Here is a 57,671-nt window from a genome sequence, read left to right as displayed (position 1 = left end):
CGCAATTCGCGCCGCAGGATTTTACCCACCGGGGTTTTGGGCAACTCGGTGCGGAACTCCACCACCTTGGGGTGTTTGTAGCCGGTCATGTTTTCCTTGCAGTAGGCGCGCACATCCACCTCGGTCAGGTTGGTATCCTTCTTGACAATGACCAGCTTGACCGCCTCGCCCGATCTGTCGTCGGGCACGCCCACACAGGCACACTCCAGCACGCCAGCCATCTGTGACACCACATCCTCGACCTCGTTGGGGTAGACGTTGAAGCCACTCACCAGAATCATGTCCTTTTTGCGGTCCACAATCTTGAAGTAACCACGCGCGTCCATGACACCGATGTCACCCGACTTGAAGTAGCCGTCTGGTGTCATGACCTGTGCGGTTTCTTCCGGGCGCTGCCAGTACCCCGCCATCACCTGCGGGCCCTTGATGGCGATCTCGCCGGGTTGACCCGGGGCCGATTCATTGCCATCATCGTCGAGCAATTTGAGCCAGGTGCTGGGCACCGGCACCCCAATCGCACCGGAATACTCGGTCACATTGACCGGGTTGCAGGTGGCAATCGGCGAGGTTTCACTCAAGCCATAACCTTCGCAGATGGCGCAGCCGGTCTTCTCAAACCAGAGCTTGGCCACCGCACTCTGCACCGCGGTGCCGCCACCGGCCGACACCACCAAGTGTGACCAGTCGACCTTGTTGAAGTCCGGGTGGTTGGCCAGTCCGTTGAACAAGGTGTTGACCGCCGGCAGCACATGCACCTTGTGTTTGGCCAGCTCGGCCAACACTGCCGGGAAGTCACGCGGGTTCGGGATCAGGATCAGTTTGCCACCCGCACGCAAGGACAGCATCATGCCCACGGTGAAAGCGAAGATGTGATAGAGCGGCAATGCGCAGATCGAGTTGATCTGTTCACCCGGTGCGATCCGGCCCAGCGCGGGCTGGAAGCAGGCGTCGGCCTGCAGCACGTTGGCGATCAGGTTGCGATGCAACAGCACCGCCCCTTTGGACACGCCCGTGGTGCCGCCGGTGTACTGCAACACGGCCACATCATTGGCCTGGATGCTGACCTTTTTCAAGCTGCTGCCGCTGGCCTGGGCCATGGCCGCGTTGAAGCGCACCGCGTTCGGCAAGGTGTAGGCGGGCACCATTTTTTTGACGTTGCGCACCACGTAGTTCACCAAGGTGCCCTTGAGCAGGCCCAGTTGGTCACCCATGGCACACAACACCACATGTTTGACGGGGGTGTGGGCCACACATTTTTCCAGCGTGGCGGCGAAATTTTCCAGGATGACAATGACCTTGGCGCCCGAGTCCTTGAGCTGGTGCTCCAGTTCGCGCGGGGTGTAGAGCGGGTTGACATTCACCAGTGTGAAGCCAGCACGCAGGATGGCCACCACCACCGCCGGGTACTGCAGCACATTGGGCATCATGACGGCGACCCGGTCACCCCGCACCAGCCCCAGGCTTTGCAGGTAGGCGCCAAAGGTTTGGCTGATCTCGTCCACCTCGGCGTAGCTCAGCTCCTTGCCCAGAAAGCTGTAGGCGCTGAGTTTGGCGTATTTGCTGAAACTCTCCTCCATCAGCTCAACCAGAGAGCTGTAACGGCCCTCGTCAATGTCTGCGGGAACACCTGGGGGATAGCTTTGCAGCCAGATGCGGTCGGTCATGGGGAAGTCTCCGGATTCTGAAGTGATGCAGGATTCTCACTCGCTGGGCGGCTGCCACCGTCTGTGTTTTCCCTAATTAGGGAAAAGCCCCCAAATCCGCAGGGCGGATGTGGGGGCTGGGGCAGCGTGTTCGGCCCTGTTGGCAGGGCTTGGCGGGTGGACGCTCAGGCCTTGAGTGCGGTCAGCACCTCGTCGAGCATTTTTTTGGCGTCGCCAAACAACATGCGGTTGTTGTCCTTGTAGAACAAGGGGTTGTCCACACCCGCGTAGCCCGAGGCCATGCTGCGTTTCATGACGATCGAGGTCTTGGCCTTCCAGACTTCGAGCACCGGCATGCCGGCAATCGGGCTGCTCGGGTCGTCCTGGGCGCTGGGGTTGACGATGTCGTTGGCGCCAATCACCATGGTGACATCGGTGTCGGGGAAGTCCTCGTTGAGTTCATCCATTTCGAACACGATGTCATAGGGCACCTTGGCTTCGGCCAACAGCACATTCATGTGGCCCGGCATACGTCCGGCCACCGGGTGGATGCCAAAACGCACATTGACGCCTTTTTCACGCAAGAACTTGGTGATCTCAAACACCGTGTGCTGTGCCTGTGCCACCGCCATGCCGTAGCCCGGCACAATGATCACGGATTTGGCATCACGCAGCAGGTCAGCGGTTTCCAGCGCCGTCACCGGAGTCACCTCACCGGCTGGCTGCGCTGCACCGCCAGCTGCCGGTTTGGGTGTGCTGGTGGTGCCAAAACCACCGGCAATCACGCTGATGAAGCTGCGGTTCATGGCGTTACACATGATGTAAGACAGAATCGCACCGCTGGAGCCCACCAGGGCGCCCACCACAATCAGCAAGTCGTTGGACAGCATGAAGCCGGTGGCCGCTGCCGCCCAACCGGAGTAGCTGTTGAGCATGGAGACCACCACCGGCATGTCGGCACCACCAATGGCCATCACCATGTGCACCCCAAACAGCAGCGCCACAATGGTCATCACAATCACCGGCAGCATGCCGGCCTGCACGTCGTGGGCCTGCATGAAGACGCCACCAAAGTAGATCACCACCAAGAGGCCCGCCAGATTGAGCCAGTGGCGCCCCGGCAGCAACACCGGGCTGCCACTGACGCGACCCGACAGCTTGCCAAAGGCGATCACCGAACCGGCAAAGGTCACGGCACCAATGAAGATGCCAATGTAGATTTCCAGTTCGTGGATGGTCTTAGCCGCACCTTCAAAACCGGCGCTGGCCGTCGGGTCGATGAAGGTGGCAAAACCCACCAGCATCGCGGCCAGGCCCACCATGCTGTGCATCAAGGCCACCAACTCGGGCATCTGGGTCATCTGCACCGTGCGTGCGGCGTACAGACCAATGCCGCCGCCAATCACCATGGCGCCAATGATCCACGGCAAACCGGCTGCGGTGACTTGGGGGCCAAACACCGTGGCCAGCACCGCCAGCGTCATGCCGACCATGCCGTAGAGGTTGCCGCGCAGTGCGGTGGTCTGGTTGGACAGGCCGCCCAGGCTCAGAACAAAAAGAATGGTTGCGCCAATGTAGGCAACCGTGGCCAAACTTGAAGACATCTCTGGCCCCTTCTTATTTGCGGAACATCGCCAGCATGCGCTGGGTCACGGCAAAGCCGCCGAACATATTGATCGCGGTGAGCACAATGCCCGCCGCCGCCACCCAGGTGATCAGGCTGTCAGGCCGATCTGTTGCACCTGTGATCGGTGAAATCTGCACCAGCGCACCAATCGCAATGATGCTGGAAATCGCGTTGGTCACGCTCATCAGCGGGGTGTGCAAGGCGGGTTTCACGTTCCACACCACCATGTAGCCCACAAAACACGCCAGCACAAACACCGTGAAGTGCGACATGAACTCCTTCGGCGCGTTGGCACCAATCAGCCAGAACAAGGCCGCCGCCACACCAAACAGGATGGCCAGTTTGTTACCTGCCATGGGCGCACTGGCTTCACCGTGGCCATGGGCCTTTTTGGCCGCAGGCGCTGCAGCGGGTTTGGCTGCTGCTGGGGCAGGTGCCTGCTTGGGCGCAGGTGCTGGCCAGGTGATGGCGCCGTCCTTGGTGACCGTCAGGCCGCGGATGGCATCGTCTTCCATGTTGACGTTGATCACGCCATCCTTGGTTTTGCACAGTTCTTCTGACAAGCGAAACAGGTTGGTGGCGTAGAGTGTGGACGATTGCATGGCCAGGCGCGACACCAGATCGGTGAAGCCAACAATGGTCACACCGTGTTTCACCACGGACTGGCCGGGCTCGGTCAGTTCGCAGTTGCCACCTTGTTCAGCTGCCATGTCAACAATGACACTGCCGGGCTTCATGCTGCGCACCATCTCGGCGGTGATCAGCTTGGGCGCGGGTTTGCCGGGGATCAAAGCGGTGGTGATGATGATGTCCACCTCCTTGGCCTGTTTGGCGTACATCTCGCGCTGGGCTTGCTGGAAGCCTTCACTCATGACCTTGGCGTAACCGCCGCCGCCAGAGCCTTCTTCCTCGTAATCCACCTTGACAAATTCACCACCGAGTGAGACCACCTGGTCGGCCACTTCGGCGCGGGTGTCATTGGCGCGCACGATGGCGCCCAGGCCTGCGGCGGTGCCGATGGCAGCCAAGCCTGCCACACCCGCCCCGGCGATGAAGACCTTGGCGGGAGGTACCTTGCCCGCAGCCGTGATCTGGCCGTTGAAGAAACGGCCAAAGGCATTTGCCGCTTCGATGACCGCACGGTAACCGGCCACACCAGCCTGTGAGGTCAGGGCGTCCATCTTCTGAGCACGGCTGAGCGTACGGGGCAAGGCGTCGATGGCCAGCACCGTCGCCTTCTTGGCGGTGAGCAACTGCATAAGTTCAGGATTCTGGGCAGGCCAAATGAAGCTAATCAAGGTGCCGCCTTCACGCATCAGGGCCACTTCATCCGCCGTTGGTGGGCGAACCTTGAACACAATGTCAGAACTGGCCCACAGTTGTGTCGCATCCGCAACAATCGTGGCACCGGCCTTTTGATACTCCGCGTCGCTGACATTGGCAGCCGCGCCCGCGCCAGACTGAACGACTACGGTAAAGCCCAGCTTGATCAGCTTGGCCACCACGTCGGGCACAGTCGCCACCCGTTTTTCACCCGGGAAAACCTCGCAGGGCACACCGATACACTGCGCCAACCTCGCAGATTCGGGTGAGCCTGACTCCACGGTCTGCCCCGACCGGGCAGCAGTGGCAATATCAGCTTGCATGGAATAACTCCTTAAATCCTTGCCAAAAAGACAACGCCAAGGTATGACGTCTGGGCAATCTGGCGAGCTTACAACAGTTTAAGCAGCCAAACGAGCAAGAGCGATGCCAACGAGGTGATTGACGCCCCATGGACAAGGGAGTCCTCACCAGCAATGGACAGCGGTGCATCCGGGATAATTCAGTCATGACTGACAGATGGAAACCGAGCGCCACCGTGGCGGCAATCATTGAACAAGACGGCAAGTTTTTGCTGGTAGAAGAACACACGCCCGAGGGCCTGCGCCTGAACAACCCGGCCGGGCATCTGGACGAAGGTGAAACCCTGGCGCAAGGCTGCCAGCGTGAGACGCTGGAAGAAACCAGGCACCTGTTCACCCCGACCCATTTGGTGGGCGTTTACATGTCGCGTTCTCAGCGTGCCGCCAATGGCACTGAAGATGCGCAGGATGTGACCTATCTGCGCTTCGCTTTTGCGGGTTCCTTGGGCGCGTTGGTGCCAGAGCGGCAACTGGACACCGGCATTGTGCGCACGTTGTGGCTCACCCCCGACGAGATCCGCGCCAGCGCCGCGCGCCACCGCAGCCCGCTGGTGGTGCAATGTATGGAAGACTATTTGAGTGGCCAGCGTTTTCCGCTGGACCTGATCCACACCGATGCCAGCGTCCACACGCTGGCCCAACTGGATACAACACCATGAGCGCCAAATCTCAGCGCGTGGTGGTGGGACTCAGTGGCGGGGTCGACTCGGCGGTGACAGCCTGGTTGCTCAAGCAGCAAGGCCATGAGGTGCTCGGCATCTTCATGAAAAACTGGGAAGACGACGACGACACCGGTTACTGTTCGTCCAACGAGGACTTTGTCGACGCCGCCGCCGTGGCCGATGTGATTGGCATCGAGATCGAACACGTCAACTTTGCCGCCGACTACCGCGACCGGGTGTTTGCCGACTTTTTACGTGAATACAGCGCGGGCCGCACACCCAACCCCGACATCCTGTGCAACGCCGAGATCAAGTTCAAGGCCTTCCTGGACCACGCCATGCGGTTGGGTGCCGACAAGATCGCCACTGGCCACTACGCTCGGGTGCGGCAGAACCCGGCCAGCGGCTTGCACGAGTTGCTCAAAGGGCTGGACCCCTCCAAAGACCAGAGCTATTTTTTGCACCGCCTGACCCAGGCCCAGCTGTCCAAAACGCTGTTCCCGGTGGGTGAGCTGCTCAAGACCGAGGTGCGGCGCATCGCGCTGGAGATTGGTCTGCCCAATGCCAAGAAGAAAGATTCCACCGGCATCTGTTTTATTGGTGAGCGGCCGTTCCGCGACTTTTTGAACCGCTACATTGCCAAAGAACCCGGAGCTATCAAAAACGACAAGGGCCAGACCATTGGTCAGCATGTGGGCCTGAGCTTTTACACGCTGGGCCAGCGCCAGGGTCTGGGTATTGGTGGCCTCAAGGCCAAAGGCGCACAGCGCGGCGGCGGTGACCACGCGCCTTGGTTTGTCGCACGCAAGGATGTGCAGAACAACACCTTGTGGGTGGTCCAGGGGCACGACCACCCCTGGCTGCAGTCGATGACCTTACAGGCCGGGCAAGCCAGCTGGGTCGCGGGGCACGCGCCACAGCAGCAGGCGCTTGCCGCCAAGACGCGTTACCGCCAAGCGGATGCGCCGTGTGAGTTAAGTGATGTGTCGGGTGAGCAGTTTGCGCTGACCTTCAGCCAGGCCCAGTGGGCGGTGACGCCAGGCCAGTCAGCCGTGTTGTACGACGGCGAGGTGTGCCTGGGCGGCGGCATCATCGACCACGCCAAGGTGCCTTAAAATACTCTGTTATTCATAGCTATCTGCCCTTGTTATATAAGGGCTAGACGGCTATTTGTTATATAAGCTTAGCCAATCCTGGCGAGCAGGCCTTCCATGTCCTTGAGCAGGCTTTCCATGGCCGGTGTCTGCATCTGCTCTGCCGGGATCTGCTGTTGCAACTCCTGTTCCATGTAACACAGGGTCATGCGCAGGTAGGTGCTGTCGAGCGCCTTGCGCACGGCGGAGAGCTGCTGGCTGATCTTCAGGCAGCTCTCACCCTCTTCGACCATGCGCTGCACACCGCGAAGTTGCCCTTCGGCACGGCGCAGCCGATTGATCACATCAGTGCGTGCCGTCTCGTTTGTTAATACCGTCATGAATGTGTTTCCTCGTTGACCAATGCTGAGCGTCGCCACGGGCGGGCGGACACCTGGCCCCGCTGCCGGGCGCTGCTATCCAGTCTAGCGTGCATAGCCGATTCAAGCCTCCGGCACACCCAGCTTCTTCAAGATGATGCCCAGCGGGCAAAAGTTGGTGAAGCCCGACTGGAACAGGTTGACACCCACAAACGCGGTGAACGCCAGCGCCCATTTGCTGACAAACAGCGGGCTACCCTCGACCCCAAAGGCCAGCGACAGCATCACAAACAGGCCCGCAAACACCATGATGTAGCGTTGTACCGTCATCTCACTCTCCTTGTAAAAAAATCAGTTGTCCAGCCTGTTGATACCGAGCAGACCCATGATGTATTTCTCGTAAATGGGCTCGGAGCTGCCTTTTTTGAGCTTGCGCATGAAGTACTTTTCATACGCAATCTTGGCCAGGTGCACCCACTTGCCTTTTTTGAACCAGTTCACATTGCGCGGCGGGATTTGCGGCAGGGCCACAAACGCGGCACCGGTGTCGCCCATGTCGGCCAGGCACACCGCGTTCCAGGTGCCTTTGCCGGTCACCGGCTTGCCTGCCAGCTCGTTGCTGATGTTGTGGCAGATGGCGCTCATCATGCTTTCGATCATGTAGCCGGTCTTGGGGCAGCCGGTGGGTACCGGTGTCACCTCCACCGGCGGAATCGCCACACACACACCGGCCGAGAAGATGTTTCGGTAAGCCTTGCTGCGCTGATATTCGTCGATCAGCACCATGCCGCGCGGATTGCACAGTTGGGGCACCGCAGCCACCGCATCCACCCCCTTGAAGGTGGGCAACATCATCGCCAGCTTGAAGCCAATGGCATGCTCTTTGACCGCGTTGCCCAGGTCATCGAGCTGGGTCACTTGCATTTTGTCGACCTCCACGCTGGTGGTCCGGGCGTTGGTGACCCACTTGATGTCGCGGTTGCGGAACTCGGACTCCAGCATCGACTTGCTGTCACCGACACCCTCCAGCCCCAGGTGGCCGATGTAGGGTTCACTGGTGACATAGGTCATGGGCACCTTGTGGCGCAGCTTGCGTCGGCGCAGGTCGGTGTCGAGCACCATGGCGAATTCGTAGGCCGGGCCAAAACAGCTGGCACCCGGCATGGCGCCCACCACAATCGGCCCGGGGTTGGCCAGGAATTTTTCGTACTCGGAAAAAAAAGCCTGGGCGTGGTCCACATGGCAGATCGAATGGGTGAAACCACCGCCGCCAGACGACAGAGGGCCCGCCCCAGGTACTTCGTCAAACGCCAGCTTGGGGCCGGTGGCAATCACCAGGTAGTCGTAGTCCAGCGTGTCACCGTCAACCAAGGTCAGCCGGTTGGCGACCGGGTCGATCAATGTCACCGCTTTGGCAATAAAGCCAATTTTCTTGCGTGTCAGGTACGGGGCAATCGGCAAAGTCACTTCTTCGCGTTGCCGCCAACCAACCGCCACCCAGGGGTTACTCGGCACAAATTGGAAGTAGGGGGTGATGTTGAGCACCGTGATGCGGTGCTCCGGGGGCAGCATTTCGCGCAGTTCGTAGGCGGCGGGCATACCGCCAATGCCTGCCCCCATGATGACGATATGGGCCATGTTTGTCTCCTGTTTTATGGGGAATAGTGAACATCAGTCGAGAGAAACCAGCGCATCTGTGTGCGCTTGGATACGACGCCGAAACAGCGCGTAATACAGGACAGGTATCACCACCAGGGTCAGCACGGTGGAAACCAGAATGCCAAAAATCAGGGAGATTGCCAGACCGTTGAAGATCGGGTCGTCCAGGATGAAAAAGGCGCCGATCATGGCGGCCAGGCCGGTGAGCAAAATCGGCTGGGCGCGCACAGCGGCCGAGGCCACCACGGCGTCCTTGAACGCGATGCCCTGCGTGAGCTGCAGCTCGATGAAATCCACGAGCAAGATTGAGTTGCGCACAATGATCCCGGCCAGCGCAATCATGCCAATCATCGAGGTGGCCGTGAACTGCGCACCCAGCAACGCATGCCCGGGCATGACACCAATGATGGTCAGCGGAATCGGTGCCATGATCACCAGCGGCGCCAGGTAACTCTTGAACTGCACCACCACCAGCAGGTAGATCAGGATCAGGCCCACCCCGTACGCGGTGCCCATGTCGCGGAAGGTCTCGTAGGTGATCTGGGATTCACCGTCCCACTTGATGGCGTATTGCCGGTAAGGGTCACTCGGCTGGCTGATCCAGTACTCACCCACCTCACCCGTACCGGGTAGGGCCGCTGCCTGCAGCTTGTCACGGATGGCGAACAGCCCGTAGAGCGGCGAGTCCAGCTGGCCAGCCATGTCGCCATACACATAGCTGAGTGGCTGCAGGTCTTTGGTGTAGAGCGGCTGGTCGATCAGACCTTGTTCCACCTGCACCAGTTCTGACAAGGGCACCAACTGGGCATTGCTGGCACGCAGGGGCAAAGCCAGTACCGCTGCCAGGTCCACCTGGTCTTGCAGTGGCAACTGCAGGCGCACCGGCACCGGGTACTTGCTCTGGCCGTCGTGCAGGTAGGCCGCATCTGCCCCACTGAGTGCCACTGCGGCGGTTTGCGCCACGGTCGCCACCGAAATACCCAGCGACTCGGCGCGCTGGCGGCGTACCCGCAGATAAGCGCGCGGCGCGTTGGCCTGCAACGAGGTGTCCACCCCCACAATGTCGGGCGTCGCCGCGAAGGCTTTGGCCACCCGGGCTGCCAAAGCCTGGCGACCCGCTTCGTCCGGGCCATACACCTCGGCCACTAGGGGGGACATCACCGGCGGGCCGGGTGGCACTTCCACCACCTGGATCAAAGCGTTGTGACGCTGTCCGATCTTCTCCAGCGCCGGGCGCAGGCGTTGGGCAATCGCGTGGCTTTGTTCATCACGGTGGTGTTTGTCGACCAGGTTGACCTGCAAATCACCGAGTTCGGCATCCGCCCGCAGGTAGTACTGGCGCACCAGCCCGTTGAAGGTGATCGGCGAGGCGGTGCCCGCGTAGGCCTGCAGGTTCAACACCTCGGGCTGCTGCGCCAGATAGGCGCCCAGCTCCTGCAAAGTGGCCGCGGTGTTTTCCAGCGGGGTACCGGCGGGCATCTCCACCAGCACCTGAAACTCGCTCTTGTTGTCAAAGGGCAGCATCTTGAGCACCACCCACTGCACCATCGCCATACCGACCGACAAAGCCAGAGCCACCAGGATACCGGCCAACAGCAGCCAGCGGTGGCGTGTACTGTCGAGAAACGGCGTCAACACCCGGGCAAAAAAGCGCTGCAGCTTGGCGCTTGTGCTGGTGCTTGGGTTGTGGCCTGCCTCCGGCCCGTGTCCTGACGGGCGCATCAGTGTTAATGCCAGCCAGGGGGTCACTGTGAAGGCAATACCCAGCGAAATGGCCATGCCCAGGCTGGCGTTGATCGGGATCGGGCTCATGTAGGGGCCCATCAGTCCGCTGACAAAAGCCATTGGCAACAAGGCTGCGATCACGGTCAGCGTGGCCAGAATGGTCGGGCCACCCACCTCGTCCACCGCCTGCGGAATGATCTGACGCAGCGTCGCCGTGGGCTCCAACTGCTGGTGGCGGTGGATGTTCTCGACCACCACAATGGCATCGTCAACCAGAATGCCGATGGAGAAGATCAGGGCAAACAGCGACACCCGGTTCAAGGTGAAGCCCCAGGCCCAGGAGGCAAACAGGGTGGCCGCCAGGGTCAGGATCACCGCCGTGCCCACAATCACCGCCTCGCGTCGGCCCAGGGCAAAACCCACCAGCAGGATCACTGAGCCGGTGGCAAACACCAGCTTCTGGATCAATTTGTTGGCTTTTTCGGCTGCGGTTTCACCGTAGTCACGCGTGATGCTGGTGCTGATGTTGGCGGGGATCACTGTGTTTTGCAGCTCTGCCACCCGGGCCCGCACCGCCTGGGTCACATCCACCGCGTTGGTCCCCGGTTTTTTGGTGACGGTGAGGGTGACCGCCGGGTGCACCGAGCCCGCTGTGGCAGGTTCTGCGGCGCTACCTGGTGCGCTGGCGCTCTGGTGCGCAGCACCGGGTGTGAACCAGACGTAACGCTGCGGCAGCTGGGCACCCACCTCAAGACGCGCCACCTCGCGCAAAAACACGGGCGCACCTTTGCTCACGCCCACCACCAGATCACCCACATCGTCGACGGAGCGCAAGAACTCGCCGGTTTCCACCTGGAGCATCTGGCCATCGGTGGCGTCGCTCTGAATCACCGAGCCGGACGGTTGGCTGACATTGGCGCCAGCCAGCAGTGCCTTGAGCGACAACACGTCCACACCGCGATCGCGCAGCCGCGCCGGGTCCAGCCAGACAAACACCGCCCGACCCGGCCCACCAATGGTTTGAACTTCACGGGTGCCGGGCACGCGTTTGAGTTCAGCCTCCACCGCATGGGCGGTGCGCTCCAGGTCCACCGCTGGCAGTGATTCTGGGCTCCACAAGGTCAGCGCCAGCACCGGCACGTCGTCAATGCCCTTGGGTTTAACGATTGGGCTCAGGGTGCCCAGGTTGCTTGGCAACCAATCCTGATGCGCGTTGAGCACGTCGTACAGGCGCACCAAGGCTTCGGTTCTGGGCACCCCCACCTTGAACTGCACCGTCAGCACCGCCATGCCCGGGCGTGCGACTGATATGGTGTGTTCTATGTCGGCGATCTGGCTGAGCACCTGCTCGGCTGGTAGCGCCACCATGTTTTGCACTTCGACGCTGCTGGCCCCGGGGAACGGGATCAGCACATTGGCCATGGTCACATTGATCTGTGGCTCTTCTTCACGCGGTGTCACCAGCACCGCAAACAAGCCCAGCAACACGGCCAACAAGGCCAGCAACGGGGTGATGGCGTTGTGCTGAAAGGCCCGCGCCAGGCGCCCGGAAATACCCAAGGGTTCAGGGTTTGACATGGTCATCTCACTGCGCCCGGGCGCCTGCGGCTAGGGCACGTGCACCTGTTAGCCCGGCTTTGACCGGGTCCAGCGCCACCTGGTCTTTGTCCTGCAAACCCGCCAGCACTTCAAACCCCTGTGGCCCGTGGTCGGTCCCCAGTCGTACCGCTTTCAGCTCAAAAGTGGTGCCACTGAGCGTGTAAACCGCCGTCAGCTCACCCCGGCGCAACACCGCTGCACTGGGCACCATCAGCCGCTGCTTTTGGCCAGCGGCAAAACGCACCCTGACCTGTTGCCCAGGCGTCAGCCCCGAGACCGCTTGTGCTGGCAGCTCCAGTCGCCATTCGATGGTCTGCGACACCGGGTCGGCGCCCGGTAGACGGTCAATACGTGTCGGGCGAATCCAGCGCATGGCGCCATCTGCTGCGGGCAACTCCACCTCGATCTGGCTGCTGGGTGTGAGTGACCCTGATCGCGACACCGGTACCTGCACCTCCACCCGCAGTGGCAGCGGGGCATACAGCGTCAGCAAGGTTTTGCCCGGCTGCGCCAAGTCGCCCACCTCGGCCTCGGTCTGCAACACACGGCCCTCAAAAGGCGCGGTCACACGGGTGAACCCCTGCGACACGTGGGCTTGGCGGACACCCGCTGCCGCCTGGTCAAGTGTCGCTCGCGCTGACCTGAGCTGGGCCTCGGCCGTGTCCATGGCGGCCGCGCTGATAAAACCCTGGCGCAACAGATCGCGGGTGCGGTCAAAGTTGGCCTGGGCGTTGTGCAACTGGGCCTGAGCCTGCGCCACCTGGGCCTGGCTGCCCTGCACACCGGCCTGGGTTTCGCTGTCATTGATGGTTGCCAGCAGCTGGCCGGTTTTCACCTGATCACCCGCCTTGACCAGCAGGGACAAGAGCCGACCGGAGACCTGGGCCGACAACGTGGCCTGCTTGACCGGCTGCACCACCGCGTCCATCTCGAACCCCTGGCCCACCGCTTGCAACTGCACCACCGCCACCGGAACCTGAATCGGGTTTTGAGCCCCAACCTGGGCACCCAACAACAGACCCGCTACAACCAGGCAGCACCTGCAGGATCTGATCGGTTTGACGCAGAACCATGGAAAAGAGATGGACATGGAGTTTCCTTCAAAATACGGTGGGGAGTATATGAGGAAGTTCAAAAAAGTGCCACAAACACCCAAGTGCACGCAGCACCCGACCCGACCAGCATCTGCCCATCAGGCAAAAAAAAGCCCCGATCACTCGGGGCTTGTTGAGCGGCTTCGGGCTTGCAGCGGCGCAAGCCCGAGGTTTGCGCGTGGGTCAGGCGCCGCGTGAACTGCGGTTCAGCAAGGCGTGCAACACAATCGCGCCAAACGTGGCGGTACCGATGCCTCCCAGCGCAAAGTCGCCAAACTTCAGGGTGAAGTCACCGGTACCCAGCACCAGCGTGATGGCGGCAACGATCAGGTTTTTGTTGTCGGCAAAGTCAACCTTGTTTTCAACCCAGATGCGCGCACCGGCCACTGCAATCAGGCCAAACACCACAATACTCACCCCACCCATCACCGGCAGCGGAATGGTTTGGATGATGGCGCCAAATTTGGGGCTGAAGCCCAGCACCACCGCCAGCAAAGCGGCGACCAGGAACATGGCGGTGGAATAGATTTTGGTGGCGGCCATGACACCTATGTTTTCGGCATAGGTGGTGACACCGGTGCCACCGGCGGCGCCGCTGACCATGGTGGCCACACCGTCACCGATGAAAGCACGGCCCATGTACACATCCAGGTTTTTGCCGGTCATGGCGGTCACCGCCTTCAGGTGACCCAAGTTTTCAGCCACCAGAATAATGGCCACTGGCGCAATCATCAACATGGCCTTGGCGTCAAACACCGGGGCGGTGAACGAGGGCATACCCACCCAGGCTGCGTTAAACAGGCTCGACAAATCCATCGGTTTGCCCAGGCCCAGGCCGTTGGTCAAGACCGCGTAGACGATGCTGGCCACAATCAGGCCCACCAGAATCAACAAGCGCTGCACCATGCCGCGTGTGAACACCGCCACCAGCGCCACACACAGGAAGGTGATCGCCTGCATCCAGCTCTCGAAGTTGTTGGCGGCCATGTTCTTGATCGGCACAGCAGCCAGGTTCAAACCAATCACCGCCACCACCGCACCGGTCACCACCGGGGGCATCAGTTTCTCGATCCAGCGGGTGCCCACCAGTTGCACCAGCAGACCAATGGCGGTGTACAACGCACCGCAGGCAATGATGCCGCCCAACGCCACACCCATGTTGGTGTTGAGACCCTTGCCAGCATAACCAGTGGCCGCAATCACCACCCCGATGAAGGCAAAGCTGGAGCCCAGGTAGCTGGGCACCTTGCCGCCGGTCATTACAAAAAAGATCAGGGTGCCGATGCCACTCATCAGAATGGCCAGATTGGGGTCAAAACCCATCAAGATCGGCGCCAGCACGGTCGCGCCAAACATGGCGATCACATGCTGCATGCCCATCACGGTGGTTTGGGGCCAGGGCAGACGTTCATCGGGGGAGATGACGCCGCCTTGGCGTAGCACCTCGGTTGATTTTTCAGTCCAATTCATGAAGCTCATGGGTTTCCTTGTTGTTGTCGTGCGCTCGCCCCTTTTGGAGGACACAGCGTGCGCTGTCCCCCAATGAAGGCGGCATGGTTTTGAAATATGCAGTGTGGGTGATGAAGTGGCTGGCAGAACCCCGGTTTCAGGGTTTTGTCGATGGCTCTCGCGTCAACCGAGGTCGTATTTTCGCAGCTTGGTTGCAGCCCTCTTCGGGCAAAAAAAAGCCTCACCAAGTTTGGGTGAGGCGGACACTGTTGAAGTCCTAAAAAATCCGGGTTTAGAACGGAATATCGTCATCCATGTCATCAAACCCGCTGGCCGGGCGGCTGGGTGCCGGTGCGGGTGCGGGACGTGGTGCTGGGGCGCTGGGACGTGGGGCTGGTGCCGGGCGGCTGTTGTAGTTGCCGCCAGCGTCGCCACCGCCGTAACCATCGTCTTCACCGGCGGGGCCACCCATGCCTTCGCGGCCACCGAGCAGTTGCATTTCATTGGCGATGATGTCGGTGGCGTATTTCTCCTGACCGTCCTTGTCGGTGTATTTGCGGGTCTTGATGCGACCTTCCACATACACAGGGCGGCCTTTTTTGAGGTACTGGCTGGCGATTTCGGCCAGGCGGCCAAAAAAGGTCACGCGGTGCCATTCGGTTTCTTCAACCATTTCGCCAGATTTGCTCTTGTAACGGCTGCTGGTGGCGATGGTGACGTTGGCCACCGGATCACCGCTGGGCAGATAACGCACTTCCGGGTCACGGCCCAAATTACCCACCAGAATCACTTTGTTTACCGAGGCCATAGTTTGCTTTCCATATTGAGAGTCAGGCCACGCTGCCTGAAAACGCGCACTTTATCAGGGATTGGCCGGGGCCTCCAGCGTCTTGGTTTGCGCCATCGTCATTGGCCAGGCCAGCCACAACCACAACATCATCAAGACACCACAGCCAGTAAACAGGGCGTGCGGCCCGCCCCATTGCATGGCCCAGCCCCCCAGCAGCCCACCGGCAAAAAAACCAATTGATTGCATGGTGTTGTAGACCCCGATGGCCGCACCGCGTGCGCTCAGTGGTGCCAGCCTGGACACCATGCTGGGTAGGCAGGCTTCCAGCACATTGAACCCATAGAAGAACAAAAACAGTAGCAATCCGAGTAAGTAGATAGAGGGCTGGAGGCCAATTTGCCACCATAAACCCAGCTGCACCAGCGCCATCAGCGCCACCGCGGTCAAAAACGCGGCACGCACATAACCATGCTTCTCCAACTGGAAAAAGCTGCCACCCATCACCACAAACGAGCCAACCAGCACCGGCAGGTAAAGCTGCCAATGCCGCGCCTGGGGCAAACCGGCCTCCACCAGCATCGACGGCACCGCCAGCCACATGGCGAGCTGCACCCCGTGCATCACAAAGCCGCCGTAGTTCAGGCGCAGCAGCTCGGGCAGGCGCAGCACATCCAGCCCCCGACCTTCTTGCTGGAGGCGGTGCTGCAACGGTTCGGGCGGCACCCACCACAGCACCGCCGCGATGCCCAGCAGCGACAGCAGCGCGGTCAGTGCAAAAATCGCGACCAGCCCGCCCCAGGCCGCCAGCACCGGCGCCACCACCAGCGACAGCGCAAAGGTGAGCCCCATGCTGGCGCCGAGCAAAGCCATTGACTTGGTGCGCACCTCGTCCCGTGTTTGATCGGCCAGCAAGGCGGTGACCGCCGCCGACACCGCACCGGCACCCTGCAGCGCGCGCCCCACCGACAGCCACAACAGCGACGGTGCCAGCGCCGCCACCGTGCTGCCCGCCGCAAACACCAGCAGCCCGGCGATGATCACCGGCTTGCGGCCAAAACGGTCTGAGGCCAGGCCATAAACAAACTGCAGCGCCGCCTGGGTCAGGCCATAAATCCCCAGCGTCAGCCCGATCAGGCCGGTGTTGTCACCACCGGGGTACTGCGCGGCTTCATGGGCAAACACCGGCACCACCATGAACAGGCCCAGCATGCGCAGGCCAAAAATCGACGCCAGAGACAAGTTGGCACGCCATTCAGCACGTGTCAAAGCGCTGGAGGCGGTGGGTGACAAGGTGGTGGGCATGTTGGTATGGCAGGGTCAACTCGGTTTGAAACATCATGCGCCTGCCAGGGCAAGCCATGGCGCGGCATTGTCACGGATCTTTGGCCGCGCCACCAGACGAACTTGGCCTGTCAGTGCGTCAGCTGGTGGGCGGCGTCGCAACCGTTCGCCACGGCTAGGTAACCGCACAAGCGTGGCGGCTTGCCGCTGGCAGAAAGATGGCCACCCAAGGTCAAGGCTTGTCTAAGATGACACCTTCACAGCCCGGCACCCGCCTCGTACTGCGGGTCTGCCATCGGTGGCAGCGTGTTGCCACACCGCCACGCTGCCCGGACAATCACCCTATTTGACATGAAGACCATGCTGACCCTTTCAAAAGACGCTCTTGAACTCATTGCCGAACGCAGGCAGTCTGTTGTCATTGATGTGCCGCAAACTGTGCACGGTTGCTGCATCGAAATCACGCCCTGCCCGTCCGTGCGTTTGGGCAAACCACGCGTCCCTGATCAGCACAGCTTGCAGCAGATCCAGGGTGCCGATGTCTTTGTGCCACACGATTTTCCCAGCATGCTGCCGCTGTCGATTCGTGCGAGGAAAGTGCTGGGCAGAAAGTTCCTGGCCATTGACGGCTGGAAACTGGTGTGAGCGTGGGCCGGGGTCAGCGCGACTGAAGCGCCAACCCGATGTCACTATCATCGCGGATTTACATAAGTTTCTGGCGCCACTATTCTTGGCGCGCCGCGGTGGACACAGCATGCTGATCGACATCCCCACGATGTTCCTGGTGAACATCGCCTTGTGCCTGACACTGGCGATCTCGATCGGCTGGGTCGCTGCCAACGAGGACCACGATGGCCTGCGGCCCCTCATTTTTGCGCTGACACTCGAAGCGCTGGCCTACTTCTTGTACGCCTTGCGGGGGCGCATTCCCGACTTCTGGTCGATCTTTATCGCCAACATGGCGGTCACTGGCAGTTATGCCCTGGTGGCCCTGGCGGTGGCCCAGTTTCAGCAGCGTCGACTCTCGCCGCTTCTGCTGTGGCTGCCCATGGGGGTGTTTGCGCTGGGGCTGTGGGCTGTTTTCCCCCATATCGTGTTCCGGATTGCCATCTCCAGCGTGGTTTATCTGGTACAGGACCTGATCCTGTTGTGGCTGCTGCTTGATGGCGCCAAGCGGACGGTCGGGCGGGGTCAGCACCTGCTCATGGTGGGGGTCACCCTCAACCTCTTGACCATGGTCTACCGTGCCTGGATGGCCCTCACGGACGAGCACCTGGTGGCGCACATCACCGATCCGGGCACATCACAAACGCTGGTGTACCTCTCGGCCTTTGTGTCCCTCACGTTGGTGGCCATCGGTTTTGTGCTGATGGCCAAGGAAGCCGCCGATGAAAAAACGCGGCTGATGGCGATGACCGACAAGCTGACGGGCTGCTGGAACCGTTTTCGCATCGAAGAGACCGCGCAGTACGAGATGCGGCGCCTGCAGCGTTACGCCACGCCGGTGTCGCTGATCCTGATCGATGTCGACCATTTCAAGGATGTCAATGACACCTATGGCCATGCGGTGGGTGACCTGATCCTGCGGGAGGTGGCGGCTACCGCGCAGGCCTGTGTTCGCAACACCGACGTGTTGGGCCGCTGGGGCGGTGAGGAGTTCATCGTGCTGCTCCCCGCCAGCGGTTTTTCGGCCGCAGCGGACAGCGCCGAACGCATACGCCGTGCCATCGAAACCAGCGTCTACGGTGACGGCCACAGGGTCACCGCCAGTTTTGGCTTTGCCTCCTACCGCTCGACCGACAGCTGGGACGAATGGTTACAACGTGCCGACCAGGCGCTGTATCAGGCCAAGGCGCAGGGGCGCAACCGGGTTGTCGCTGAACTGCCCTTGCTGCCAGCCAGCGCGTCTTCACCCCAGGGCACCGAATTGCTGCGGGTGGTCTGGCGCGACGTGTATGCCCTGGGCCACACCACCATCGACGCCCAGCACCGCCAACTGTTCGATGCCGCCAATACCCTGATCGACGCCATGGTGAGTGGTGCCGCCAAAGACAGCATCGCTGCGAAGATCGACGCCTTTGTGGCCCTCTCGGCACAACACATGCAGGACGAAGAGGCCATCCTGGCCCGCTCGGACTTCCCTGGCTGCGCCGCGCATGCGGCGCGGCATCAGCAACTGCTGGCGCGCGCCGAACTGCTGCGTGCGCGTTATGCCCGCGACCAACTCGACACCACCGAGTTGCTGCACTTTGTGGTGTTTGAGTTCACCGCGCAGCATCTGCTGATCGAAGACCGCAAGTTCGCCGCTTACCTCGGCGGCCACTGAGCCGGGCTCAGGGCCCAGGGCAGCTCGCTGTGATCCAGCACACGGCAAGAGACGGGCGAGCCAGACTTCACTATCATGGCGGGTTTCCTGGTGCATCTTCACCAGCCACTTTTGAGCAGCCACCGCTTTGAATACACCTGAAGATGGCAAGTACCTTGCCAAGGCCCTGCAGCACCAGCACATCAGCATCCGTGGTGCGCGCACGCACAACCTCAAGAACATCGACCTCGACATCCCGCGCAACCAGCTGGTGGTGATCACCGGTCTCTCCGGCTCGGGCAAGTCGAGCCTGGCGTTTGACACGCTGTATGCCGAGGGCCAGCGCCGTTATGTGGAAAGCCTGTCCACCTATGCACGCCAGTTTTTGCAGCTGATGGACAAGCCCGACGTCGACATGATCGAGGGCCTGTCGCCCGCCATCAGCATCGAGCAAAAAGCCACCAGCCACAACCCACGCTCCACCGTCGGCACGGTGACCGAAATCCACGACTACCTGCGTCTGCTGTTTGCACGCGCTGGCACCCCGTATTGCCCGGACCACCAGCTGCGGCTGCAGTCCCAGACCGTGAGCCAGATGGTGGATGCCACACTGGCGCTGCCCGAGGGCACCCGGCTGATGGTGCTGGCGCCGCTGGCGCGCGAAAAGAAGGGTGAGTTCCTGGAGGTGTTTGCCGACATGCAGGCGCAGGGTTATGTGCGTTTCAGGATCAATGGTGTTGCCTATGAGTTTGACCAACTGCCGGCGCTGAAAAAGACCGAGAAACACGACATCGACGTGGTGATCGACCGCATCAAGGTGCGCCACGCCCCAGCACCCAGCGCCTTGGTCAGTGATGCCGAGGTGGGAGACGAGCCAGAGATTGACGCGGCGGTGCAGGCTGCCCACGCCGACTATGCCGCGCTTAAACAGCGCTTGGCTGAGAGTTTCGAGGCCGCACTGCGGCTCGCCAACGGTCGCGCCATTGTTCTCGAAATGGATAGCGCTCAGCCCTTATCCGATAAGGGCTACAAGCCAAAAGAGCATGTATTCAACGCCAAGTTCGCCTGCCCGGTTTGTAACTACTCGATTGCCGAACTGGAGCCGCGGCTGTTCTCGTTCAACTCGCCGGTGGGCGCCTGCCCGAGTTGTGACGGTCTGGGCCAGCAGGAGTTTTTTGACCCGACCCGGGTGGTGGCCTTCCCGACCTTGAGCCTGGCCAGCGGCGCCATCAAGGGCTGGGACCGGCGCAACGCCTACTACTTTGCGATGCTCGAGAGCCTGGCCGCGCACTACAAGTTTGACATCGATCAGGCGTTTGAAGACCTGCCCCCCCATGTGCAGCAGGCGGTGCTGCAGGGCTCGGGTGAGGAAGAGATCAAGTTTGCCTACACCCTGGACTCCGGCGCCAACGCGGGCAAAAAGGTCGTTAAGAAGCACCCGTTCGAGGGCATCATCCCGAACATGCAGCGGCGTTACCACGAGACCGACTCGTCGGTGGTGCGCGAAGACCTGGCGCGTTACAAGAGCACCCAGCCCTGCCCGGTGTGTGGCGGCAGCCGCCTGCGCACCGAGGCGCGCCACGTCAAGATTGGTGAGGGTGCACAGGCCCGTGCCATTTTTGAACTGAGCCACCAGACCCTGGCCGAGTGTTTTGCCTACTTCAGCAGCCTGAGCATGACCGGTGCCAAGGGCGACATTGCCGCCAAGGTGGTGCGCGAGATCAGCCTGCGCCTGAAGTTCCTCAACGACGTGGGCCTGACCTACCTGAGCCTGGACCGCAGCGCCGAAACGCTCAGCGGTGGCGAGAGCCAGCGCATCCGCCTGGCCAGCCAGATCGGCAGCGGCCTGACCGGCGTCATGTATGTACTGGACGAGCCCAGCATCGGCCTGCACCAGCGCGACAACGACCGCCTGATCGACACCCTGAAGCACCTGCGCGACATCGGCAACAGCGTGCTGGTGGTGGAGCATGACGAAGACATGATGCGCGCCGCCGACCACATCATTGACCTCGGCCCTGGCGCCGGGGTGCACGGCGGGCGGGTCATGGCGCAAGGCACGTTTGATGAGGTCAAGGCCAACACCCAATCCCTCACCGGCCAGTACCTGGCGCACACCCTGAACATTGACGTCCCGACCCATCGCACCGCCTGGCTGCCGTCTGAGCCGGTGCGCGTGGTTGAGAAACCCAAAGCCTCACGCTTTGCCCCGAGTCCGGCGGCCATCCGGCGTGCGGCCCGCGAGGCGGTGCACCTGTCCACCCAGGGCGAGATGCAGGCGCTCAAAGTCATCGGTGCCAGCGGCCACAACCTCAAAAACGTCGACGTGGCGTTCCCGGTCGGCCTGTTCACCTGCGTCACCGGTGTCTCGGGTTCGGGCAAGTCCACCCTGGTCAACGACACACTCTACAAAGCGGTGGCGCGCACCATCTACCGCGCACATGACGAGCCGTCTGAACACAGCAGCATCGAAGGCATCGAGTACTTCGACAAGGTGATCAACGTCGACCAGTCTCCGATTGGCCGCACCCCCCGCTCCAACCCGGCCACCTACACCGGCCTGTTCACCCCGATTCGTGAACTGATGGCCGAGGTGCCCACCGCACGCGAACGCGGTTACGGCCCGGGGCGTTTCAGCTTCAACGTCAGCCAGGCCAGTGGCGGCGGGCGTTGCGAGGCCTGCGAGGGTGACGGCATGGTCAAGGTCGAGATGCACTTTCTGCCCGACGTGTATGTGCCCTGCGACGTCTGCCAGGGCAAACGCTACAACCGCGAAACCCTGGAGGTGCTCTACAAGGGCAAAAACATCGCGCAGATCCTGGACCTCACCGTCGAAGCCGCGCACGAATTTTTCAAGGCCGTGCCGACCATTGAGCGCAAATTGCACACCTTGCTGGACGTGGGGCTGAGTTACATCCGCCTCGGCCAGGCCGCCACCACCTTGTCGGGTGGTGAGGCGCAGCGCGTCAAGTTGGCGCTGGAACTCAGCAAACGCGACACCGGACGCACGCTCTACATCCTGGACGAACCCACCACCGGCCTGCACTTTGCCGACATCAAGCTGCTGCTCCAAGTCTTGCACCAGCTGCGCGACGCGGGTAACACCATCGTGGTGATCGAGCACAACCTGGACGTGATCAAAACCGCCGACTGGCTGATCGACATGGGCCCCGAGGGCGGCAGTGGCGGCGGCACCGTGGTGGGTGTGGGTACACCGGAAACGCTGGCGGCCAACCCGGCCAGCCACACCGGGCGGTATCTGGCGCGACTGCTGTAAGCACGGCTTGATGCTGGCCACAAGCTGTGCCAGCATCCACATCGATCATGGTCGTGGCGTGACGGACTGACCCGGCGCCACGAACCCGCCGTTTGACTTTTGCAGGAGCCCGCCATGCACACGCGAATCGATGAGCTGCACAGCCACCAGGCGCGGCGCAACAAGGTGGTCAGCGCGATGGAGGCGGTACGGCTGATCCACGATGGCGACACGGTGGCCACCGGTGGTTTTGTGGGCATCGGCTTTGCCGAAGAAATTGCGGTGGCGCTCGAGCAACGTTTTTTGTTGGCGCAGGACAACACCGGTCTGGGTGCGCCGCAGAACCTGACCCTGATCTACGCCGCAGGCCAGGGCGACGGCCAACACCGTGGGCTTAACCACCTGGCCCACCCGGGGCTGGTGGCGCGGGTGATTGGCGGGCACTGGGGTCTGGTGCCCAAGCTGCAGCAGATGGCGATCAACAACCAGATCGAGGCCTACAACCTGCCCCAAGGCGTGATCACCCACCTGTTTCGCGACATCGCGGCGGGCAAACCCGGCACCCTGACCCATGTCGGTCTCGACACCTTTGTCGACCCGGCTCACGGCGGCGGCAAGGTCAACAGCCGCACCACGGCCGACCTGGTGCAGCGCATGGTGATCGACGGGCGCGACTATCTGTTTTACAAGGCGCTGCCGATCCACGTGGGCATCATCCGTGCCACCACCGCCGACCCCGACGGCAACCTGAGCATGGAGCGTGAAGCGCTCACACTCGAAGCGCTGGCAATTGCCATGGCCGCGCGCAACAGCGGTGGCATCGTGATCGCGCAGGTGGAGCGCTTGGCCGAGCGCAACACCCTGCACCCGCGCAGCGTCAAGGTGCCTGGTGTGCTGGTGGACGCGGTGGTGGTGGCCAGCGACCCGGCCTACCACATGCAGACCTTTGTCGAGGCCTACAACCCGGCCTATTCGGGCGAAATCCGGGTGCCGCTCGACAGCATGGCGCCGATGCCCCTCAACGAGCGCAAGGTCATCGCCCGCCGCGCCGCGCTGGAGTTGCGGCCCAACAGTGTGGTGAATCTGGGCATTGGCATGCCTGAGGGTGTGGCCACGGTGGCCGCCGAAGAAAAGGTGTTTGACCTGCTGACCCTGACCGCCGAACCCGGTGTGATTGGCGGTGTACCAGCCGGTGGCCTGAGTTTTGGCGCTGCCATCAACGCCCAGGCCATCATTGACCAGCCCAACCAGTTCGACTTTTACGATGGCGGCGGGCTTGACATTGCCTTTCTCGGGCTGGCGCAGGCGGATGCGCAAGGCAACCTGAATGTCAGCAAATTTGGTGGGCGCCTGTCGGGTGCGGGCGGCTTCATCAACATCAGCCAGAACGCCAAAAAAGTGGTGTTTGTTGGCAGCTTCACCGCCGGTGAGCTCGTGACTCGGGTGGCTGATGGGCGCCTGTTGATCGAGGGTGAAGGCACGCAGCACAAGTTTGTGCCCCAGGTGGAGCACCGCACCTTCAGCGCGCGCGAGGCGATCCGGCGCGGCCAGCAGGTGCTGTATGTGACCGAGCGCTGTGTGCTGCGCCTGATCGGCAGCTTTGAGGCGCCCGCGCTGGAGCTGATCGAGATCGCGCCCGGTGTTGACTTGCAACGTGATGTACTGGGTCAGATGGACTTCAGTCCCGTCATCAGCCCGCACTTGAAGCTGATGGAGGCCGCGCTGTTCCACCCCGAGCCACTGGGCCTGCGCGAACGCCTGCTGAGCACACCGCTGGCACAGCGCCTGGAACTCAATGCCGAGCATCGGCTGCTGTTCATCAACTTTGAGGGCTTGTCCATTGACAGCCAGGACGACATCAGCGAGATCGAGGCGCAGGTCAGCGACCTGCTGGCGCCGTTGGGCCACCAGGTGGCGGTGGTGGTGAATTACGACAATTTCAGCATCCCGCCCACCCTGCTTGATGCCTATTCCAGCATGGTGCAGGGCCTGACGCAGCGCTTTTACAGCCAAGTCACCCGTTACGGCACGGGTGGTTTTTTGAAGGCGCGCCTGGAATCGGGCAGGTCGGCAAAAACAAGCACCTGAGTACGCATCGGCTGGTGTCAAGCGGACTGTCTTACTCGTTGTCAATAGCATTCATCCCTTTTTTGACAGCGGTTCTCTCATATCCAAGTGCACCAATGGGCGGTCTATTGGATCGAGGCCTCGGGTCGCTCACGCTTGGCCTGCCAGTACTGGCGTAGCAAGGCAACGACCAATCAGGGCGTTGCCTGTGCGCAGCTCAGGTGCGCCGAGGCAGATCGCCCGCAGGGCCACAACACAGGCGGTTCATCCTGCGCGCAAGGACTCAGCCTGAGGGTGTCTGCAATTCACTCAATGTGCAGCTTGTGTGTCACGTTGGTCGCCAGCTTCTTGGGCAGCGTCAGTGTCAGCACACCGTTGTCAAACTTGGCTTTGGCCTGCGTTTGGTCGATGTCCTGTGGCAGCTGGAAACTGCGTGACACCGCGCCAAAATAGCGTTCACTGCGCAGCACGGTGTCGTTGTCACCACTGCTGTCCTGCTGTTTCACCTCGGCTTCCAGCGTCACCAAGTTGCCGTCCAGCGAGACATGGATGTCTTCTTTCGGTACACCCGGGATCTCGGCATGCACGGTGTAGCCATCCTTGTTTTCCTTCACATCCACCTTGATCTGCGCGGCAGACGGCAGCGGGTCGCCGTGCAGGGGTCGGACGTAAAAAGCCGGAGCAAGGTCGCGGAAAAAGTCGTTCAAAAGAAAGCTGCGGTTGGTCAAGGCATTCATGGCATCCTCCTTCAGGTTTGAACTCGGACTGAGCGTCCGGCTTGTGAACACCGGGGCTCATCCGTACTGAAGATGCGGTGCAGCGGACGACTTTTCAAGCCCTGTGCGGGCGCAGCTGTGGGGCTTATTTGCCCTTGATGCCCAGCAGTTCCACCTCAAATAGCAGTGTGGCGTTGGGCGGAATCACACCGCCTGCGCCACGCGTGCCGTAGGCAATGGCGGCAGGGCAGGTGAGTTTGGCCTTGCCGCCCACTTTCATGCGTTGGACACCTTCGGTCCAGCACGGGATGACATTGCCCAGCGGGAATTCAATGGCCTGGTTGCGTTTGTAGGAGCTGTCGAATTCGCGCCCGTCCGGGAAAGTGCCGCGGTAGTTGACCTTGACCACGTCGCTGGCCAGCGGGCTGGCGCCGCTGCCGTCCTGGAGCGAGCGGTACACCAGTCCGCTGGCGGTGACAACGGCGCCGCTTTCTTTGGCGGCAGCTTCCAGGGTGGCGTCTGCGGCCCAGGCCACCGACAAGTTGACCAACAGGGCGCAGGCTGCGGTGATGTGTAAAACAGTTTTCATGGGGACGTGTTGTGGGGTAAAAGCAAGGGGCCGCCATTGTCGCCGCCGTCTGGTTCACCTGAACGGGTCACTGGAATGGGCTGGTGTGGCGGGCCAGAGACTGGCATCATGACTGGCATGAATCCCAAGCTGCCACCGTTCATTCAAGCGCTGCTGGCGCCACAAGCGTACCCAGGTGAGGTGAAGCGGGTGGAGCTGGTCGAAACCCACATCTCCTGGGTGCTGCTGGCCGGTGAGTTCGCCTACAAGATCAAAAAGCCGGTCAAGCTGGCGTTTCTGGACTTCAGCACCCTGGCGCTGCGCCAGCAGGCCTGCCTGGACGAACTGCGTCTGAACCGCCGTCTGGCGCCGGACATTTACCTGGACGTGGTTTGTCTCAACAACTCACCACATGGCCCGCAGTGGGGCGGCACGGGGCAAGTGTTGGATTACGCCGTGCGTATGCGCCGGTTTGACGAAGCCGGTCGGCTGGACCACGTGTGTGAGCGCGGTGAACTGCGCCCAGTCCACCTGTCCGACCTAGCGGGCAGTCTGGTGGCTTTTCATGAGACCGCCGCTTTCGCCGCACCTGACACCCGTTTTGGTGTGCCCGATCAGGTGATGGCCCCGATGCTGGACAACTTCACCGATTTGTCCACCATGCTCAAGCCGCCGCCTGACGCTGATGCCCTGGCCCGGTTGGCATGCTTGCAAACCTGGACGCAGGCGCAATTTAAGCAACTGGCGCCGCTGATGCACGCGCGCAAATCTGGCGGCCGGGTGCGGGAATGCCATGGCGACCTGCACCTGGCCAATCTGGTGCTGATCAACGGCGCTGTGCGTCTGTTTGACTGCCTGGAGTTCAACGAAGACCTGCGCTGGATCGACGTGGCCAGCGACATCGCCTTTCCCTACATCGACCTGCTGGAACACGGCCAGCCCGGCTTGGCTAACTGGCTGCTCAACGAGGTGCTGAGCCACAGTGGCGACTACCAGGGGTCGCTGTTGCTGCGGTTTTACGCCGTCTATCGCTGTCTGGTACGCGCCAAGGTGGCTGCCATCCGGGCCAAGCAGTTACATGCCTACACCTCTGAGGTGCAGGCCGACATCAGCTTGGCCGAACGACTGGCGGCGCCGCACCCGGTGCAACTGACGGTCACGCACGGTCTGTCGGGCTGTGGCAAAACTTATTTGACCGACCAATGGCTGCAGCAAAACAACCATGCCCCGACGCTGCGCCTGCGGGCCGATGTGGAGCGCAAACGCCTGTTCAAGTTGGGGCGTTTGGCGCAGTCCAACTCAGGCATCAACGCGGGCATCTATGCGCCTGAGGTTCACGCCCAGGTCTATGCCCATCTGCGCGAGCTGCCGGCGAGTTTGCTGGCGGCGGGTTGGTCGGTGATAGTGGACGCCAGCTTCCTCAAACGTGCTGACCGCGATGTGTTTCGCGCCCTTGCGGCTGAGCAAAATGCCCGCTTTGCCATCCTGGCGCCGCAGGCCAGTCCAGAACAATTGCGCGCACGGATTCTGGCGCGCAACGCAGCTGGCACCGATGCTTCCGAGGCGACGCTGGCCGTGCTGGCCCACCAGCAACACGAGTTGGAGTCCTTGACAGATGATGAGAGAGTCTTTGTGCTCTAGCCCTTGATATAAAAGGGCTGATAGCTATCTTTTAAAGAGTATCTCACGGGCTCGGCAGGTACTTTTTTCACCAGCACCAACAGGCAAACAGATGTCATGTGTGTGTGAAATCTGTCGTTAGAATCATCCCGTTGGTGCTCGCGGCGTGGTTCACACGACGCAGTTCAACGGGAAGCAGGAGGGTCCAGGCTGACAACAGCCCACCTAACCTGCGCTGCCCCCGCAACGGTAAGTGGACGAATCGTCAAGATTCCGCTTCCATCACGGCCACTGAGTGTTTCAAAGACGCTTGGGAAGGCGATGGAGGTTGCATCCACCAGCCCGGATACCGGCCAACAAGGTGGTGGCACGTTCGCGTGTTGCCGTGATGCTCAAGCACTGTCGGGGACGATGGTGAGAGTTGTTTGCCGGATGTTCCTGCCATGATTTTCCGCTACTGCTGTGCACGCCTAAGTGTCCGCACCCACGGTGCAACCAGGCTGGTTGTCCTGCGTCCGTGTCAGGAGGTACAGCCCGTTTAGCTGCTGTGTTTTTCGCGTTTGTCTGTTGTTCAATCCGTCGTTTTAAGGAGTTACTCCATGCACATCGAACCTGGCCTTGTCGAAGGCGCCAAAATTTTTCTCAGTTATGCCACCGCCGCCGGCGCGCTTGGTTACGCCGCCAAACTGGCTGTTGATACCGCCAAGCGCGATGGTTTGACCGCTTTGGCACTGCGTTCCGCCATGGCCGTTGCCTTGGTGTTTTGCTTTTTTGAGGTGTTGCCACACCACCCGGTGGGCGTCTCTGAGGTGCACTTGATCCTGGGTACCACCTTGTTGCTGGTCTTTGGTGTGGCGCCTGCGGCCATTGGCTTGGCCGGTGGCCTGTTGGTCCAAGGTCTGTTTTTTGCACCGTTTGACCTGCCGCAGTACGGCATGAACGTCACCACCCTGCTGGTGCCGCTGTTTGCCACCGCTGCCCTGGCGCGCAAGATCATTCCTGAGAGCACTGCCTATGTGAACATTGGCTACGCCCAGGCCTTCAAGCTGTCGGTGGCTTACCAAGGTGGCATCGTGGTGTGGGTTGGCTTCTGGGCCTTGTATGGTCGTGGTGTGGGTGCTGAGAACCTGGCCAGTGTGGCCAGCTTTGGCGCGGCTTACATGACCATTGTGTTGGCTGAACCCCTGATCGACCTGGGTGTGCTGGCATTGGCCAAGATGATGCACCGCCTGCAAGGCTCGGTCGCTGTCGACAAACGCCTCTACAGCGCGGCCTGATCCATGGTGCAGCCCAAGCCCGGAACCGTTTGGTTTGTGGGGGCCGGTCCGGGTGACCCGGACCTGATCACCGTCAAGGGCCGGGGGCTGATTGAGCGCGCGGGCGCCATCCTGTTCGCTGGCTCCCTGGTCAGCGAAGCTGCCACCCGCTGGGCACCAGCGGATTGCGTCATTGTGGACAGCAAAGACATGACCCTCGAAGCCATGTCGGCTTGGCTGATCACCCAGGCGGCGCGCTGCGAGACCGTGGTGCGCCTGCAGACCGGTGACCCGGGCTTGTACGGCGCATTGATTGAGCTGGTGCAGCCGCTGGATGCCGCGGGTGTGCCGGTGCAGGTGGTGCCGGGGGTGTCCTCGGCCATGGCCTCTGCCGCAGCGGCAGTCGAGAGCCTGACCCTGCCCGAAGTCACCCAGACCGTGATTCTGACCCGCATGGAAGGGCGCACGCCCATGCCTGAGGGGGAGTCGCTGCAGGAACTGGCGGCACACCACAGCACCTTGTGCATCTTCTTGAGCATCACCTTGATGGGGCAGGTCACCGCTGCGCTGCGCGCCGCGGGCTGGTCACCGGATGCGCCGGTGGTGGTGGTCCACAAAGCCAGCTGGCCTGGTGAAGAAAAAATTGTACGCGGCACGGTTGACACCATCCAGGCGCTGTGCCGCGAGGCCAAGCTGGTCAGCCAGTCGATGATCATCGCCAGCCCGACACTGGGCGCCCGGCATTGGACCACCCTGGCCAAGTCCAAACTCTACGACGCCAGCTTCACCCACCGTTTCCGGCAGGCCAGCGTGCCTGCTTCTCAACTTACCCTGGATACCCCATGACCTCTGACACCATTTTGCTGGTGGGCCACGGCTCACGCGAGGCCTCCGGCAACGACGAAATCCTGGCTTTTGCCCAGCAGTGGCGCCAACGTCAGCCGAGCTGGTCGATCGAGGTCTGTTTTATTGAACTGGCAGACATCACGCTGGCGCAAGGTTTGGCCACCGCGGCCGCCAAGTCGGGCCGGGTGATTGTGGTGCCGCTGATCCTGAATGCGGCGGGCCACGTCAAGATGGACATCCCGCAAGCGATTGACGCAGCGCGCGTCCGGTTTCCACGGGTGCAGTTTTTGTACACCCCCGAGTTGACCGCTTGCGACCTGCTGTTGAAGGTGGTGCTGCGCCGCCTCAAAACCGCGATGAAATCGCTGGACATGCCCGACCCCACCACCACCGGTGTAGTGCTTCTTGGGCGCGGCTCGTCCGACCGCCATGCCAATGGCGAGATGGCGAAAATGGCGCGCTGGGTCATGGAAGAAACTGACCACCCGTTGGTGGATGTGGCGTTCACCGGCATCACCTACCCCCGGCTCGAAAAAGTGGTGCAACGCCAGCACCTGCTGGGCATGACACAAATTGCGGTGTTGCCGTATTACCTGTTCAACGGCACGCTGATGGAGCGTATCGTGCGCCAGGTGGCCAACCTCAAGACCCAGTACCCCACCGTGCGTTTTGCGCTGACCAACTATTTTGGGTTTGAGCCCGAGGTGTTTGAGGTGCTGGAGCAGCGTGTCAACGATGCCCGCCTGGGTCGCCCCGCTGCGATGATGGCCTGTGATGGCTGCAAGTTCCGCGAGTTTGCGGTTGAACATGGCCAAGGCGGTCATTTGCATGAGGACGGCACACACCACGGCCATGACCATGCACACCCGCACGAACACGACCATCCTCACGAACATGAACATGAACATGAACATGAACATGAACATGAACATGAACATGAACATGAACATGAACATGAACACGGTCACCACCACCATCCCCATGTCGGAGCCCCGACATGAGTTTGCCCACCGCCAACGTCATCACCGAACAACTCACCGCCGCTGGCCGCGCCATCGAGCACGATTCGTTTGCGGTGATCGACCGCGAAGCCGGTCCCCACAACTACGCACCTGAACAGTGGCCCGTGGTGCGTCGCATGATTCACGCCAATGCCGACTTTGATTTCAATGGCTTGACCGAATTCCACCCCCAGGCGGTGAGCGCCGGGCTGGCGGCCATTTTTTCGGGCCAGGCTCGTGTGGTGGCCGATGTCGAGATGATTTGTGTGGGTCTGTCTGCCCCGCGCCTGGCGCACTTTGGCATCAGCACCCACCAGTTCATCAGTGATCCTGATGTGATTGAGCTGGCTCAGGCACAGGGCACCACGCGTGCGGTGCAGGCCATGCGCAAGGCGCACAGGCTGGGGCTGCTTGATGGCGCCATCATCGGCATCGGCAACGCCCCCACCGCTTTGATCGAGGTGGTGCGGCTGATCCGCGAAGAGGGTGTCCGCCCGGCCCTGGTGGTTGGCATGCCGGTGGGTTTTGTCTCGGCGGCTGAGTCCAAGGACCTGATGGCCTTGCAGAATGATGTGCCCTGGGTGGTGATCCGTGGCCGCAAGGGCGGCTCGACCCTGGTGGTGGCGGCCATCCACGCTTTGCTGGGCATGGCGGAGGCCAAGGCCAACAGCAAGGACAGCACCGCGTGATGGACAAAAGTGTGCCGCGTGGCACACGCACCGGTTTCACCACCGGTGCGTGTGCCGCAGCGGCGGCGAGGGCGGCGGTCATCGGCCTGGTGACCGGTCAGGTGCCTGACAGTGTCGAAAGCCAGTTGCCCAATGGTGACTTGGTGACTTTCGCCGTGCACGATGGCCGTTGTGACGGGGTTTGTGCCCATGCCATGGTGATCAAGGATGCGGGTGACGACCCCGATTGCACCGACAAAGCCCATTTGACGGCCGATGTGTGCTGGCAAGCCGACTCACCCGGCCGGGTGCTGCTGGCTGGTGGTGTCGGGGTGGGACGGGTGACGATGCCCGGCTTGGGCCTGGAGGTGGGTGGCCCGGCCATCAACCCGGTGCCGCGCCGCAACATCGAAGCCAATGTGCGCCAGGCTGCTGGGGCGTTGCTGGACAACGCGGGGCTGGTCGTGACGATCTCGGTGCCACAAGGCCAGGAGATGGCAAAAAAAACCACCAACGCCCGACTGGGCATTCTGGGGGGGATTTCGATTTTGGGCACCACCGGCATCGTCAAGCCGTATTCCACTGCCGCCTACCGCGCCAGCGTGGTGCAGGGGGTGCATGTTGCTGGCACCTTGCCGCAGGGGGTGGTGGTGCTGACCACCGGTGGTCGCACCGAAAAGTTTGTCATGGAACAGCTGCCACATCTGCCCGAGGCCGCCTTTGTGCAGATGGGTGACTTTTTGCGTTACGCCATGAGTGCGGCGGTGAAAGCCGGTGTGAAGCAGGTGGTGATTGGCGGCATGGTGGGCAAACTCACCAAAATCGCTCAGGGTGAAACCATCACCCACGCTGGGCGGGCTGACGTCGACACCGGGCTGCTGGCCGATCTGGCGGCAGAACTGGGTGTGGCCCCCAATGTGTGTGCCGACATCCGCGCCGCCAAAACCGCACGTTATGCCGGTGAACGCATGGATGAACTCGGCTTGGGCACGGTGTTCCACACCACTCTGGCGCAACGCGTGGTGCAGACCTTGCGTCTGACCTACCCCGATCAGTTTGATATTCAGGTGCTGGTGTGTGACTTTGATGGGCACAAGATTGCCCAGTACCCATGAACAAGGACGCCATGAAGAATTTGGACAAGTGCCGTGTGTTGGGCGTGCTGGACGATGGCGCGACCAGCCTGAGCCAGGCTGCGCTGGCCCATCTGGAACAGGCGCAGTTGGTGATTGGTGGCACACGTACGCTGGAACTGCTGGCCGAGCACATCGCGCCGCTGGCAGAGCAGCGTGACCTGACCGGAGTGATGTCGCAGGTACCGGAATGGATTCGCGCCGCGCTCGACGATGGCCTGCGTGTGGTAGTGCTGGCCACCGGTGACCCGTTATGCCATGGCATTGCTGCCTACCTAGCTTCGCGTCTGTGTGTGGACGTCATCGAGGTGCTTCCCAACGTCTCGACCCTGCAACTGGCCTGTGCCCGGCTCTGCCTGCCCTGGCAGGACATGCGTTTTGTCTCGGTGCACAGCCGCGATGCCGGGGAGTGGGTGGCAGGGTCACCGCCCAGCCATGGTTTGTATGGTTTGCTGCGTGAACTGCGCCAGCACGACCGCCTGGCGGTGTTGACCAGCCCGTCCAATTCACCCGATCGCATTGCCCGGATGCTCGTCACCGAAGGCCTGGACAAGGACTGGGAGATGGCGGTGGCCGAGCGCCTGTGCCAACCGCAGGAGCGTGTGGTGAGCGGCTTCAGCATCCAGGCCGCCACCGAAATGGTCTTTGCCGATCTCAATGTGGTGCTGTTGTGGCGCACCACCTTGCGTGTGTCGCCGGTGTTGTTTGGCCTGCCTGATGCCAGTTTTGTACAGCGCCACCCGGAAAAAGGCCTGATCACCAAAAACGAGGTGCGAGCCGTGTCCCTGGCGCGTCTGCAATTACGGCATAACAGCGTGGTCTGGGACATTGGCGCGGGGACCGGCTCGGTCGGGTTGGAGGCGGCCCGCTTGTGCTCGCAGGGCCATGTCTACGCGATTGAAAAAAACGCTGACGATTGCGCCAATGTGCTGCAGAACCGCCGCGCGTTGGGTATCAGCAACCACAGCTTGGTGCACGGTAAGGCGCCCGATGGCCTGGCCGACTGGGGCGACCCCGATGCGGTGTTCATTGGTGGCTCGGGGGGGGAGCTGGCTGCCTTGATCCAACTGGTGTTACAACGCCTGCGTCCCGGTGGCTGGCTGGTGATGAATTTTGTGACGCTGGAAAACATGGCCACAGCGGTTGAAACGGTCAAAACCCTGACGACCAGCTGGGATGTGCTCCAGTTGCAGGCCTCGCGCAGCCAGCCGATCCTGCACATGCACCGCATGGCCGCAGAAAATCCGGTCTGGATCATCTGTGCCCAGGCGCCATCTGCCCTGACAACTTCTGAATTTGTAGCAACTCATGTCTAAAAACGGCACCCTTTTTGGCGTCTCTCTTGGTCCTGGTGACCCTGGCCTGATCACCCGTCGCGCCTGGGCTTTGCTGGAGCGCCCCAATGCCATCTGGACCTACCCGGTGCGTAACCTGCGCTCGGACAGTTATGCATTCGACATCGCCCAGCGCGCCGGTTTGCCGCTGCCTGCCCAGCACCTGCCGCTGCTGTTCCCAATGACCCACGACGCGGAAAAGCTGGCGCGCCATTGGCTCAAGGCCGCAGAAACCGTGCGCGATTTGCTGGCCACCGGGCAGGATGTGCTGTTTCTGGTGGAAGGGGATGCCTCCACCTATGCCAGCTTCAGTTACCTGGCGCGGGTGCTGCGTGAGTTGGACCCGGCGGCGCAGGTGGAGGTGGTGGCGGGTGTGAGTTCATTCAACGCGGTGTGTGCCACGGTGCAGGTGCCGCTGTCCGAGCAGGACGACACCATCGCCATCGTGCCAGCAGCTTATGGCATCCACGCGGTGGAGAAGATGCTTGACGACTTTGATACTCTGGTGCTGATGAAGGTCAAACCGCTGTTGGATGATCTGATCGACTTGCTGGAGCGCCGTGGTCTGCTGGCCCACAGCTGCCTGGTGGAAAAAGCGGGGTCCCCGCTGGAGCGGGTGGTGCGGGATGTGGCCAGCCTCAAAGGCAGCCCGGTCAATTACCTGTCTTTGCTGCTGGTGAAAAATCCGGACCGTGAAAAAGGGCCGCTGGTGCGCGGTTGTCGCAAAAAGACCAGCACCGAGCTGGCCGAGGAAGCTGCCCAATGAGTGAACTCCATATGTCTGCTGTGACCGAGCCGGTGCCGCGTGTGGTGCTGATCGCCATCACCAAACATGGCGCGCAACAAGCCGCGTTGTTGGCAAGCCAGCTTCCCGCTGCCCATGTGTGTGTCGCCGACAAGTTTGCCCCGCTGCTGGCTGGTGTCAGCAACCCGATCCAGACCTACAGCGGCCCGTTTCGCGATGAAGTAGCGCAGCTCTTTGCCAACTTCGATCAACTGGTGTTTTTTGTTTCACTTGGTGCGGTGGTGCGCCTGATTGCGCCCTACCTCAAAAACAAGGACGAAGACCCTGGTGTGTTGGTGGTGGACGACGCCGGGCAGTACGTCATTCCGGTGCTCTCAGGCCATATTGGTGGTGCCAATGCCATGGCCGAACAGGTGGCTGCGTTGCTGGGGGGCACCGCAGTGCTGACCACCGCGTCTGACGTGGGCAAGACCATTCCCGTCGACATCCTGGGGCGCGAACTCGGCTGGCGTGTGGAGTCGCCCAAGATCAACATCACCCGCGTCTCTGCCGCCGTGGTCAACCAGGAGCCGGTGGCCCTGGTGCAGGAGGCGGGCAGCCCCCACTGGTGGACCCGCCCGACGCCCTTGCCAGCCAACATCCAGCGTTTTTCCCGTTTTGAAGATGTGGATCTGGACCAGTTCAAGGCGGTGTTGTGGATCACCCACGCCGAAGTCACCCCCGCGCACTGGGGGCAACTGCATGAGCGACTGGTGGTTTACCGACCGCCGCAGGGGCAGGACGCATGAGTGCAGCGCTTCAGAGCGTCGCGGTCGGTCTCGGCTGCGACCGGGGTACCCCCCTGACCACGGTACTGCAGGCGTTGTACGACGCGCTGGCCCAGGCCGGGCTGAGCCGCACCCAGGTGCGGGTGTTGGCCAGTATCGAGGCCAAGTCCGATGAGCTAGCTTTCCTCGAGCTGGCCAAGGTTGGCGGCTGGCCGCTGCGTTTTTTCAGCGCGGCCGAACTGGCGGTGGTGTCGGTGCCCAATCCGTCCGAGACCGTCTTGCGTTACATGGGTACCCCCTCGGTGTCAGAGGCGGCTGCGCTGCTGGCGGCCGGGGCACAAGCTGATCAGTTGCTGGTCGAAAAATTCAAACACCAAGGCGTTGACGGAAAAAACGCCACCATTTCCATTGCAAGGATGACGCATGACCGAGATCGTTTCTGAAGCCCCCGTGACCACCCAACCGCAAGGCAAGATCATGCTGGTGGGCATTGGCCCGGGTAGCTTCGCCCAGATGACCCATCGCGCGGTCGAAGCCATTGCCGAGGCCGATGTGGTGATTGGGTATGTCACCTACATCAAGCTGGTGGCTGATCTGCTGGAAGGCAAAGAAGTCATCCGCAAAGGCATGACCGAGGAGCTCGACCGCGCCGTGCATGCGCTGGAGTGCGCCAAGGCGGGCAAAAAGGTGGCGCTGATCTCCAGTGGTGACGCCGGGGTCTACGGCATGGCCGGCCCGACCTACGAGGTGCTGTTCCAGGCGGGTTGGACGCCGGACAGCGGTGTGCCGGTGGAGATTGTGCCGGGCACCTCGGCCATCAACGCCTGCGCCTCGCTGGTGGGTGCACCGCTGACGCATGACTTCTGCTCTATTTCGCTGTCCGACCTGTTGACCCCCTGGCCGGTCATCGCCCGTCGGCTGGAGGCCGCCGCTGCGGCTGATTTTGTGGTGGCGCTCTACAACCCCAAGAGTGGGCGACGCACCCAGCAGATTGAGCAGGCGCAGTACCTGTTTTTGCGGCATCGCTCGCCCCAGACACCGGTGGCGGTGGTCAAGTCGGCCTACCGTCGCCGCCAGGCGATTGTGTTCACCACGCTGGACAAGATGAGTGACTGCGACATCGGCATGCTCAGCACCGTGTTGATTGGCAACAGCAACACTTTTGTGCGCGACGGCCTGATGGTCACCCCACGGGGTTACGCCAACAAATACGACATGCAAGGCGACGGCAGCGCACGTGAGGGCGAAAAGCGGGGTCGCTCCCTGTCTACTGGCCTGCTTGGGTGGATGGCCAATTTACACGCTGACTTTGCTGAAGGCATCAGCCTGACGCAACTGGCACAGCTTCACCATCTGCCCGCAGACTATCTGGAGCTGGTGCTCAACACCCCGCTTGAAGAAGAAACACCTGGTGCTGACGAGGCTGAGGCATGAGTGAGGTGATCAAGCCGAAAATTGGTGACTACAAACGCCATCTGCTGATTTGCACCGGCCCGCGTTGCACCCAGGATGGTGCGTCCCAAGCCCTGTTTGATAGCCTGGGGGAGAAGTTCAAGGCCGCGGGTCTGAACGACGGTGCGATGCGGGTCAAACGCAGCCGGGTCAGCTGTTTTGCCGCCTGCAAGGGGGGGCCGGTGATGTGTGTGCAGCCGGACGGCACCTGGTACTACAACGTGACATCCGACAACATGGACCGCATCATTGAACAACATCTGGTGGCGGGTCAGCCGGTGGCTGATCTGGTGTTTCACCAAGGTCCGGGAGACTGCCATGAGTGAGGCAGCTGGGTTTGTCTACATCGTCGGCGCTGGCCCCGGCCCGGCCGACCTGATGACCTTGCGTGCGCTCAACCGCCTGCAGCGTGCCGAGGTGGTGGTGCACGACCGGCTGATCACACAAGAGGTCCTCGATCAGATTCCGGCCAGCGCTGAGCGCCTCTACGTGGGCAAGGCCCTGGGCAACCATGCGGTGCCACAAGACCAGATCAATGCCTTGCTGGTGCAGCATGCCCAAGCCGGGCGGCAGGTGGTGCGGCTCAAGGGGGGTGACCCCTTCGTGTTTGGGCGCGGGGGTGAAGAGGTGCAGGCGCTGCAAGCAGCCGGCATCGGTTTTGAGGTGGTGCCGGGTGTGACGGCAGCCAGCGGCTGCTCAATGGCCGCAGGCATCCCGCTGACCCACCGCGATCTGGCAGGCAGCTGTGTCTTCCTGCCCGGCCATCTGGCCGACGAGAGCAGTGGGTATGACTGGTCGGCTCTGGCACGCCCGGGCCAGACCCGGGTGTTCTACATGGGGGTGCAGCGCCTGCCGCACATTGCCCAGCAGTTGATCTCGCATGGTTTGCCGCCAGACACCCCCGCCGCCATCGTGCGCGACGGCACCCGGACCACCCAGCGTATCTGGGCCACCGGTCTGTCTCGACTGGTGACGCTGGCACCCTCTTATGGCCCTCAACCCGGGCTGGTGATCATTGGAGAGACGGTACAACTGAGCCCGCACTACAACCAGGTGTGAGGCTGGATGGGCCCGTCGGCCGGTTTCAGGCATGGGGAGTACATTAGGTCCTCCTCGTTTGATACCCAAGTGCATGTCCAAACCCATCCAACTCGCCGCGCCCGACCCCCGTCAGAACCAGATCCTGGCGGCCTTGCCCAAAGCTGAATACGAGCGCATCCTGCCCGATCTGGAGCTGGTGGCCATGCCCCTGGGCTGGACCATGTCGGAGTCGGGTGACCATGTGCGCTACCTGCACTTTCCGGTCTCGGGCATCGTCTCGCTGATTTATGCGCTTGAAGACGGCTCCTCCAGCGAAATTGCGCTGGTCGGCAACGAAGGGCTGGTCGGTATTTCGATTTACATGGGCGGTGACAGCCTGCCCAGCAGCACCGAGGTGCAAAGCGCTGGCCAGGCCTACCGGCTCAGCCGCAAAGTCATGAAACACGAGTTCGAGCAGGGTGGTCAGTTACAACACCTGGCCTTGCTCTACACCCAGGCATTGATCTGCCAGACCTCACAAATGGCGGTATGTAACCAGCACCACTCGGTGGAGCAGCAGTTCAGCCGCTGGTTACTGATGAGTTTTGACCGCTTACACAGCGACAAAATGATGATCACCCAGGAGCAGATTTCCCACCTGCTCGGCGTGCGCCGCGAAAGTGTGACCCAGACCGCAGGCAAGCTGCACAAGGAAGGGCTGATCACCAAGGCACGTGGCAGCATCAGCGTGCTTGACCGCGACCAGCTGGAGGCTCGGGCCTGCGAGTGTTACGCCGCTGTCAAAGGGGAGTGTGAACGGCTGCTGCCCCCACCCAAGACCAGGCACTGAACGCTTATGTCAGGCGTCCTGTTTGCTATTTATTTAATAGCTTTTGTCCCTTTTTATGTAAGGGATTTAGGCGGTTTCTATGCTGGAATCGGTGGCCTTCCGTGTGTCCGTGAGGGCGTTACACGGCGGGCAGTCAGCTGATGGGTTGGCGGTGGCCTAGCCCATCACTGCACGTTGCACATCGTTTTGCAGGCTGCGCAGGTGGGCCCGCACCGCACCCCGGGCGCCTTCGACATCTTTGTTGCGCAGGGCTCGGATGATCTCGCGGTGTTCGTGGTGGTTTTCCTTCTGGCGGTGCAGGGGGCTGTGCAGACGAAACAGCCGGGCGTCATCACGCAGTTGCTGGATCAGCAGGGGCATCACGATGTTGCCGCTGGCATGGGCGATGAACATGTGGAAACGGTCGTCAAAATGCCAGTGCTCGGTCTCGGTGTGCTCTCCCACGTTGAGGGCATCGACCTCGGCGTCGAGCCGATCGAGGTCAGCCTCGTCGATCTTGCCAATGGCCAGGGCGATGGCTTCACACTCCAGCAGCTCGCGGGTGCGCATGGCATCAAAATACTCCTTGGTGCCGACACTGCGGACCGAGTACGAGCGGGCGTCGCGCCGTACCAGCAGGCCTTCACCGGCCAGGCGGCCCAGCGCCTCGCGCATCGGTGTGCGCGAGATGCCTAACTCGTCAGCGAGTTTGCCTTCGAGCAAGGTGCTGCCGGAAGAGATCTTGCGGTCCAAGATCAGCTCGCGCATGCGGTGATACGCCTGGTCCGACAGGCTGGATGAGCGCACCTCCAGGGAGCCCAGCGGTGGCAAGGTGGTGACAGATTCCAGATCGCTCGACATAGTTGTATTGACCCTTTTTTGCCGGTGGCAGACGTGTCCAGATTATCGCGTCACAGCCATTTCGCCAAAGGGCTGCCAGCCACCGGTTCACGCGGGCGCAAACAGGGTACAAACTGGCCTTCTCCGGCCTGTGCCGTGAACACCCCATCGCGCCAGACGGTGCGTCCGCGTGACAGGGTATGGGCTGGCCAGCAGCGCAGGCTCCTGCCTTCGTAAGGGGTGTAGTCACAAGCACTGTGCAACATCTCAGCCTTCAGCTGCCGCTCCTGTCCCGGTGTATACATCTCCCAGATCACCAGGTCAGCATCGCTGCCCACGGCAATCGTGCCCTTTTGCGGGTACAGCCCATAGAGTTTGGCCGGGTTGGTCGAGGTCAGGGCGACAAAACGCTGCAGGTCGATGCGACCGGTGAGCACACCTTCACTCATCAGCAGCGGCAGCCGGGTTTCCACACCGGGGATGCCGTTGGGCACCAGATTGAACGGTGCGGCCGGACCGGCGATTTTTTTGCCCTGCTCACCACCGTAGTTGAACGGTGCATGGTCGGAGGAGACGATGGTGAACAAGCCGTTGGCCAGGCCGGTCCAGACCACTTCCTGGTTGCCCTTGTCGCGCGGTGGCGGGCTGCAGATGCAGCGCATGCCGTAGGCGCCGTCGTCGTTCTGGGGCCCCAGGTCTTCCGCACTCAGCAGCAGGTATTGCGGGCAGGTCTCGGCAAAAATCGGCAGGCCCCGGCCACGCGCCCAGTGGATTTGCTCAATCGCCTCTTTGCCCGACACATGTACGATCAGGATCGGGGTGTCGAGCAGTTCCGACAGGGCAATGGCGCGGTGGGTGGCCTCACGCTCCACCACCATCGGGCGCGACTGGCTGTGGTAACCCGGCGCGCTCAAGCCCGCGGCCAGCAGTTGCTCGGTCAACCAGCCGATGCAGTCGCTGTTTTCAGCGTGCACCATGGTCATGGCGCCATGTTTGCGCGCGGTGGCCAGCACCTCGATGATCTGGCGGTCACCCAGCTTCATGTCGTCGTAGGTCATGTAGATCTTGACCGAGGTGTAGCCCTCGGCAATCAGGCGCGGCAGTTCTTCCTGGATCAGCTTGGGCGAGGTGTCCGAGACGATCAGGTGAAAGGCATAGTCGATCACCGCCTTGCCCTTGGCACGCCGGTGGTAGTCATCCACCGCTTCCTGCAAGCTGTGGCCGCGTTGCTGGGTCGCAAACGGGATCACGGTGGTGGTGCCGCCACAGGCGGCGGAGCGGGTGCCGGTGAAAAAATCGTCGGAAAACACCGAACCGTCACTGGTGGGCTGGTCCAGGTGCACATGGCCATCCACGCCACCAGGGGTAACCAGTCGCCCGCAGGCGTCGATCACTTCGGCAGCGTTGGGACTCAGGGTCTGGGCGATGGCCACAATACGGCCGTCCCGGATGCCGATGTCGGCGCTGTAGCGGTCGGCGGCGGTGGCAATGTCGGCGTTTCTGATGATCAGGTCAAAATCTGTCATGGGCAGGGCTCCTGTCGGAAAGAGGGTTCAGCGTTGTTCGATGACTTCAGCCGCCCGGATGCGCGGCTCGCTCTCAGAGGCATTGCCGTAGGCACGGCCATAGTGGCGCTCGATGCGGCGTTGCACAAAGTCCCAGGCCGAGGTGAGCAACAGGTAATACAAAGCGGCCACCAGGAACAGCTCCAGCACCATGAAACGCTCCTGAATCAGCACCTGGGTGCGACGCAGCAGTTCCTCCATGGAAATCACCGAGGTCACTGACGTTGTTTTGAGCAGACCGTTGATGCTGTTGCCCAGCGTTGGCACGATCAGGCGCATCGCCTGCGGAAAAATGATGAAACGCAGGGTTTGGGCGCTGGTGAAGCCCATGGCCCGGGCGGCATTGGTCTGACCGACCGGGATCGACTGGATGCCGCCCCGCACAATCTCGGCCAGGTAGGCGGCCTCGTTCAGAATCAGCCCGATCAGCGCCGACTCGATCACTGAGAATTTCAGGCCCAGCTGGGGCAGGCCGGTGTAGATGATGATCAGCTGCACCATCAACGGTGTGCCACGGAACAGCCAGATGTAGAAATGTGCCGGGGCGTAGAGCCAGCGCCGTTTGGACAGGCGCGCCAGGGCCAGGCCACAGCCCAATACCAGGCCACCGGCAATGGCCGCCAGCGTCAGCCAGACGGTGGTAAACACCCCCCCCAGGATGAACGGGTTGAACAGATAGTCGAAAAACCCCGACCAGCTCCAGCCTTGACCCATGACTTGTCTCCTAGAGGGAATGTTGGCAACGTTGCTTAATTGGCTGGACCTTTGACCACCATGGCGCCGTCAGCCGGCTTCACACCGTAGCTGCTGAACAGCTTCTGGAAGCTGCCATCGGCCCGCATGTCGTTGAGCACCTTGGCCACGCTCTCAGCCAGCGGTTTGTTCTTGAGGGCCAGTGCCACCGGTGTCGGGAACAGGCCGGAGAGCACACGTTCAAAGTCGCCGCGTTTCTGGTATTCGGTCGCGGTCGAGTCGATCGACAGGGCCACTTCCACCTGACCGGCGCGCAGCGACTGGAACGACATCGCAAAGTTGTCAAAGGTGCGGATGTTCATGCCCTTCAGCCCCTTGTCGGTGAGCTGTTTGTCCAGCTCGCGGGTCTTTTTCTCTTCAAACCCACCGAGTTCAACACCAATGGTTTTGCCCGACAGGTCTTCCACCTTGCTGATCTTGCCCGGGTTGCCCTTGGCGGTGGAGATGCTGATGGCCTGGTCTTCGTACACCACCATCTGCATCAGTTTGGCGCGTTCTTCGGTGTAGAAGATGCCGGTGTTGATCATGTCCCAGCGGCCGGCCTGCAGCCCGGGCACCATGGCCGAGAACTCGATACGCACATACTCTGGCTTGAGGCAAAGGCGTTTGGCGATCTCTTCACCGAGTTCCACACGCATGCCTTTGAGGGCGCCGTTCTGGTCGACAAACTGCATGGGTGGCAGGGTCGGGTTCACCGACATGGTCAGCACCCCTTTTTTCACCAGGGCCGAGTCCGGCACGGGGTATTTGCAGTCTGCGGCCTGTGCATGGGCGGCGAACAAGGCGGTGGTGATGGAGACAGCGGCAAGTGCGAATTTCATGGTCAAAATCCTTTGGGAGCGGTTGAAGACAGGAAGGGCAGGGGGAACAAATGGGTTCAGGCAATGCTGTTCAACAAACCGAGCTTGTTGAGTTCATGGCGCAGCTCGGCCGCATCTGTGGCAGGCAGCGGCAGGCGTGGAGGACGGGGTGTACCCACCGGCAAACCCATCATGCCCAGCGCATCTTTGGAGGCCGCCACATAACGGTGACCACCAACCCAGCGCACGATCGGCAACATCTTTTTGTACAAGGCCAAGGCTTTGTCCATGTCCTTTTGGTCAGCCACCAGTTCAAACAGCTGGGCTGACATGGCAGGAATCAGGTTGGAACACACCGCCACCCAACCCTGGGCACCCAGCCAGAATGACTCGTAACCCAGAATGCCGGCAAACACCGTCATGCGGTCACCACACAGGTCGATGATGTCGCGCACCCGGGTCACTTCCAGGGTGGACTCTTTGATGTAGCTGCAGTTGTCGATCTGCGACAGCCGCGCCACGATGCCGGGTGTCAGGTCGACATTGGCGGTGGCCGGGTTGTTGTAGAGCATGATCGGGATGTCGATGGCTTCACCCACCTTGCGGTAGTGGGTGAACAACTCGTCCTCGGTCGGGCAAGAGTAATAGGGCGGGATGATCATCACCCCGTCCGCACCCATGGATTGGGCTTCCTTGCTGAGGCGCACACAGTCGTCGGTCCATTCCGCGCCGGTACCAATGAGCACTGGCACCCGCTTGTTGGCGGTCTGGATGCAGGTTTCAATCACCAGCTGGCGTTCATCGGGGGTCATCGACAGGAACTCGCCGGTGCTGCCCAGAGGAATCAGGCCATGGATGCCTTGCTCAATCTGCCAATTCACCAGACGCTTCAAAGCCGGGACATCCACATGCAGGCCATCCGCAGTGAAGGGCGTGATCAGGACGGTGTAAGTGCCACGAAAAGAGGTCATAGGTCGCTCGCTCTGTGAAATGAAAAGAAGGTTTGAAGAATTTGTATTCGCAAAGTATACGTGTATTATACGTATACGTTCAAAACTTCGATGTAATTCACGACAACTTGCCACCATGACGGCGCGTCTTACCCACCCCCTGATCCAAAGCACCGGTCGCCCGGTGTTTTTCTCCTATGACGGCCAGACGCTGCAGGCGCTGGAAGGGGAAACCATCGCCGCCGCCCTGGCCGCCCACGGCATCCGAAGCTTGCGCCACACCCGTGATGGCCAGCGTCGCGGCCTGTACTGCGGCATGGGCGCCTGCCAAGAATGCTTGGTGACCGTGGATGGCCTGGGCAGTCAACGCGCCTGCCTGACCAAGGTGCAGGACGGTCAGGTGGTGACTGCTGCCTTGGCACCCAACGCACCCGACGGGTTGGCCAGCCAGGCTGCTACGCGATCACTCACACCACCACCGCAGAAAGAGCCCAACACGATCCAGGTCGAGGTGCTGGTGGTGGGTGCCGGGCCAGCCGGTTTGTCCGCCGCTCTGGCTGCACGCAAAAGTGGTGCCAAGGTCACGGTGCTGGACGAGCGGCCCCAGACCGGTGGCCAGTTCTACAAGCCGCTGGCGCCGTCCCAGGTCGCGGGGCAAGCGCTCGACAAACAATTTACAGACGGCTTACGTCTGACCCGCAATGTCTTGGTCGCCGGGGTGGAGATCCAGCAAGGCGCACAGGTGTGGGCGGCCCTGTCTGCTACCGAGGTAGGGGCGGTCGTGGATGGGCATGCCACGGTGTACCACTGCCAACAGCTGGTCATTGCGGCGGGTGCCTATGAACGCCCGGTGTCCTTTCCCGGCTGGACCTTGCCGGGCGTGATGACCACCGGCGCCGGGCAAACCCTGGCCCGGGCTTACCGTGTGGCGCCGGGGCAACGGGTGGTGATTGCGGGCAACGGGCCGCTCAATCTGCAGCTCGCAGTGGAGTTGGTACGCGGCGGCGCCAAGGTGCTGGCGGTGCTGGAAAGTGCACCACGCCCTAGCCTGCGGCACTGGCGTGAGCTATTGCTCGCCGGTCGAACCGGTGCAGACCTGCTGCTCGATGGTGCACTTGCGCTGGCGACACTGCGCCGCTTTGGTGTGCCGGTGTTGTGGGGACACACGGTGACCAGCGCACGGGGGCACGCCGAGCGCGGGCTGGACACGGTATGCGCCGCCCAGTTGGATGGCCAAGGGCAGTTGGTACCTGGCAGTGAACGCAATTTTGAGGCAGACGCCCTGTGTGTGGGTTACGGCTTCATCCCCTCCACCGAGCTGCCCCGTATGCTGGGCTGCCAGCACCGGTTTGTGGCGCGACATCTGGGCTACCTGGCCACGGTCACCGATGAAGAAGGCCGCAGCAGCCTGCCAGGTGTTTGGGTGGTGGGCGATGGTGCGGACATGGGTGGCTCGCGGGTGGCCGCAGCGCGCGGCAGTCTGGCCGGTTACGCCGCTGCCCGCCAACTGGGCTACAGCGGCGATGCGCCAGCGCAAACGCGACAGCAACTGCAGCGCGCCCTGGACTTTCAGCGCGCGTTGTGGGCCATCTACCAGGCGCCCGAGCTGGATCTCTCAAAGGTGCCGGATGACACCCTGCTATGCCGCTGCGAAAACATCAGCTTTGGTGATGTGCGCGCCCAGATCGCCGCTGGGCGCGACACCCTGGCCGCCATCAAACGCAACACCCGCCTGGGCATGGGCCGCTGCCAGGGGCGCTACTGCGCCAATGTGGCAGCTCGGTTACTGCATGAAACCCGTGGTGCCAACACCACGACGGAACAGTACTTTGCACCACGTGTACCGGTGCGCCCGCTGCCCGCTGGCGTACTGGCCTTTGAAAAACCCGAATGGGGTGGCCACCGGCCTGCCATCACACCGAATCTGGCACGCCCCAGAGAAACCGAAGCGCTGGCACCGCAAAAAGCCGATGTGCTGGTGATTGGCGGCGGGGTGCTGGGCGCCAATCTGGCCTACTTCCTGGCCCAGGCCGGGCAAGACGTGCTGGTGGTCGAGCGAGACGACATCAACCTGCAGGCCTCGGGTGCCAATGCGGGCAGCCTGCATGTGCAGCTGTTGTCCTTCGACTTTGGGGACAAGGCCCAGCAAGGCGGTGGCCCGGCCGCCGCCACCTTGCCACTGGGGCCGATGTCGGTGCGCCTGTGGCAGCAGATCCAGGACGACTGCGGGGAAGACCTGGAGGTCAAGATCACCGGTGGCCTGATGGTGGCTGACAGCGCCAAAGGCATGGACTTTCTGCAGGCCAAGGTGGCACTGGAACGCAGCCATGGCATCGAGGCGCATGTGGTGGATGGGGGCGAACTGCGTCGCCTGTCACCCAGCCTGTCACCCAAGCTGCTGGGGGCTGAATGGTGCCCGATGGAGGGCAAGATCAACCCCTTGCGCGCAACCTATGCGGTGGCACGCCGTGCAACTGAATTTGGCGCCCGGTTTTTACGCAGTTGCAATGTCGAGCGGATCGAGCCGAAAGTTGGCGCCCAGGCCGGTTTCACGGTGTACACCTCGCGCGGGGTGATCCACGCGGGCCGCGTGGTCAATGCCAGCGGTGCCTGGTCCAGCGCCGTGGGGGACATGTTGGGTGTCAAGATTCCGGTCAAGGGCGCACCCTTGCAGATGATCGTGACAGAACCGGCGCCGCCCATGGTGCGCCATCTGATTGCCCACGCCGACCGCCACCTCAGCATGAAACAAGCGGCCACCGGTGGCCTGATCATTGGTGGCGGCTGGACCGCCGCCTACAACGACAGGATGCGGCTGAACCAGACCGAACGCAGCAGCATCGAGGGCAACCTCTGGGTCGCCAACCAGGTGTTGCCCGCGCTGTCCGGCCTGCATGTGCTGCGTACCTGGGCCGGTATGAATGTCAACATCGACGGCGCGCCGATCCTGGGCGAGGTGCCCGGTGTGCCGGGCTTTTTCAACGCCGTCACGTCCAACGGTTACACCCTGGCGCCGATTGTGGCCAAGCTGGTCACCGAGTTGCTGGTGCACGGTCACACCGACTTTGACATCCGCCCCTACAGTCTTTCCCGTTTCCTCTGAACCTTGTATGACAACCCTCGACAAAACCTCTGCCAAAGCTGCGATGCGCAGCTTCATTGAACAACATTTTGACCAGCAGGTGGACGCATTGGCGCGCCTGGTGCAGTGCCCGTCCGACAACCCACCCGGTGACTGCACCCCCCATGCGCTGGTCTCCGCCCAGTGGCTCAGCAGCATGGGTTTTGTGGTGGAACATCACGAGGTACCTGTAGAACAGGCGCAGCAGCATGGCATGCGCAGTGTGACCAACCTGATCGTGCGTGAGACTTTTGGCAGCGGCGGCCCGGTGATCGCCTTGAACGCCCACGGTGATGTGGTGCCCCCCGGCGAGGGTTGGACCGACAGCCCCTACAGCGGTGTGGTCCGTGATGGCTGGTTGTATGGCCGGGGCGCGGCGGTGTCCAAGTCCGACTTCACCACCTACGCCTATGCCCTGTCTGCGCTCAAAAACCTGGCTCAGGAACAAGGTGTGGCTTTGCAGGGCCAGGTCGAACTGCACTTCACCTACGACGAGGAAACCGGTGGGTTGACCGGCCCGGGTTGGCTGCTCCAGCAAGGCCTGACCCACCCCGACTATGTGTTGTCTGCCGCGTTTTCACACCAGGTGGTGGTGGCCCACAACGGCTGCTTGCACCTGGAAATCACCTTGCGTGGCAAATCCGCCCACGCGGCCTGGCCCGACACCGGTCATGACGCGATAGAGGCCTGTGTGCCGCTGATGTCGACCCTGTACCGCTACCGCGATAGCTTGGCCGAGCATCCGTCTGCCACCCCAGGCATCAGCCACCCGACCCTGGTGGTTGGGCTGATCAAGGGTGGCATCAACACCAATGTGGTGCCCGACACCCTGACCCTGCGGGTGGATCGGCGCATCGTGCCAGAAGAAGTGCCCGAGCAGGTGGAGGCCGAACTGCGGCAGGTGGTGGCCGACGCGGTAGCAGCATTGCCCGGCATCTCGGCCGAGGTCACACAAATCTTGCTGGCGCGCCCGTTCAAGCCGGTGCCGGGCGCCCAGGCTTTGACCGAACTGGTCTGCCGTGAAGGCAGCGCGGTGCTGGGCACACCGGTGACACCGGTGGGCGTGCCGCTCTACACCGACGCACGGCTCTATTGCGAGGCCGGTATCCCGACCGTGATGTATGGCGCGGGCCCCGCCACCTTGCTGGCGGCCAACGGTCACCGCGCCAATGAACGCGTGCCGCTGCGAGAACTGCAGTTGACCACCCAGGTCGTGGCCAATGTGTTGCTGGAACTGCTGGCGGCCTGACGACTTCAACCCTTCACCCACAGAAAGTGACAACATGATTGACATCAACAATGTGAGCAAGTGGTACGGCAACTTCCAGGTGCTGACCGACTGCAGCACCCAGATTCACAAAGGCGAGGTGGTGGTGGTGTGTGGCCCCTCAGGCTCGGGCAAGTCCACCCTCATCAAGTGTGTCAACGCGCTGGAGCCGATCCAGCGCGGCGACATCGTGGTCGACGGCATGTCGGTGACCGACCCCAAGGTCAACCTCAACACCCTGCGTTCCCGCGTGGGCATGGTGTTTCAGCACTTCGAGCTGTTCCCGCACCTGACGATCACCGAGAACCTGACCCTGCCACAAACCAAAATCCTCAAGAGGGAAGACGGCGAGGCGCGTTCCAAAGCGGCCAGCCTGCTCGAGCGTGTGGGCTTGGTTGCCCATGCTCACAAATTCCCGGCACAACTCTCGGGCGGCCAACAGCAGCGGGTGGCGATTGCGCGCGCTCTGGCGATGGACCCGATTGCGATGTTGTTTGACGAACCCACCTCGGCACTCGACCCGGAGATGGTCAACGAGGTGCTGGACGTGATGGTGCAGCTGGCGCGGGAGGGCATGACCATGATGTGTGTCACCCACGAGATGGGTTTTGCCCGCAAGGTGGCGCACCGCGTGATCTTCATGGACCAGGGCACGATTGTGGAAGACTGTGCCAAGGAAGAGTTTTTTGGCAACCCGCAAGCCCGCAGCGACCGGGCGCAACAGTTCTTGTCCAAGATCCTGCAGCACTGATTGTTTGGGTCAAGCGCGCTAGTGCGGGAGCGCGAGGGCTGCTGTCTGACAAGTGTCAAACCGGGTCTAAGTACACTGCCGTCACATCAATTCCTTGATGTAGATTAAGACTGGCTCACGCCTCATTTCCTGCATGTTTGCCCACCAACGCCTGCTGTCAACCTGGATCGCCATTTGGGCGATTGTGTTGAATGCGCTTGTGCCCACGCTGTCGCTGGCGTTGGACACGAGCCGGGCCGAACCCACCCCCGTTGTTGGTCACTGGATCGAGGTGTGTTCGGTGTCGGTCTCCCTTTGGGTGTTGCTGGACGCCGACGGCCAGTGGCTGGCCCAGAGCAGCCAGCGGCCCGAAGGTACGCAGGACAGTGCCCATGACGGCCACTGCCCCTATTGCCTGACCCATGCCGCCTCGTTTGGCCTGCTGCCACCAACGGTGAGTGGCTTGGCGCCCTGGCCGGGGGTTGTCGACAGCGCGGCGCCAACAGCGCCACCCTTGCCTCAGCAACTGGTCTGGCTGACACCTGCGGCACGGGCACCACCGCAGGCCTTCTGAACCCACATTGCCAGCGCTCGCCCGTGGGTCCTCTCCCAGCCGCCGGGTGATGAAGCTTTGTGTGTTTTCGGCCTCCTGCGGCTGAGGACAGCACAACACGTTTGCCTTCTTCTGTTGCCTATCTGAGGGTCAAAAAAATGACTCACCCATCTGCTGCCCAGGTTCAACCGACCCAGCGCCGGCTGAGCTATTTGCGCCGTGAACTGCTGTGGGCGATTGCGCTCAAGCTGGTTCTGCTGTTCTCGCTCAAAGCGGCGTTTTTTCCACAGCGCCTGCCCGCGCCAGAGGCCGCCTCAGGCGTGGCCGATCGCATCGCTTTGCCCAGCCCCCCTGCACCTTCCATCTCTTCCAAGGACCAACCATGATCTCTGAATCCGTGGTGGATCTGTCGCGACTGCAGTTCGCGATAACCGCCCTTTATCACTTTTTGTTCGTTCCCCTCACGCTGGGGCTGTCGTTCCTGCTGGCCATCATGGAGACGGTTTATGTCCTCTCTGGCAAGACCATCTACCGTGACATGACCAAGTTCTGGGGCAAGTTGTTTGGCATCAACTTTGCCCTGGGTGTCACCACCGGGCTGACGATGGAGTTCCAGTTCGGCACCAACTGGGCCTACTACTCGCATTACGTGGGCGACATTTTTGGCGCGCCGCTGGCGATTGAAGGGCTGTTGGCCTTCTTTCTGGAATCCACTTTTGTTGGCCTGTTCTTCTTTGGCTGGGATCGCCTGAGCAAGGTTGGGCATCTGGCGGTAACCTTTCTGGTGGCGATTGGCTCCAACCTGTCGGCGGTGCTGATCCTGATTGCCAACGCCTGGATGCAAAACCCGGTGGGCTCGGACTTCAACCCGGTCACCATGCGTATGGAGCTCACCGACTTCTTTGACGTGGTGTTCAACCCGGTGGCCCAGGCCAAGTTTGTGCACACCATCAGTGCGGGTTATGTGACCGCCTCGATTTTTGTGCTGGGTGTCAGCAGCTGGTATTTGCTCAAGGGGCGCGACCGGGGTTTTGCCTTGCGTTCGTTTCGCATTGCCGCAGCGTTTGGTCTGGCCTCGGCGCTGTCGGTGATTGTGCTCGGTGACGAGTCAGGCTACAGCGCAGCCGAAACCCAGCAAGCCAAGATGGCCGCCATGGAAGGCATGTGGAAGACCGAGCCAGCCCCCGCCGGGCTGACCCTGTTTGGCATTCCCGACGAAGCCAATCGCACCACCCATGCCGAGGTCCGCATCCCCTACGTGCTGGGCCTGATTGGCACCCGCACGGTCGACAAAACCATTCCCGGCATGGATGAGATTGAGAAGACCACTGCGGCACGCATCGAGCGCGGCGTGGTCGCGGTCAAGGCACTGGAAGCGTTGCGCCAAGACCCCAAGAACGCCAACAAGCTGGCCAGCTTCACCGCGGTCAAAGCCGATCTGGGCTACGGTCTGCTGCTCAAAAAATACATAGCAGATGTGTCACAAGCCACCCCGGAGATGAAAGCCCGGGCAGTGGACGATGCGATACCGCGGGTCGCGCCGATGTTCTGGTCGTTCCGCATCATGGTGCTGATCGCGGGGCTGATGCTGGCGCTGATGGCGGTGGCGTTCTGGTCCTCGGTTCGTAACCGCATTGAGTCACGCCCCTGGTTGCTTAAGTGGGCGCTGTGGAGCATTCCGCTGCCCTGGATCGCCTGTGAAATGGGCTGGGTGGTGGCCGAATATGGCCGCCAGCCCTGGACCGTCCAAGGCATGTTGCCGACCCATTTGTCCACCTCGGTGCTGTCCTCGGGCGACATCATGTTTTCTTTGGCCGGTTTCCTGATTTTCTACACCCTGCTGCTGGTGGCCGAGCTGTATCTGATGTTCAAGTACGCCCGCCTCGGGCCATCGAGCCTGGGCACCGGCAAATACGCGCTGGAGAAAACCACACCCGCCAGCGGTGCCTCCGCCACGCCGGTGTACGCCGCCGCGCACGCTTCCAAGGAGATCTGAGATGTTTGACTACGCCATTTTGAAACTGGTCTGGTGGCTGCTGGTGTGTGTGCTGCTGATTGGCTTTTCCATCATGGACGGGCACGACATGGGCGTCGGCGCCCTGCTGCCCTTTGTTGGCAAAACCGATGACGAGCGCCGTGTGTTGCTCAACACCGTGGGGCCCCATTGGGAGGGCAACCAGGTCTGGTTCATCACCGCCGGTGGCGCCATCTTTGCGGCCTGGCCGCTGGTGTATGCCACCGCGTTCTCGGGCTTCTACTTTGCACTGATGGCGGTGTTGTGGGCCTTGTTCTTCCGCCCGGTGGGGTTTGAGTACCGCAGCAAGGTGCCCAACGCGCGCTGGCGCAGCGCCTGGGATTGGGGCCTGTTTGTTGGCGGTGCGGTACCGGCACTGGTGTTTGGCGTGGCCATCGGCAACATCATCACCGGTGTGCCGTTCCACTTTGAGGACAACATGATGCCGGTCTACACCGGCAGCTTCTGGGCGCTGTTCACCCCGTTCAGCTTGCTGTGTGGGGTGGCCAGCCTGACCCTGCTGCTGTTCCATGGCGCGAACTACCTGCAATTGCGCACCGAGGGTGTGCTGGCCGAGCGTTCGCGCCAGGCCGCGCTGGGTGCTGGTGTGGTGTTGCTGCTGATGTTTTCGCTGGGTGGGGTACTGGTGGCCAACATGCTGGGTTACCAGATCACCTCGACCGTGGTGCCGGGTGAGGCTGTGTCGCCTGTCGGCAAAACGGTGGTGTTGCAGATAGGCGCCTGGATGGGCAACTACGCGGCCTACCCCCTGACCTGGGCCCTGACGGTGCTGGCCTATGTCGGGATTGTGCTGGGGTTGCTGGCGGCGTTTGTGCGCAAACCGGGTCTGGCGTTCATCGCCAGTGGCCTGGCTTGTGCCGGTGTCATCTTGACGGCCGGTGCGGCGATCTTCCCGTTTGTGCTGCCCTCCAGCACCCACCCGGGTCACAGCCTGACGGTGTGGGACTGTGTCTCCAGCCAGCGCACACTCAACATCATGTTCTGGGTGGCATTGGTCATGACACCCATCATCCTGGTCTACACCAGCTGGGCGTACCGTCTCATGCGCGGCAAGATCACCGTGGCACAGATCCAAGCCAGCGGCAAATCGCTCTACTGAACCAACAACGTAAAGGAAAACAAGATGTGGTACTTCACATGGACTCTGGGTATCGCGATGGCGGTGCTGCTGGCGGTGGTCAACGCCCTGTGGTTTGAGGCTCAGGGGGTGGACCCGCAAGATGAGTAAGCGGCAGGCCGCCACCTAAGGTGGCGGTTGAACACCGACTGTCAGCCCAGTAAAAAGCCCCGCCAGTCTGCGCGACTGCGGGGCTTTCTGCTTCATATTAAATAGCTTCTGGCCCTTTTTGAATAAGGGTCAGAGGCCAATTTCCTCTAGAACTTACACCAGCAAGGCATTCACGCGTTTGACGTAAGCAGCCGGGTCTTCCGGTAGGCCGCCTTCGGCCAGCAGGGCCTGGTCGAACAAGATGTGGGCCAGGTCGTTGAAATGCACTGAGCCGTCGAGCTTTTTCACCAGCGGGTGTTCGGCATTCACTTCCAGCACCGGCTTGACCTCGGGAGCGGTTTGGCCAGCTTGTTTGAGCATGCGTGCCAGTTGGGTGCTCATGCCGTGGTCTTGCACCACCAGGCAGGCCGGGCTGTCGACCAGGCGGGTGGTCACGCGCACGTCTTCGGCCTTGTCTTTGAGCGCTTCTTTGAGCTTGGCCAGCAGTGGCTTGAAGGCTTCGGCGGCTTCCTCGGCGGCCTTTTTCTCAGTTTCGTCCTGCAGCTTGCCCAGATCAACCGCGCCCTTGGCCACGCTTTGCAGCGGGGTGCCGTCAAATTCCTGGACGTAGTTGAGTGCCCATTCGTCGACGCGGTCGGTCATCAACAGCACCTCAATGCCTTTTTTCTTGAACACTTCGAGTTGCGGGCTGTTCTTGGCTGCGGCCAGGGTGTCGGCGGTGATGTAGTAGATGGCTTCCTGGCCCTCTTTCATACGCGCCTTGTAGTCGGCAAAACTGACCGCCACCGTATCAGACGTGGTGCTGGCAAAACGCAGCAATTTGGCAATGCGGTCCTTGTTGCTGTAGTCCTCGCCCAGGCCTTCTTTCAGCACCGCGCCAAATTCCTTGTAGAACTTGGTGTATTTGCCAGCGTTTTTCTCGGCTTCAGCCTTGTCTTCGGCGCTTAACACATCGGTCACGCCATCCGCAGAAGCCTCGGGCAACTTGTCGTGTTTCGCTAGGTCTTCAAGCATGCCGAGCACACGTTTGGTACAGCCTTCGCGGATGGCTTTGACGTCGCGGCTTTCCTGCAGCAGCTCGCGGCTGACATTCAGTGGCAGGTCAGAGGAGTCGACCACACCCTTGACAAAACGCAGGTAGGTCGGCAGCAGTGCTTCGGCGTCATCCATGATGAACACGCGCTTCACATACAGCTTGACGCCAGCCGACTTGTCGCGGTTGTACAGGTCAAACGGTGCCTTGCCCGGGATGTAGAGCAGCTGGGTGTATTCGGTGCTGCCTTCCACGCGGTTGTGGGTGTAAGCCAGCGGGGCTTCCTGGTCGTGGCTGATCTGTTTGTAGAACTCGTTGTACTCGTCGGCCGAGATGTCTTTCTTGGCACGCGCCCAGATGGCGTTGGCCTTGTTGACGGTTTCCCACTCACCGGTCTTGACCATGCCGCCGGGTTGGCGACCGCCGTTTTCGTCCGACGGGTTGATCAGCTCGCCGTCTTTCCACTCTTCCTTTTCCATCAGGATCGGCAGGCTGATGTGGTCGGAGTATTTGTTGATGACACTCTTGAGCTTCCAGGCGCTGGCGTATTCCAGGGCCTCGTCATTGAGGTGCAGGATCACGCTGGTGCCGCGTGCGGGCCGGGTGATGGTCTCGACCTCAAAGTTACCGGCGCCACCGCTGATCCAGCGCACGCCTTCTGTTTCTTTCATGCCAGCGCGGCGCGATTCCACCGTGATCTTGTTGGCCACGATGAAGCCGGAGTAGAAGCCCACGCCAAACTGGCCGATGAGCTGCGAGTCGGTCTTCTGGTCGCCCGAGAGTTTGGAGACAAAGTCTTTGGTGCCGCTCTTGGCGATGGTGCCCAGGTGGTCGATGGCTTCCTGGGCGCTCATGCCGATGCCGTTGTCGGTGATGGTCAGCGTCTTGGTGTCCTTGTCAAAGGACACACGCACTTCGAGATTGGGCGCGTTTTCGTACAGGCCGCTGTCGTTGATGGCTTCAAAACGCAGCTTGTCACAGGCGTCGGAGGCGTTGGAGATCAGCTCGCGCAGGAAAATTTCCTTGTTGGAGTACAACGAGTGGGTCACCAGGTGCAGCAGCTGGGCGACTTCGGCCTGGAAGGAAAGGGTTTGTTTGCTCATGGGTTGTCGGTGTTCTCAAAGCATTAAAAAAACCAGCGAGCCGAGGGCGGCTGGTACGCAAGCGAACCGGTAACTGGGGGTCAATCCCGGGAATTCAAGAGGCCAGGTGTGTTGTTTCTCTGGCCCTACAAGGACGAGAGCCGCTCGTCCCGAGTCGGTCCTTGAATGGGGACCGGCTCAGGGCGAACGGCTCGTCAGACACCGTCAGGTCGCAGTCGCCCTTGGTCCGGGCTGCGGCGGCCTATGGCGTTGGGGCTAGGTGGCCAGCCCGGTGGTCTGCACGGCACGCCAGCTTTTGAGCTGACGCAGCAGCACCGGCACCACCATGGCCACACCAATCAAGGTGGCGCTCAGGCTCGGCGCCACCATCAGCAAGGCGGCGGCGATACACAGCGCCTGTTCCCAGCGTTTCATTTCCACCAAGCAGTATTTGGAGAACGCCATGGCCAGGAAGGTGATGCCCAGCACACAGCCGGTGAAGGTGATCGCAAAGTCGGCCCAGGTGAAGCCTTTGGCCACCAGAATCAGCGAGGGCGAGAACACAAACACAAACGGCACCAGTGCCTTGGCAATGCCCAGGCGGAACGCGGTGTTGCCGGTCTTGAACGGGTCGCTGCCCGCCATACCCGCCGCCGCATACGCCGCCAGCGCCACCGGTGGTGTGATGTCGGCTAACACACCGTAATAAAACACAAAGAAGTGCGCCACCAGCGGCTCCACACCGAGTTGCACCAGTGTGGGTGCGGCCACCGTCACCATGATGATGTAGTTGGCGGTGGTCGGGATGCCAGCGCCCATCAGGATACAGACCGCCGCTGTCATGACCAATGCGGCCAGCAGCGACAGCGATGGCAAGGACATCAGGTAGCCCGGGATGATGTTGCTCAGACCACCGGCAATGGCTTGTGCTGCACCGGTGATGATGAAGCTGATCTTGAAGCCCACACCGGTGAGGGTGACCACACCGATGACGATGCCCACGGTAGCGGCTGCGGCACCCACCGCCAGCGCGTATTTGGCGCCAGTCTCAAAAGCTTCCACCAGCACACCCGGGGCGATGCGGCCACGGATCTTGAGGCCGCGCATCAGGCCCACGGTCACCACCACACTCACCGCAAAAATGCCCAGCTTGACCATCTCGTCCAGATGGGTGAAAGCAATCGCCGTCAGCGCCAGATGCAAGAGCACCATCAAGCCCCAGTTTTTACCCGTGTTGCCTTGCACCGAGGTGGTCAGGCCCACAATGGCGCAGGAGGTGATGCCCACAAACGCTGCCAGGTACGGTGTGCGCCCGCTCACCAAAATGCTGATCAGCAACACCAGCGGGATCAGGGTAGGCCAGCGCATCTTCAGGCTCTGGCGCAGTTTGGGCATTTCTTCCTCGGTCAGACCACGCAGGCCATAGCGTTTGGCCTCAAAGTGCACCTGCATGAACACACCAAAAAAGTGCATAAACGCCGGAATGATGGCGGCGGTGATGATGGTCTGATACGGCAGGCCCAAAAATTCGATCATCAAAAACGCGGCAGCACCGAGCACCGGTGGTGTGATCTGGCCACCGGTGGAGGCGGCGGCCTCGACGGCACCGGCGAATTCGCGCTTGTAGCCCACCCGGATCATTGCCGGAATGGTCAAGGACCCGACCGTGACCGCGTTGGCCACCGAGGAGCCCGACAACATGCCAAACATGGCCGAGCCAAACACACTGACCTTGGCCGGGCCACCGGCATAACGCCCGGCAATGCTCGACGCAATGTCCAGAAACAGCTGGCCCAGCCCGATGCGGGTGGCCATCACGCCAAACAGCACAAAGTGGAACACGTAGGTGGCCACCACGCCCACCGCCACACCATAGATGCCTTGGCTGGTCAGGTACTGGTGGTTGATGAACTGGCTCCAGTTCGAGCCCGCATGCTGCAGCAAGCCTGGGAAATGCTGGCCAAACAAGGAATAGAAGGTGAAGCCCAGCGCAATCAGCGGCAGCGGCCAGCCCATGCTGCGCCGTGTGGCTTCGAGCAGTGCCACAAACAAAATGGTGCCAAACACCACGTCGTAGTTGTCCGGGTTGCCGACCCGAAACGCCAGGTCTTCAAAGGTATAGGGGATGTAGAGCACCGCAAGCGCCACCCCGATGGCCAGCAGCCAGTCGTACAGCGGGATGCCGCCGGGTGTGCCCAGGCTGTTGTGCACCTTGCGTTCACCCGCGCTTTTGCTGCCGGCAAACACCAAAAAGATCAGTGCCAGCACAAAGGCCAGGTGAACGCCGCGGTGGGTGGTTTCGCGCAGCAGGCCAAAACCGGCGGTGTAGTAGTGAAAGCAGCTCAGAAGAATCAGCAGCCACTTGATGAGCTGGGTGGCGGGGGGCACCGAGGGGCGAAAGCGCATCTCGGGGTCGAACTTTTCCTCCAGCGCCAGAAGCTGTTTGTCATCGGGCAGGACGGTGGGTATGGCACTCATGGGAAGTTTCTGGTTGGCTATAAACGACAACGGGCGGAAGTGTTCCGCCCGTCGGGAATCACAACAAGGTGGGCGCTTACTTCAGCACACCGGCTTCTTTGTAGAACTTCTCGGCACCTGGGTGGTAAGGAATGCCCACACCTTGCACCGCATTTTGCAGGGTGATGTACTTGCCTTTGGCGTGACCGGCGGCCAGCGTTTTCTGGGCGGCATCGCTGTAGAGTGCTTTGGTGATCTGGTAGACGGTTTCGGTGTCGACCTTGTCACTGGTCACCAGCTGTGCGCCCACGGCCAGGGTCTTGATGGCAGCCACACCCTTGTAAGTCTCGGCCGGGATCGAGTCCACCGCAAAGAAGCTGCTCGATTTGCGCAAGCCGTCAGCCTGTGGGCCGTCGATTGGCAGCAGCTCAATGCCGGAGCCTGCCGAAGCCAGCTCGGCAATCGCGCCCGCTGGTGCACCACCGGTGAAGAAGAAGGCATCCAGTGCGCCGTCTTTCATCTTGTCACCAGCCTGGTTGGGCTTGATGTATTCGGGTTTGATGTCGGCCTCTTTGATGCCATAGGCGGCCAGCACCAGGCGGGCGTTGATCAGGGTGCCGGAGCCGGGTTCGTCCAGCGCCACACGTTTGCCCTTGAGGTCGGCAATGCTCTTGAAGCCAGAGCCCTTCTTGACCACCACATGGATGCTCTCGGGGTACAGGTTGGCAATCATGCGCAGGCCCGCGACCTTGGGTTTGCCTTCAAAAATACCGGTGCCGGTCTGTGCCCAGGTGGCCACATCGGACTGGCTGAAACCGGCTTCCATCGCGCCGCCAGCAATGCCGTTGACATTGCCCAGCGAGCCGTTGCTGGCTTGGGCGGTGGCAATGATCTTGCCAGGTTGGGACACGGCGTTGGCAATCATGCCACCCACCGGGTAATAGGTGCCAGCGGTGCCGCCGGTACCAATGCGGAAGAACTGCTGAGCGCTGGCGGTGCCAACCAGG

At 61.6% G+C, this 57,671-nt stretch carries 49 protein-coding genes and 1 riboswitch (2 of these 50 cut by a window edge); of the genes, 28 read left to right on the top strand and 21 right to left on the bottom strand.

Annotation, left to right across the window (positions count from 1 at the left end):
- From KKO72_RS05950 to KKO72_RS05940, 3 genes are all read right to left on the bottom strand, one after another.
- Positions 1-1,664, bottom strand: partial view of a long-chain-fatty-acid--CoA ligase gene (locus KKO72_RS05950; RefSeq protein WP_214936422.1) — the 5' portion only. The gene continues 10 nt to the left of window position 1, outside the view; the window shows 1,664 of its 1,674 coding nt (coding positions 1-1,664); it begins with the start codon at positions 1,662-1,664; its stop codon lies off the left edge, out of view.
- A 164-nt stretch (positions 1,665-1,828) separates the two neighbouring features.
- Positions 1,829-3,247 carry a Re/Si-specific NAD(P)(+) transhydrogenase subunit beta gene (pntB, locus tag KKO72_RS05945; RefSeq protein WP_214936420.1) on the bottom strand — a complete coding sequence of 473 codons (1,419 nt, stop codon included), beginning with the start codon at positions 3,245-3,247 and terminating at the stop codon, positions 1,829-1,831.
- 13 nt (positions 3,248-3,260) lie between these two features.
- The gene (locus KKO72_RS05940) at positions 3,261-4,916 is read right to left on the bottom strand and encodes a Re/Si-specific NAD(P)(+) transhydrogenase subunit alpha (protein ID WP_214936418.1); all 1,656 of its coding nucleotides are present in this window, start codon (positions 4,914-4,916) and stop codon (positions 3,261-3,263) included.
- 185 nt (positions 4,917-5,101) lie between these two features.
- Here KKO72_RS05940 and KKO72_RS05935 point away from each other — a divergent pair, with 185 nt between their 5' ends.
- A complete protein-coding gene (locus KKO72_RS05935; protein WP_214936416.1) occupies positions 5,102-5,614 on the top strand; it encodes an NUDIX hydrolase in 513 nt (170 codons plus the stop codon).
- Positions 5,611-6,732 carry a tRNA 2-thiouridine(34) synthase MnmA gene (mnmA, locus tag KKO72_RS05930; RefSeq protein WP_214936414.1) on the top strand — a complete coding sequence of 374 codons (1,122 nt, stop codon included), beginning with the start codon at positions 5,611-5,613 and terminating at the stop codon, positions 6,730-6,732. Before KKO72_RS05935 ends, mnmA begins: the two co-directional genes overlap by 4 nt.
- Before the next feature lie 68 nt (positions 6,733-6,800).
- Here mnmA and KKO72_RS05925 read toward each other — a convergent pair whose 3' ends face one another.
- From KKO72_RS05925 to KKO72_RS05890, 8 genes are all read right to left on the bottom strand, one after another.
- Positions 6,801-7,091 carry a metal-sensing transcriptional repressor gene (locus KKO72_RS05925; protein WP_078364642.1) on the bottom strand — a complete coding sequence of 97 codons (291 nt, stop codon included), beginning with the start codon at positions 7,089-7,091 and terminating at the stop codon, positions 6,801-6,803.
- Positions 7,092-7,193: 102 nt separating this feature from the next.
- Positions 7,194-7,400, bottom strand: coding sequence for a DUF2892 domain-containing protein (locus KKO72_RS05920; protein ID WP_214936412.1), 207 nt, complete (start codon positions 7,398-7,400; stop codon positions 7,194-7,196).
- A 21-nt stretch (positions 7,401-7,421) separates the two neighbouring features.
- Positions 7,422-8,708 (bottom strand): NAD(P)/FAD-dependent oxidoreductase, encoded by a 1,287-nt coding sequence (locus tag KKO72_RS05915; protein WP_214936410.1) that lies wholly within the window; start codon positions 8,706-8,708, stop codon positions 7,422-7,424.
- Between the two features lie 33 nt (positions 8,709-8,741).
- The gene (locus KKO72_RS05910) at positions 8,742-12,038 is read right to left on the bottom strand and encodes an efflux RND transporter permease subunit (protein WP_214936408.1); all 3,297 of its coding nucleotides are present in this window, start codon (positions 12,036-12,038) and stop codon (positions 8,742-8,744) included.
- A gap of 1 nt (position 12,039) precedes the next feature.
- Positions 12,040-13,143 (bottom strand): efflux RND transporter periplasmic adaptor subunit, encoded by a 1,104-nt coding sequence (locus tag KKO72_RS05905; protein ID WP_214936406.1) that lies wholly within the window; start codon positions 13,141-13,143, stop codon positions 12,040-12,042.
- A 187-nt stretch (positions 13,144-13,330) separates the two neighbouring features.
- Positions 13,331-14,626 carry a solute carrier family 23 protein gene (locus KKO72_RS05900; protein ID WP_214936404.1) on the bottom strand — a complete coding sequence of 432 codons (1,296 nt, stop codon included), beginning with the start codon at positions 14,624-14,626 and terminating at the stop codon, positions 13,331-13,333.
- Positions 14,627-14,888: 262 nt separating this feature from the next.
- Positions 14,889-15,404 carry a single-stranded DNA-binding protein gene (gene ssb, locus KKO72_RS05895; RefSeq protein WP_214936402.1) on the bottom strand — a complete coding sequence of 172 codons (516 nt, stop codon included), beginning with the start codon at positions 15,402-15,404 and terminating at the stop codon, positions 14,889-14,891.
- Between the two features lie 54 nt (positions 15,405-15,458).
- Positions 15,459-16,688 carry an MFS transporter gene (locus KKO72_RS05890; protein WP_251140480.1) on the bottom strand — a complete coding sequence of 410 codons (1,230 nt, stop codon included), beginning with the start codon at positions 16,686-16,688 and terminating at the stop codon, positions 15,459-15,461.
- 339 nt (positions 16,689-17,027) lie between these two features.
- On the opposite strand from KKO72_RS05890, the gene KKO72_RS05885 reads away from it, so the two are divergent.
- The 4 genes from KKO72_RS05885 (at position 17,028) to KKO72_RS05870 (ending at position 24,316) form a co-directional block, all read left to right on the top strand.
- Entirely contained in the window at positions 17,028-17,312 is a 285-nt protein-coding gene (locus tag KKO72_RS05885; RefSeq protein ID WP_143541644.1) for a CC/Se motif family (seleno)protein, read from the top strand.
- Positions 17,313-17,421: 109 nt separating this feature from the next.
- Positions 17,422-18,993 (top strand): diguanylate cyclase, encoded by a 1,572-nt coding sequence (locus tag KKO72_RS05880; RefSeq protein ID WP_214936400.1) that lies wholly within the window; start codon positions 17,422-17,424, stop codon positions 18,991-18,993.
- 127 nt (positions 18,994-19,120) lie between these two features.
- Positions 19,121-22,249 carry an excinuclease ABC subunit UvrA gene (locus KKO72_RS05875; RefSeq protein ID WP_214936398.1) on the top strand — a complete coding sequence of 1,043 codons (3,129 nt, stop codon included), beginning with the start codon at positions 19,121-19,123 and terminating at the stop codon, positions 22,247-22,249.
- A 114-nt stretch (positions 22,250-22,363) separates the two neighbouring features.
- Complete coding sequence (locus KKO72_RS05870) at positions 22,364-24,316, top strand: acyl CoA:acetate/3-ketoacid CoA transferase (protein WP_214936396.1); 1,953 nt, start codon at positions 22,364-22,366, stop codon at positions 24,314-24,316.
- A gap of 284 nt (positions 24,317-24,600) precedes the next feature.
- Here KKO72_RS05870 and KKO72_RS05865 read toward each other — a convergent pair whose 3' ends face one another.
- Both KKO72_RS05865 and KKO72_RS05860 read right to left on the bottom strand, forming a co-directional pair.
- On the bottom strand, positions 24,601-25,032 hold the full coding sequence (locus KKO72_RS05865) for an Hsp20/alpha crystallin family protein (RefSeq protein ID WP_214936394.1): 432 nt from the start codon (positions 25,030-25,032) through the stop codon (positions 24,601-24,603).
- A 124-nt stretch (positions 25,033-25,156) separates the two neighbouring features.
- Positions 25,157-25,600: an FKBP-type peptidyl-prolyl cis-trans isomerase gene (locus KKO72_RS05860; protein ID WP_214936392.1), complete on the bottom strand. Its 444-nt coding sequence runs from the start codon at positions 25,598-25,600 to the stop codon at positions 25,157-25,159.
- A gap of 108 nt (positions 25,601-25,708) precedes the next feature.
- Here KKO72_RS05860 and KKO72_RS05855 point away from each other — a divergent pair, with 108 nt between their 5' ends.
- From KKO72_RS05855 to KKO72_RS05790, 14 genes are all read left to right on the top strand, one after another.
- Positions 25,709-27,220, top strand: coding sequence for a bifunctional aminoglycoside phosphotransferase/ATP-binding protein (locus KKO72_RS05855; protein WP_251140479.1), 1,512 nt, complete (start codon positions 25,709-25,711; stop codon positions 27,218-27,220).
- A gap of 115 nt (positions 27,221-27,335) precedes the next feature.
- Positions 27,336-27,572, top strand: a riboswitch (cobalamin riboswitch).
- Between the two features lie 226 nt (positions 27,573-27,798).
- Positions 27,799-28,476: an energy-coupling factor ABC transporter permease gene (locus KKO72_RS05850; RefSeq protein ID WP_214936390.1), complete on the top strand. Its 678-nt coding sequence runs from the start codon at positions 27,799-27,801 to the stop codon at positions 28,474-28,476.
- Positions 28,477-28,479: 3 nt separating this feature from the next.
- Positions 28,480-29,301, top strand: a complete 822-nt coding sequence (gene cobM / locus KKO72_RS05845; protein WP_214936388.1) for a precorrin-4 C(11)-methyltransferase — start codon at positions 28,480-28,482, stop codon at positions 29,299-29,301.
- Complete coding sequence (locus tag KKO72_RS05840) at positions 29,298-30,302, top strand: sirohydrochlorin chelatase (RefSeq protein ID WP_214936386.1); 1,005 nt, start codon at positions 29,298-29,300, stop codon at positions 30,300-30,302. Before cobM ends, KKO72_RS05840 begins: the two co-directional genes overlap by 4 nt.
- Positions 30,299-30,991: a precorrin-8X methylmutase gene (locus tag KKO72_RS05835; protein WP_214936383.1), complete on the top strand. Its 693-nt coding sequence runs from the start codon at positions 30,299-30,301 to the stop codon at positions 30,989-30,991. Before KKO72_RS05840 ends, KKO72_RS05835 begins: the two co-directional genes overlap by 4 nt.
- Positions 30,988-32,085 (top strand): cobalt-precorrin-5B (C(1))-methyltransferase, encoded by a 1,098-nt coding sequence (locus KKO72_RS05830; protein WP_214936381.1) that lies wholly within the window; start codon positions 30,988-30,990, stop codon positions 32,083-32,085. The genes KKO72_RS05835 and KKO72_RS05830 overlap by 4 nt, the downstream gene beginning before the upstream one ends.
- A gap of 11 nt (positions 32,086-32,096) precedes the next feature.
- Positions 32,097-33,419 (top strand): precorrin-6y C5,15-methyltransferase (decarboxylating) subunit CbiE, encoded by a 1,323-nt coding sequence (gene cbiE / locus KKO72_RS05825; RefSeq protein ID WP_251140478.1) that lies wholly within the window; start codon positions 32,097-32,099, stop codon positions 33,417-33,419.
- Entirely contained in the window at positions 33,412-34,203 is a 792-nt protein-coding gene (gene cobI / locus KKO72_RS05820) for a precorrin-2 C(20)-methyltransferase (protein WP_214936376.1), read from the top strand. The genes cbiE and cobI overlap by 8 nt, the downstream gene beginning before the upstream one ends.
- Entirely contained in the window at positions 34,200-34,970 is a 771-nt protein-coding gene (locus KKO72_RS05815; RefSeq protein ID WP_251140477.1) for a cobalamin biosynthesis central domain-containing protein, read from the top strand. The genes cobI and KKO72_RS05815 overlap by 4 nt, the downstream gene beginning before the upstream one ends.
- Positions 34,967-35,392, top strand: a complete 426-nt coding sequence (locus KKO72_RS05810) for a cobalamin biosynthesis protein (protein WP_214936374.1) — start codon at positions 34,967-34,969, stop codon at positions 35,390-35,392. Before KKO72_RS05815 ends, KKO72_RS05810 begins: the two co-directional genes overlap by 4 nt.
- Positions 35,373-36,383, top strand: a complete 1,011-nt coding sequence (cobJ, locus tag KKO72_RS05805; protein WP_251140476.1) for a precorrin-3B C(17)-methyltransferase — start codon at positions 35,373-35,375, stop codon at positions 36,381-36,383. The genes KKO72_RS05810 and cobJ overlap by 20 nt, the downstream gene beginning before the upstream one ends.
- Positions 36,380-36,727 (top strand): ferredoxin, encoded by a 348-nt coding sequence (locus tag KKO72_RS05800; RefSeq protein ID WP_214936372.1) that lies wholly within the window; start codon positions 36,380-36,382, stop codon positions 36,725-36,727. The genes cobJ and KKO72_RS05800 overlap by 4 nt, the downstream gene beginning before the upstream one ends.
- Positions 36,720-37,460, top strand: coding sequence for a uroporphyrinogen-III C-methyltransferase (gene cobA / locus KKO72_RS05795; RefSeq protein ID WP_214936370.1), 741 nt, complete (start codon positions 36,720-36,722; stop codon positions 37,458-37,460). The genes KKO72_RS05800 and cobA overlap by 8 nt, the downstream gene beginning before the upstream one ends.
- 73 nt (positions 37,461-37,533) lie before the next feature.
- Positions 37,534-38,271 (top strand): Crp/Fnr family transcriptional regulator, encoded by a 738-nt coding sequence (locus KKO72_RS05790; protein ID WP_214936368.1) that lies wholly within the window; start codon positions 37,534-37,536, stop codon positions 38,269-38,271.
- 156 nt (positions 38,272-38,427) lie between these two features.
- Here KKO72_RS05790 and KKO72_RS05785 read toward each other — a convergent pair whose 3' ends face one another.
- From KKO72_RS05785 to dapA, 5 genes are read right to left on the bottom strand one after another with little or no spacing between them, the layout of a single operon-like run.
- Positions 38,428-39,111, bottom strand: a complete 684-nt coding sequence (locus KKO72_RS05785) for a GntR family transcriptional regulator (RefSeq protein ID WP_214936366.1) — start codon at positions 39,109-39,111, stop codon at positions 38,428-38,430.
- Between the two features lie 50 nt (positions 39,112-39,161).
- A complete protein-coding gene (gene hydA, locus KKO72_RS05780; protein ID WP_214936364.1) occupies positions 39,162-40,616 on the bottom strand; it encodes a dihydropyrimidinase in 1,455 nt (484 codons plus the stop codon).
- Positions 40,617-40,643: 27 nt separating this feature from the next.
- Positions 40,644-41,369, bottom strand: a complete 726-nt coding sequence (locus tag KKO72_RS05775) for an amino acid ABC transporter permease (protein WP_214936362.1) — start codon at positions 41,367-41,369, stop codon at positions 40,644-40,646.
- A gap of 35 nt (positions 41,370-41,404) precedes the next feature.
- A complete protein-coding gene (locus KKO72_RS05770) occupies positions 41,405-42,229 on the bottom strand; it encodes an ABC transporter substrate-binding protein (RefSeq protein WP_214936360.1) in 825 nt (274 codons plus the stop codon).
- A 56-nt stretch (positions 42,230-42,285) separates the two neighbouring features.
- Positions 42,286-43,179: a 4-hydroxy-tetrahydrodipicolinate synthase gene (dapA, locus tag KKO72_RS05765; RefSeq protein WP_214936358.1), complete on the bottom strand. Its 894-nt coding sequence runs from the start codon at positions 43,177-43,179 to the stop codon at positions 42,286-42,288.
- Between the two features lie 115 nt (positions 43,180-43,294).
- Between dapA and KKO72_RS05760 the strand changes: the two genes are divergently transcribed.
- The 8 genes from KKO72_RS05760 to cydX all read left to right on the top strand — a co-directional run bounded on the left by KKO72_RS05760 (position 43,295) and on the right by cydX (position 52,092).
- Positions 43,295-46,261: an FAD-dependent oxidoreductase gene (locus KKO72_RS05760; protein WP_214936356.1), complete on the top strand. Its 2,967-nt coding sequence runs from the start codon at positions 43,295-43,297 to the stop codon at positions 46,259-46,261.
- A gap of 7 nt (positions 46,262-46,268) precedes the next feature.
- Positions 46,269-47,528 (top strand): M20/M25/M40 family metallo-hydrolase, encoded by a 1,260-nt coding sequence (locus KKO72_RS05755; RefSeq protein ID WP_214936354.1) that lies wholly within the window; start codon positions 46,269-46,271, stop codon positions 47,526-47,528.
- A gap of 34 nt (positions 47,529-47,562) precedes the next feature.
- The gene (locus KKO72_RS05750) at positions 47,563-48,297 is read left to right on the top strand and encodes an amino acid ABC transporter ATP-binding protein (RefSeq protein WP_214936352.1); all 735 of its coding nucleotides are present in this window, start codon (positions 47,563-47,565) and stop codon (positions 48,295-48,297) included.
- A 133-nt stretch (positions 48,298-48,430) separates the two neighbouring features.
- Positions 48,431-48,850 carry a DUF2946 domain-containing protein gene (locus tag KKO72_RS05745; protein ID WP_214936350.1) on the top strand — a complete coding sequence of 140 codons (420 nt, stop codon included), beginning with the start codon at positions 48,431-48,433 and terminating at the stop codon, positions 48,848-48,850.
- Between the two features lie 137 nt (positions 48,851-48,987).
- Positions 48,988-49,215, top strand: a complete 228-nt coding sequence (gene cydP / locus KKO72_RS05740) for a cytochrome oxidase putative small subunit CydP (protein WP_214936348.1) — start codon at positions 48,988-48,990, stop codon at positions 49,213-49,215.
- Positions 49,212-50,825, top strand: coding sequence for a cytochrome ubiquinol oxidase subunit I (locus tag KKO72_RS05735; protein WP_214936346.1), 1,614 nt, complete (start codon positions 49,212-49,214; stop codon positions 50,823-50,825). Before cydP ends, KKO72_RS05735 begins: the two co-directional genes overlap by 4 nt.
- Position 50,826: 1 nt before the next feature.
- Positions 50,827-51,963 (top strand): cytochrome d ubiquinol oxidase subunit II, encoded by a 1,137-nt coding sequence (gene cydB, locus KKO72_RS05730; protein WP_214936345.1) that lies wholly within the window; start codon positions 50,827-50,829, stop codon positions 51,961-51,963.
- 24 nt (positions 51,964-51,987) lie between these two features.
- Positions 51,988-52,092 (top strand): cytochrome bd-I oxidase subunit CydX, encoded by a 105-nt coding sequence (gene cydX / locus KKO72_RS05725; RefSeq protein ID WP_214936344.1) that lies wholly within the window; start codon positions 51,988-51,990, stop codon positions 52,090-52,092.
- Positions 52,093-52,245: 153 nt separating this feature from the next.
- On the opposite strand, the gene htpG is transcribed toward cydX, so the two are convergent.
- The 3 genes from htpG to KKO72_RS05710 all read right to left on the bottom strand — a co-directional run.
- Positions 52,246-54,228, bottom strand: coding sequence for a molecular chaperone HtpG (gene htpG / locus KKO72_RS05720; protein WP_214936342.1), 1,983 nt, complete (start codon positions 54,226-54,228; stop codon positions 52,246-52,248).
- 255 nt (positions 54,229-54,483) lie between these two features.
- Positions 54,484-56,685 carry a TRAP transporter permease gene (locus tag KKO72_RS05715; protein WP_214936340.1) on the bottom strand — a complete coding sequence of 734 codons (2,202 nt, stop codon included), beginning with the start codon at positions 56,683-56,685 and terminating at the stop codon, positions 54,484-54,486.
- Between the two features lie 76 nt (positions 56,686-56,761).
- Positions 56,762-57,671: the 3' portion of a TAXI family TRAP transporter solute-binding subunit gene (locus KKO72_RS05710; RefSeq protein ID WP_214936338.1), read on the bottom strand. The gene runs 44 nt beyond the window's last position; only the last 910 of its 954 coding nucleotides appear in the window; its start codon lies off the right edge, out of view — the gene reads right to left on this strand; the stop codon is at positions 56,762-56,764.

Source organism: Rhodoferax sp. U11-2br, assembly GCF_018619435.1.
Classification (GTDB): Bacteria; Pseudomonadota; Gammaproteobacteria; order Burkholderiales; family Burkholderiaceae_C; genus Rhodoferax.
The sequence above is the reverse complement of the archived record's forward strand: the minus strand, read 5'-3'. Positions and strand labels throughout refer to the sequence as shown.

What these genes read in the sequence shown, in the direction of transcription:
- pntB (WP_214936420.1), bottom strand. Translation starts at nt 3,247, where the DNA reads ATGTCTTCAAGTTTGGCCACGGTTGCCTACATTGGCGCAACCATTCTT.
- KKO72_RS05940 (WP_214936418.1), bottom strand. Translation starts at nt 4,916, where the DNA reads ATGCAAGCTGATATTGCCACTGCTGCCCGGTCGGGGCAGACCGTGGAG.
- KKO72_RS05935 (WP_214936416.1), top strand. Translation starts at nt 5,102, where the DNA reads ATGACTGACAGATGGAAACCGAGCGCCACCGTGGCGGCAATCATTGAA.
- mnmA (WP_214936414.1), top strand. Translation starts at nt 5,611, where the DNA reads ATGAGCGCCAAATCTCAGCGCGTGGTGGTGGGACTCAGTGGCGGGGTC.
- KKO72_RS05925 (WP_078364642.1), bottom strand. Translation starts at nt 7,091, where the DNA reads ATGACGGTATTAACAAACGAGACGGCACGCACTGATGTGATCAATCGG.
- KKO72_RS05920 (WP_214936412.1), bottom strand. Translation starts at nt 7,400, where the DNA reads ATGACGGTACAACGCTACATCATGGTGTTTGCGGGCCTGTTTGTGATG.
- KKO72_RS05915 (WP_214936410.1), bottom strand. Translation starts at nt 8,708, where the DNA reads ATGGCCCATATCGTCATCATGGGGGCAGGCATTGGCGGTATGCCCGCC.
- KKO72_RS05910 (WP_214936408.1), bottom strand. Translation starts at nt 12,038, where the DNA reads ATGACCATGTCAAACCCTGAACCCTTGGGTATTTCCGGGCGCCTGGCG.
- KKO72_RS05905 (WP_214936406.1), bottom strand. Translation starts at nt 13,143, where the DNA reads ATGTCCATCTCTTTTCCATGGTTCTGCGTCAAACCGATCAGATCCTGC.
- KKO72_RS05900 (WP_214936404.1), bottom strand. Translation starts at nt 14,626, where the DNA reads ATGAGCTTCATGAATTGGACTGAAAAATCAACCGAGGTGCTACGCCAA.
- ssb (WP_214936402.1), bottom strand. Translation starts at nt 15,404, where the DNA reads ATGGCCTCGGTAAACAAAGTGATTCTGGTGGGTAATTTGGGCCGTGAC.
- KKO72_RS05890 (WP_251140480.1), bottom strand. Translation starts at nt 16,688, where the DNA reads ATGCCCACCACCTTGTCACCCACCGCCTCCAGCGCTTTGACACGTGCT.
- KKO72_RS05885 (WP_143541644.1), top strand. Translation starts at nt 17,028, where the DNA reads ATGCTGACCCTTTCAAAAGACGCTCTTGAACTCATTGCCGAACGCAGG.
- KKO72_RS05880 (WP_214936400.1), top strand. Translation starts at nt 17,422, where the DNA reads ATGCTGATCGACATCCCCACGATGTTCCTGGTGAACATCGCCTTGTGC.
- KKO72_RS05870 (WP_214936396.1), top strand. Translation starts at nt 22,364, where the DNA reads ATGCACACGCGAATCGATGAGCTGCACAGCCACCAGGCGCGGCGCAAC.
- KKO72_RS05865 (WP_214936394.1), bottom strand. Translation starts at nt 25,032, where the DNA reads ATGAATGCCTTGACCAACCGCAGCTTTCTTTTGAACGACTTTTTCCGC.
- KKO72_RS05860 (WP_214936392.1), bottom strand. Translation starts at nt 25,600, where the DNA reads ATGAAAACTGTTTTACACATCACCGCAGCCTGCGCCCTGTTGGTCAAC.
- KKO72_RS05855 (WP_251140479.1), top strand. Translation starts at nt 25,709, where the DNA reads ATGACTGGCATGAATCCCAAGCTGCCACCGTTCATTCAAGCGCTGCTG.
- KKO72_RS05850 (WP_214936390.1), top strand. Translation starts at nt 27,799, where the DNA reads ATGCACATCGAACCTGGCCTTGTCGAAGGCGCCAAAATTTTTCTCAGT.
- cobM (WP_214936388.1), top strand. Translation starts at nt 28,480, where the DNA reads ATGGTGCAGCCCAAGCCCGGAACCGTTTGGTTTGTGGGGGCCGGTCCG.
- KKO72_RS05840 (WP_214936386.1), top strand. Translation starts at nt 29,298, where the DNA reads ATGACCTCTGACACCATTTTGCTGGTGGGCCACGGCTCACGCGAGGCC.
- KKO72_RS05835 (WP_214936383.1), top strand. Translation starts at nt 30,299, where the DNA reads ATGAGTTTGCCCACCGCCAACGTCATCACCGAACAACTCACCGCCGCT.
- cbiE (WP_251140478.1), top strand. Translation starts at nt 32,097, where the DNA reads ATGAAGAATTTGGACAAGTGCCGTGTGTTGGGCGTGCTGGACGATGGC.
- cobI (WP_214936376.1), top strand. Translation starts at nt 33,412, where the DNA reads ATGTCTAAAAACGGCACCCTTTTTGGCGTCTCTCTTGGTCCTGGTGAC.
- KKO72_RS05815 (WP_251140477.1), top strand. Translation starts at nt 34,200, where the DNA reads ATGAGTGAACTCCATATGTCTGCTGTGACCGAGCCGGTGCCGCGTGTG.
- KKO72_RS05810 (WP_214936374.1), top strand. Translation starts at nt 34,967, where the DNA reads ATGAGTGCAGCGCTTCAGAGCGTCGCGGTCGGTCTCGGCTGCGACCGG.
- cobJ (WP_251140476.1), top strand. Translation starts at nt 35,373, where the DNA reads ATGACCGAGATCGTTTCTGAAGCCCCCGTGACCACCCAACCGCAAGGC.
- KKO72_RS05800 (WP_214936372.1), top strand. Translation starts at nt 36,380, where the DNA reads ATGAGTGAGGTGATCAAGCCGAAAATTGGTGACTACAAACGCCATCTG.
- cobA (WP_214936370.1), top strand. Translation starts at nt 36,720, where the DNA reads ATGAGTGAGGCAGCTGGGTTTGTCTACATCGTCGGCGCTGGCCCCGGC.
- KKO72_RS05790 (WP_214936368.1), top strand. Translation starts at nt 37,534, where the DNA reads ATGTCCAAACCCATCCAACTCGCCGCGCCCGACCCCCGTCAGAACCAG.
- KKO72_RS05785 (WP_214936366.1), bottom strand. Translation starts at nt 39,111, where the DNA reads ATGTCGAGCGATCTGGAATCTGTCACCACCTTGCCACCGCTGGGCTCC.
- hydA (WP_214936364.1), bottom strand. Translation starts at nt 40,616, where the DNA reads ATGACAGATTTTGACCTGATCATCAGAAACGCCGACATTGCCACCGCC.
- KKO72_RS05775 (WP_214936362.1), bottom strand. Translation starts at nt 41,369, where the DNA reads ATGGGTCAAGGCTGGAGCTGGTCGGGGTTTTTCGACTATCTGTTCAAC.
- KKO72_RS05770 (WP_214936360.1), bottom strand. Translation starts at nt 42,229, where the DNA reads ATGAAATTCGCACTTGCCGCTGTCTCCATCACCACCGCCTTGTTCGCC.
- dapA (WP_214936358.1), bottom strand. Translation starts at nt 43,179, where the DNA reads ATGACCTCTTTTCGTGGCACTTACACCGTCCTGATCACGCCCTTCACT.
- KKO72_RS05760 (WP_214936356.1), top strand. Translation starts at nt 43,295, where the DNA reads ATGACGGCGCGTCTTACCCACCCCCTGATCCAAAGCACCGGTCGCCCG.
- KKO72_RS05755 (WP_214936354.1), top strand. Translation starts at nt 46,269, where the DNA reads ATGACAACCCTCGACAAAACCTCTGCCAAAGCTGCGATGCGCAGCTTC.
- KKO72_RS05750 (WP_214936352.1), top strand. Translation starts at nt 47,563, where the DNA reads ATGATTGACATCAACAATGTGAGCAAGTGGTACGGCAACTTCCAGGTG.
- KKO72_RS05745 (WP_214936350.1), top strand. Translation starts at nt 48,431, where the DNA reads ATGTTTGCCCACCAACGCCTGCTGTCAACCTGGATCGCCATTTGGGCG.
- cydP (WP_214936348.1), top strand. Translation starts at nt 48,988, where the DNA reads ATGACTCACCCATCTGCTGCCCAGGTTCAACCGACCCAGCGCCGGCTG.
- KKO72_RS05735 (WP_214936346.1), top strand. Translation starts at nt 49,212, where the DNA reads ATGATCTCTGAATCCGTGGTGGATCTGTCGCGACTGCAGTTCGCGATA.
- cydB (WP_214936345.1), top strand. Translation starts at nt 50,827, where the DNA reads ATGTTTGACTACGCCATTTTGAAACTGGTCTGGTGGCTGCTGGTGTGT.
- cydX (WP_214936344.1), top strand. Translation starts at nt 51,988, where the DNA reads ATGTGGTACTTCACATGGACTCTGGGTATCGCGATGGCGGTGCTGCTG.
- htpG (WP_214936342.1), bottom strand. Translation starts at nt 54,228, where the DNA reads ATGAGCAAACAAACCCTTTCCTTCCAGGCCGAAGTCGCCCAGCTGCTG.
- KKO72_RS05715 (WP_214936340.1), bottom strand. Translation starts at nt 56,685, where the DNA reads ATGAGTGCCATACCCACCGTCCTGCCCGATGACAAACAGCTTCTGGCG.